Source organism: Pinirhizobacter soli (assembly GCF_015905305.1).
GTDB lineage: Bacteria > Pseudomonadota > Gammaproteobacteria > Xanthomonadales > Rhodanobacteraceae > Pinirhizobacter > Pinirhizobacter soli.
The window spans coordinates 461,372-519,042 of record NZ_JADZLQ010000003.1 but is presented as its reverse complement, the minus strand read 5'-3'; the positions used below and the strand labels follow the sequence as shown (position 1 = coordinate 519,042).

Below are 57,671 nucleotides of genomic sequence, written 5' to 3'. Positions count from 1 at the left end.
CACCCACGCCCTGCGCTACTCGGCGAAGTCCTCGCGCAGCGCGTGCCTGATCCTGATCGACCTGGACCACTTCAAGACGGTCAACGATACCCATGGCCACGCGGTGGGCGACCACGTATTGAAGCGCACGGTGGCCGTGTGCCAGCGCTACCTGCGCTCGCGCGACGTCTTCGGCCGGCTGGGTGGCGAAGAATTCGGCATCCTGTTCCCCGAGTGCGGCGCCGAGCAGGCCCTGGCCCGGGCCGAGGAGATCCGCCAGGCCATCGCCGAAGTGCCGCTGGACCGCGATGCCGGCCATGTGATGGTGACGGCGAGCCTGGGCGTGGCCTCGGCCGAACGCAGCGGCTACAACCTGCACCGGCTGATGGTGGACGCCGACGATGCGCTCTACCGGGCCAAGCGCGAGGGTCGCAACCGGGTGGCCACGGCCTCCTCGGCAGCTTCCGGACGGGCCCCCGGTGACCTTGAGATTTCCTACGCGGGTGAATTGGGCTAGCCTGCGTACTGGTTTTCCCCTCCCCAGGAATCAAACCATGTCTCGTCGGTTGCTTACCTGCCTTGCCCTCGGCTTGGGGCTTGCGCTCGCCGTTCCCGTTGCCCTTGCCGCCCAACCCGAACCGAACACGCTATCCGACCAGGAAAAGGCCGACGGCTTCCAACTGTTGTTCGACGGCAAATCGCTCAAGGGCTGGCATTCGTACCTGCAGAAGGGCACCGGCAAGGACTGGAAGGTCTCCGACGGCGCCATCGTGCTGGAGAAGCGCATCAAGGACGATTCGGCCGACTTCGCCGACCTCGTCACCGACGCCGAATATGACAACTTCCACCTGAAGTTCGAATGGCAGATGACACCCTGCGCCGACTCAGGCGTGATGTTCTACGTGCATGAATCACCCGAATACCACTACACCTGGGCCACCGGCCCGGAGATGCAGATCGCCGACCTGGCCTGCACCCGCCCGGACAGCATCACCCTGTACGAGCGCTCGGGCGATCTCTTCGACCTGATCTCTTCCAACGTGGAATGGGTGCATGAATCGCCCCAGTGGAACCAGTTCGAGATCATCGCCAAGGATGGTCACGTGCAGTTCTTCCAGAACGGGCACAAGGTCGTGGAAACCCAGCTGTGGGACGAGAAGTGGAAGGCGCTGGTGGCCGGGACGAAGTTCGCCAAGATGCCGGGCTACGCCAAGTACAAGAAGGGCCATATTTCCCTGCAGGGAGATGAGGACAAGGGCGCCGAGCCCATCCGCATCGCCTTCCGCAGCATCCGCATCAAGCCGCTATAGGCGGCTAGACGTCTTTAGGGCAGGCGGTCGAGCGCCTTGTGGATGCTCTGCGACACCTTGGCCGAGATCGGCACCACGTTACTGCCATCGACCAGGTCGATGTCCTTGACCTGGATGTAGGCGCGGCGGCCGCTGCGGCTATGCACGGTTTCGAGCTCCCACACCTGGGCCACGCTACCGGTCATCTTGATCTGGGCTTGATAGGCGTAGACCTCGCCGTTGGCGGCGCGATGCTGGCCCTGGATGTACTGGTCCACCGAAAGCTCCCCTGTTCTTGCTGTCGCAAAACACTTTCTGGTGCAACTTCTTGCCCCGCACGCCCATAGGTGTTGCCGGGGGCGAGGGCCGGTGAGTCTGCCCGTTGTCGTTATTCAAAGTCAACGGACGGGTATTGATTGCACCACGCGCCGGTGTCCGTCGTATGTCAGGCCATCGACCGGATCGAGACGAAATCATCCATGCCCCAAGTCGTTGATCGAGAATCATTCTCGATCCCAAAGATATCTGTAATCCACTGTCCAGGCAAAGAATTTCGCTCCGCCACAGACGGCTCCCCTACAACACATGGCCGATCAGTGCCGGCAATGCCTAGGCCACATGCGCAACTTGTGCGCTTGCGGGCACGGCTTTAAAAGATAGGGACCAGGGGAGAAAACACCTTCATCGAACGCGCTTTGGCGCGTGGCGAAGCGTGTTTCGTGCAGGGAAACAAGCATGACCGACCCGAACCCCGCCGCTGCTGAAGCGCCTTCGAAACCCGCGCCGATTGACGAAGATGTCGTGATCAAGGCCAGGCGCACACGTGCGAATGTGCCGCAAGATGCGCCCCGAATCGGCCTTGCGCTTTCCGGCGGTGGTATCCGCAGTGCCACTTTCTGCCTGGGCCTCATCAGGGCGCTGGCCAGGAATGGCGTGCTGCATCGCTTCGATTACCTTTCCACCGTTTCCGGCGGCGGCTATATCGGCTCGATGCTGGGCCGGCTTTTTCACAAGGATGTAAAGCCTGAAGCCGTTGAAGAAGGCTTGGCTCGGGATGGGTCGCTCGTGCTGTGGTGGCTTCGCAACAATGGTCGGTTCCTCGCGCCGGCCGGGGCCGCGGACTTGTTGCAGGCACTGGCAGGCCAACTGCGGGGCTTCCTGGCCACCCAGGTGGAAGTGATGGTGCTGATGGTGCTGTTCGCCAGCGTGATCACGCTTCCCCATCTTGGCTGGTCGCTGTTCGCAGCGTTCTGCACGCTGCCGTTGCACGTAAGCATTTGGTGGTACCTGCTTCCCATCCCCGCAGCCTGCGGGATCACCATGTGTTACGCCTATTGGTTCCTGGGCAAGGAAAGCGGTGTGGGGGCGGCCACTGCCATCCTCGCCACGGCGGTCGGCATCTACCTTGCGATCCACGCCTGCAACAGCAAGGGAACGTTCGATGCGGTATTGCTGGGCGTGGGTGCACTTGCCCTCCTGCCCTCGCCGATCGCCTGGTTGGCCGCGCGTATCAGTGGCGCCAGGGGATTCCCCGAAGACAGCAACCGCGTTCGCTACACCACGGGGCTGAGCAACAGTCTCCGGCTGGTCGCCTTGACCTTCGCCTTCGGCGCCCTGGACATGGTGAGCTGGTACATGCGTTCGCTGCTTGAGCCTGGCCATTCGCAGGCCAATGGCCGCGTTGCCTTCGGCGTGGGCGCCGCCACCATCGTGTTGGTCCTGGCACGCATGATCATGCCCATGCTCAAGACCAAGGAAGGCGGCAAGATCTCCAACCTGCCCTGGGCCATGATCGCCAACATCACCGGGCTCGTGCTTGTGGTCGGGGTTGCCATTTTCTGGTTGACGATATTCCAGGCCATCATCTTCCCCGAGCAGGACAACGGTTTTGCCGCGCTATTGCACGATGCCTGGTTGCGCTGGCTTGCCGTGGCAGTGGCAAGCGCCGCTTACATCGTGCTCAATGGACGGCTACTGCAGCAGTTGAATCGGTCGTCACTGCACTTCTTCTATCGTTCGCGGCTGGCGCGCGCCTATGTTTCGGTGGGCAATTGCCCGGAAGGGGATTCGGACCTCGAGTTAGATCGCGCAGCCACCGACGAACCGGCGCGGTTCAAGGTTTCCCCGCTAAAGGAAAACACCAGGCAGGACACGCAGGACACGACTGGCGTCACCCGCCTGGTCAAAGGCGACGACATCTGCATGTCCGCCTACCACCCGCATCAATACGGCGGCCCGGTGCACCTGGTGAACTGCTGCATCAACCAGACCGTGGACGACCGCACCGGCAACTTCAATGCCGATCGCAACGGCATTTACCTGACGGTGAGTTCGCTGGGCGTGGAAACCGGCACGCACGGACCGGTGCCCGGATCCGGCGGATGGCTTTCGCGCACCACGCTCGCCGAATGGGTGGCCGTGTCTGGCGCGGCGATCGGTTCGGGCATGGGTTCGATGACGCGGCCTGGCGTGGCCGCGCTAAGTTTCCTTACGGGCCTGCGGCTTGGCTACTGGCAGGGAAACCTTCTCAACGGTGCACCGAAGGGCCCGACGTTCCTGTCCAAGTACCGGGCGTTGCTGCAAGAGATGTTCGCCCGCTTTCCAGGCCTGCGGAATAACGATTGGTACCTTTCCGACGGCGGCCACTTCGACAATACCGGCGTCTATGCCTTGCTGAAGCGGAAGCTGCGGCTAATCGTGCTGGCCGATTGCGGTGCGGACCCGGGGTACCTTTTCGCCGATGTCGAAAACCTGGTGCGCAAGGCACGCATCGACTACGACGCGACCATCGAGTTCATTGACCCGGCAAGCCTGGTTACCCTTGCCGGTGCGCAGGCGGGTTGGTTCGGCACGCCTGACACCATCGTTCCCGAAGATGGTCCGCAGCATTTCCTTCTCGCCCGCATCAGCTACGACAAAGGGCCGTCCGGCGCGCTGTTGATCGTTAAACCCCGCAGGAGCCCGGACATGCCGCTGGACGTTGCCGGCTACGCGGGGCGCGAAGTCGATTTCCCGCAACAAAGCACCAGCAACCAATTTTTTAGCGAGTCCGAATGGGAGAGCTACTGCGCCCTGGGCACCATCCTTGGCGCGCCCATCACCGAGGCTTTCCTCGACCAGCTTCCATCGTGGGCCGACAAGGGAACCGTGATGGGCACCGACATGGCCAGTATGACGGCTCCCGTAGCCGACCGGCCCCGCAGCAAGCGCATCGCCACCACGGTGGGTGCGTCACTGGGCATCGGCGCCATCGCCACCGGCGCTATCGCCGGATGGCAGGCATGGGGCGACCACAGGGATCAGCAGGTCCAGTGGCAATCGAACTTCAACAGCGAGTCCCGACTGTTACGCGAATACTTGTACGAGGCCGCACAGAAGAAGGCACCCTTCAACGAAGATGCCGACGCCAGCCTCAGCATGTTCGCCTCGTCGATCGACGGATTGACATTGAGCGATAAACAGACCCAGGTCATGCAGGATCTCTCGCAACTGTTGGAGCCTCTATGTGGCGCCACGACCGACGGTGCAGCACACGAGACATGCGAAGGCAACATGTTCTTCCTTGCCAGCGGAGGTCGTGAGTCCACGCCATGGGACCGTTACATGGTTGGGTATGTGGCGTGGCACGAACGCACGCCAGGGACATGGGAACGAGCGCTGGTGGAGTATGTGACGCGGCGCTACCGCAGCAAGGTCGTCAGCGGAACGGCGGCTGTGAATCCGACGCCGTCTGCCTCCGTATCGCCACCGCCACCGGTCACCGCGACAACGTCGCCGCCTGGCGTGGTGCCAGGGTCTGCCTCCTCGACCGCGGTTGTGACGGCACAGGCAGTGAAGCCGCCGATCGTTTTCGCCACAAAGGCAAAGGCCCCGGCGCAGGTCGACCCGACTACGCAAGCCGTGCTGGCCGCCTGCCGCCCTGCCGGCCAACCTGCATTCGTGATGTACACGCAGATCTATGACGAGTCGCAGCGCGACCCCGTCAACCAGCTGCTGGGCCTTGCCAGGACCAACGGCATCTCTGCTACCGACATCGAGAACGTCACGGCAACGGCTGCACAGAAGAATCGCCGCGCGCCCTATCGCTGGCGCTCGCCCACCATCCTGTATGGACCGGAGGGCAAGGACTGCGCGCAGAAATTGGCGGCCTGGATCACCACGCATCCCATCCCGGCATCGCCGGGCGCTGCACAGGCGGTGCCTTTACCCTCATGGGCGGAAAGCGCGCCCAACACGCTGGAGTTGTGGCTGCCGCCGCCTCGCTCTTAGTCTTGTGGACTGGTGCAGGCGGCGTAACGGTCACCCTCCACCTGGGTAATCTCGCCTCGGCCTTCGACCGTGACGCTGCCGGTGTAGTGCTTGGCGCTGTCGAAATCCACATGCGCGGTGGCTGCAGGAGCCGCCTTGCAGCTGAGCTTCCATGCCAGCGACGTGCTGCGGCGATGCTGGTCGGTGGCCGTGCATTCGCCCTCCGCCGGCGTCCACGCAGCGAACGTGGTCCACGGATCGGCGCCTTCATCCACGCAATGCCATTGCACTTGTGGTGCACCCACCTTGCCGTTGGCCACGTGCCGCACCTGGATCTTCCATAGCCCTGGCATGGCGCCGAAGTCACCGGGATCCGCGTGGACAGGCATGGCCGCGGCCATGGTGAGCACGCATGCGGCGGGGAGGAACAGCTTCATCATCATTGGACTCCTTGCAAACACGAAAACCCTGCCCGCTTGCGCGGGCAGGGTCGGTATCGAGCGAACCCTAAGCGATCAGTCGACGATCGCGGTGGTGTCGCTGACATCCTTCTTGGTGAAGTTGAACATGTCCATGAGGTTGCCGATGGCCGGTGCGTTCACCGGTACATACGGGTTCTTCTTGAACGCCACCGGGTTAGGCAGGTTGTCGCGGCTGCGGCCGGAGATCTGGTCCTTCAGGTTCCAGTTGGCCTCGACGAATTTGTCGAACGAGACATGGTCGTAGTACGTGTGCACGACCTTGCCGCCGAGGGAGTACTTCGACACCACCAGCAGCGGGATGCGCGTGCCGTCGCCGAAGAAGTCGATCGGCTGGATGTAGCCCGAATCGTAGTAGCCGCCACCTTCATCGAAGGTCACCATGATCACGGTGTCGTCCCACACCTTCGGGTTGGCTTCGGCCATTTCCACGATCTTGCGCACGTAGCCTTCGAACAGGTCCAGCTTCGACGAAGCCGGGTGGCCATCGAGGATGGCGTCCGGCTTGGCGATGGATACCGCCGGCAGCGTGTTGTTCTGGATGTCGTTGTACAGGTCGTTGATGTCCTGGTTCTTGGCCCGCAGTTCCGGGTTGGTCATGACCTGGGTGGAGTACAGGAACGGATCGCAGATGTTGCAGAAGGTACCGGCCTCGCCGTCTTCCTTGCCGGTATCGAAGCCTTCACCGTAGTACTTCCAGGAAACGTGGTGCTTCTCCAGAAGCAGCGCCAGGTTTTCCTGCGTGGTCGGCGGGATGGTGAATTGGTCGGCGCCCAGCGGGGCCGGCGTGCCGTCACCCAGGTAACCCGGGTTGTAGTTGTTCACCAGATAGTAGGCCTTGGCCTTGCAGTCGGCACCCTTGAACGTCAGGTACGGCAGTGAGCGCAGGTAGTTCTTGATCTGCTTCACGCCCGGCTGGCTTTCGTCAGCGCAATTGACGTACGAACCACCACCGTAGCCGTCCTGCACCCACCAGTTGTTGGTGCCGAACTGTGAGTCAGGATTCTCGATCTGGTTTTCCGGCGGCGTGGCGGGATTGCCGTTGGCGTCGGCGTAGTAGATCAGGTTACCGAAGCCCAGCATGATGTGGTTGGCACCGGTGCCGCCCATCACCGACTGGTGGAAGTTGTCGCTCAACGCATACTTCTGGGCCAGCTTCTTGAAGTAAGGTGCATCGCCCTGGGCCATGTTCAGGAACTGCATGGCGGTGGAGCCTTCACCGGTGCTTTCGTCGGTGAAGTTCGCCGGCAGCGGAGCGCCGTTGTTACCCGCGCCCATGGTGGTTTCAACCCACGGGAACAGATCGTTGCGACAGCCGCTGGGGTTGGCGGCGGTGGCGACCTTGGTGTCGCAATCGAGCTGCTGCCACATCTGGAAGAAGCGATGCACGGGGCTGTTGGCGTAGGCGTCGTAGCTGATCGATGCATGCATGTCGACCGGCGCGTTGGGAAGCTTGGCCGGGAAACGGGTATCGACCACGCCGTTCGGGAGGCCAGTGCCGCCGGCAGCGAGCATGTCGTAGGTGCCCGTAGGCAGTGCGGGCTCGATGGCCTCCGCCTGCGCCGCTGAAGCGAACGGTGCCGCGGTGGGTGCGCCACCGGTGTTCATCTGCGGAAGCGTCTTGTACTTGCCGGCCTTCTTCGGCGACATGTCGAACTTGCCGGTGCTCGAGGCCATGAACTGCGTGGCGAGGTCCACGTTCGGGCCCGGTGTACCGTCGGCATTGACGATGCCCTTGGACAACAGGTTGTCCACCGACTGCCCCTTCGGCGGGGTGTACGTGCCATAGACGTGGTCGAACGTGCGGTTTTCACCGATCAGCAGGATCACGTGCTTGATCGGGGTAGCGGTGTTACCGCTGTTGTCCTGGCCCTGGCCCGGCTTGTGCAATACGACGACGCCGCCGGGAAGGCCAACGTGGTTCTTGAAGGGAGCCACGGGCACATTCTGGCGGAACTGTGCGTCGTGGTCGGGCGTGGTGTCTTGGGCGCTGACGACGCCGGCGAGGCCGACGGAAAGCGCACCGATCAACAGCGGCAAAAGCCGCGTGCGGCGCAACGATGTAACCATTGTGAATCTCTCCCTACTGGAAGTCTTCCCCCTGATTCTTGTCGACAAAGGTTGTGGGTGCCCTGTCGACCGCCGTGAGCTTCTACCTCGCACATGACGAATCGTTGGCACTCACGCGACAATGCGTGAGGACGTGATGACGTTCACGTGTCAACGCAAGAAATTGCGAACAATCGTTACCACCGCAACAAAAAACCCACTAGGGGTCAGAGTCATAGCGCACACCGCGCGCGCACTATGACTCTGACCCCTAGTGGGGTTCGGAAGGCTCAGACGAGTTCGTAGGGGCGCATCATTTCGTTGTCTTCGTGCTCGAGGTAGTGGCAGTGCCAGACGTATTTGCCTGGCTCGCCGTCGAAGCGCGTGATGATGCGGGTGACCATGCCGGGGTCGCAGCGCACGGTATCTTTCCAGCCGGCTTCGTGCGCGGCCGGTGGTATTGAAGGTCCGGTGAACTTCAATTCCTTGCGGGCGTTCCATGCGTAGAGATCGAACGGGCGACGCTCGACGACCTGGAAACGCACAAGGTGCAGGTGGATGGGGTGCGCGTCGCCCGTCACGTTGACGAACGTCCAGGTTTCAACCGTGCCCTTCTTCGGTTTTTCGCTGATGGGATCGCTCCACATCTTGCCATCGAGCAACATCGTCATCGGATTGCCGCCCGAATCGTCCTGTTCGCCCAGGGCAAGCACGCGATCCTGCACAGCCGTGGATGGATCGATGCGCTGGACGGGGCGCAACGCGGCCGGCACCACCGAGGTATCGCGGCGACCCTTGGCACGAACGCGGAACTCCACGATGCCATCGGCCTGCTGGCGTAGCTGCACCGACTGGCCTGCGTAAGCGCTGAAGTCGACGATCACCTCGGCGCGTTCGGCTGGGTAAAGTTCGATACTCAGACGATCGGTCGGGGCGGACAAGAGCCCCTGGTCGCTGCCGACCTGCTGGAACGGCTTGCCGTGTGACAGCGACAGATTGAAGAAGCTGGTATTGGCAGCATTGATCAGCCGCAAGCGATAGCGGCGCGGCTCCACTTCAAGATAGGGATATAGCTTGCCGTTGCACAACACCGCGTCGCCGCGGCATTCGGACACCCAGGGCGCCTCGGGATCTTCCGATACCGGGTAATAAAGCTTGCCGCTCTTGGCGAGCAGGCGGTCGTAGAGCATCAGCGGAATGTCGAACTCGCCCGAGGGCAGCCCTAAGGCTTCCTCGTCGTCGTCGTGCACATGAAAGCTGCCGAAGAGGCCCGCGTAGATGTTCAGCCGCGTGATGCCCATGGCGTGATCGTGATACCACAAAGTGGTGGCGTCCTGATCGCCCGGGTAGAGGGCGGTCAATGACTTGCCCGGCACGTACCAGTCTTCAGGCCAGCCGTCGTTCGGCGCGGAAACACGCGCGCCGTGCACGTGGGTGATGGTGCGGACGTCGGGTTTTGATTTCTCTGCACCATGAATACCGTGGTCGATGGGCAGGAAATGCCGGGTGGGAAGCTCGTTGGCCCATTCCACCAGTACCGGCTCGCCGCGGCGGGTGACGATGGTGGGCCCGGGTGTGGACCCTGCGTAACCCCACTGTGGTGTCGGCGGCAGGTCCCGGTGCACCTTGGCACTGAATGCCCGCATCGGCATGCGGTAGAACGGCAACTGCCGGCCTCCGAACGCGGGGTGGGTGTGCTTGCCCGTGGGCACGGCGATGGGCGGCACCGGCAAGGCATCGACGAACCTGGCCATGGTCACCGGGTTCACCAGCGGCACGTTCGGCGCGGCCAGGGCCGGCATGGCCATCCGTTGCTTCATCGGCATGGCCATCGGCATATCCATCGCCTGGGCCATGCGGAATGCATCGACGAAAACGCATGCACCGGCGAGTCCGCCGGCGACGCCCAGGAAACGGCGTCGGGAATTATCCATGGGGAATATCGTTCATTGCCTGTCGAGCAGACCACCGTAGGTCGCCCAAATGACAAGGACATTGCAATCTAGGTCATCAGTCATGCGTAACCTTTTACGCGCGGCGCTCATCCTATGGCAGGAGTTTTCCCCATGGATGCCGCATGTTCTTCCGCCTTTTCGTTCTCATCGTGCTGCTTCTGGCGGTCGGAACCGCCGCCGCCACGGATATCCAGATCGATGGCCACATCGATCCCGCCGAATGGGCCGGTGCCCGCCACATCACCGACTTTCGCGATACGCAGCCACTGACCCGAAACCCCGGCAGCCTGCCCACCGAAGCCTGGATCATGTCCACGCCCAAGGGCCTGGCGATCGCCATCCGCGCCACCCAGCCGGCCGGCGTGCCGCGCACCACGCAGCACACACGCAGGGACGAGGAAGCCCTGGTCGATCGCATCAACGTGATGATCGATTTCAACGGCGATGGCCGCACCGGCTATGACTTCGAGGTGACATCGACCGGCGGTGTCGCCGATGAAATCATCACCGGCGAGAATACCTTCAGCTACGACTGGGACGGCCGCTGGGACAGTGCCACCACGCAGGACGCCGACGGCTGGTCGGTGGAGGTGCTCATTCCCTGGTACATCGCGCCGATGCGCTCGGTATCCACCGGCACCCGCACGATCGGCCTGTACCTGGACCGCGTGGTCGCCTATAGCGGCGAGCGCATGGCGTGGCCCACCGCAAGCGTGGACCGGCCCAGGTTCCTGTCGGACTTCGCCAAGGTCGAATTGCCGGCCTATTCGCAGTCGTTGTTCGCGGTAACGCCCTATCTGGTGGCCACCAACGACCGCGTCCACGGCGGCACCTCGTTCCAGCAGAGCGCGGACGTGGTTTGGAAGCCCAATGGCCAAACCCAGCTCACCGCCACCATCAACCCAGACTTCGGCCAGGTGGAGAGCGACGACCTGGTGGTGAATTTCACCCCCGAAGAGACCTTCTTCACCGATAAGCGGCCGTTCTTCACCGAGAACCAGGGCATCTTCGACTTCAGCATGCTCGAGGACTACACCCAGCTGGTGTACACGCGCCGCGTGGGTGGCCTGAAGCCCGACGGCACCGGACCTGCGGACATCGCCGGCGCCGTGAAGCTCAATGGCAGCCTGGGCAGCACCAGCTACGGTGTGTTCGCCGCGCAGGAGAAGGGCGACGAAGGGCGTACCTTCGGTGCGTTGCGCCTGCTGCAGGACTACGGCGACCAGAGCCTTGGCATGCTGGCAACCCACGTGAGCGACCCATACGATGACCGCGAGGCCAACGTGCTGGGCATCGACCATCGCTGGAAGCCCACCGATCATTTCTCGATCACCAGCAATATCGTGGGCAGCAAGATCGACGAGCCGGGGAAGGGATCCTCGGGGCTGGGCGCCACCACCGTGGCCGACTACGAGATGACCCCGGTATGGAGCCAGCAATGGCTGGGCATGTACTTCGGCAACCACCTTGAGCTCAACGACCTCGGTTACCTGCCGCGCAACGCGTTCGGCTACCTGCACTATGAAGTGAGGCAGCGGATCACCGGCCTGCCCGCCGATTCGGCGTACTCCTCGCACACCTGGCACTACCGCATCATCGCCTCGGACAACACCCAGGGGCTGAACATCGAACGCCAGCTGCGCATCATCCGCGACAGCCTCCGCCGCGATGGCGGCGAGGAGATCTGGCAGTTGAACATCGACGCCGCGGCCTATGACGACATCCTCACCCGCGGTGGCAACCCGATGCGGCTTCCGCCCAACGTCACGTTGATGTACCAGCGGACCCGCCCGCGCGTGGGTAACTGGAGCTTCGAATCGAAGGGCGAAATTACCGGCAACCCGATTACCGGCGCGCACCGGCTGGGCTACATGTTCAAGTTCACCCCCACGTTCTATGTGAACGACGCACTGAGCTTCTTTACCGGCGCCAGCTATGAGTCGGACCCGTACTGGACGATCTGGCAGGGCAAGGACAAGGGAGATGGCAACCTGGTGGGCGCCTTCGACGGCCGCACCATCGGCCTGGACTCGGGCATCAATCTGAACTTCGGCGGCAACCAGGAACTGCGCATGAGATTGCAGGCGCTGGGCGTGGGCGCGCACCTTCGCCAGGCCTATGAAGTGACGCCCGACGGCGGCAGGATTCCCTCCGATGAGCCGGTATCCGACTTCGGCGTGCGTAACCTGGGCTTCCAGATTCGCTACCGCTACGAGTTCGCACCGCTGTCGGACCTCTACATCGTCTACAACCGCGGCGGCTATGACGATGATCCGGCCACTACCGACGCCAGCGGGAATTTCCGCCACAGCTTCGACCTGCGCCAGGTTGAACAGGCGCTGGTGAAGGTGACCTACCGGCTGGAATTCTGACCAATTGGAGGATCCTAAGGCTCCGCGCCGGCATGTAGACTGCAACGACAACATAGCCGCGAGGAAACGCCATGATCGTGATCATCGCCGCCCTGCTCCTGGGCATCGTCGCAGGCCTCCGGGCCATGACCGCGCCCGCCGTGCTGGCCTGGGCCGCGCAATTGGGCTGGGTTCACCTCGACGGCACCGCGCTGGCCTTCATGGGTTGGAAGTGGACGCCGTGGATCTTCACCCTATTGGCCATGGGCGAGCTGTTCACCGACCAGTTGCCGACCACACCCAGCCGCAAGGTACCCGTGCAGTTCGCCACCCGCGTGATCGTAGGCGGCTATTGCGGCGCGGCCCTGGGACTTGCCGCCGGCGTGCTGTGGGCAGGCTTGATCGCCGGCGTGGTCGGCGCAGTCATCGGTACGCTGGGCGGCGCCGCGGCGCGCGCCGGCATGGCCCGGGCCTTCGGCAGCGATCGCCCCGCCGCGATCATCGAAGACCTCGTCGCCATCGGTGGCGGCCTTGCCATCGTCTGCTGCCTCGGCCATGGCTGAGTCTTCCACGCAAGACTTCGACGCCATCGTCGTAGGGGCCGGCCAAGCCGGCCCCTCGCTGGCCGTGCGCCTGGCCCAGGCCGGCAAGCGCGTGGCGATCGTTGAAAGAAAGCTGGTGGGTGGCACCTGCGTCAACACCGGCTGCATGCCCACCAAGACCCTGGTTGCCAGTGCGCGGGTGGCGCGCCAGGTGGCGCGCGCCTCCGAATACGGCGTAGAGGTGGGTTCACCGGGCCCCTTCCGCCTGCCCGTGGCAATGGCCCGCGCGCATGCGGTGACCGACAAGGCGCGAACGGGGAATGAAACGTGGCTCGGCAATACCGAAGGCGTCGAGCTGATCCGCGGCCATGCAAGGTTTGTCTCCAGGGATACGCTTACCGTCGACGGCCGCCGCATCCGTGCGCCACAGATATTCCTCAATGTGGGAGGCCGCGCCGCGATCCCGGACTTTCCCGGGGTGGAAGACATCCAGTACCTCACCAATGTCTCGATCCTGCAGCTGGAAACATTGCCCCGGCACCTGGCCATCGTCGGCGGCAGCTACATCGGGCTTGAGTTCGCCCAGATGTTCCGCCGCTTCGGCAGCGAAGTAACGGTGATCGAGCGGCAGCCGTACCTGTTGCCCCGCGAAGACGCCGACATCTGCGATGCGATCAGACAGATGCTGCAGGCCGAAGGCATCACCGTACGGACCAACGCCAACTGCATCGCCTTGAAGCCCCATGCCGAAGGCATCTCGGCCCGGGTGGATTGCACCGAGGGCGCCCCGGACATCCTGGCCAGTCATGTATTGCTGGCCACCGGACGACGTCCGAACACCGACGATCTGGGCCTGGATGCCGCCGGCATCCGCGTGAACGATCGTGGCTACATCGAGGTGGACGACACGCTCGCCACCAATGTCCCGGGCATCTGGGCGCTGGGCGACTGCAATGGCCGCGGCGCATTCACTCATACCGCATACAACGATTTCGAGATCGTCGCGGCGAACCTGCTCGATGGCGACAGCCGCCGCCTGTCGCAACGCATCCCTGGCTACGCGCTGTACGTGGATCCGCCACTGGGCCGCGTCGGCATGAACGAAGCGCAGGCGCGTCAGGCAGGCCACGACGTGCTTGTATCGGTGCGGCCGATGTCACGGGTGGGCCGCGCCACGGAAATGGGCGAGACCACCGGCATGATGAAGCTCATTGCCGATGCGAAGACGCGCCTGATCCTTGGTGCGGCGATCCTGGGCATCGGCGGCGACGAAGCCATCCATGGCGTACTGGACATGATGAGCTCCAGCCGCACCGTCGATGACCTGCGCTGGGCCGTCCCCATCCATCCCACCGTTTCCGAGCTCTGGCCTACGGTGGCGTTGGGGCTGAGACCTCTGGGGTGAGGAGTGGGAGGGGGCAGTGATCGCCCTCACTACAGGCATGGGTGCCGATCGCTCTTCCCCACAACCCACCGTGGCGGCCGGAGGGAGGCGTCGGGTGGCTTTTTTCGGAACGCTTCCGCAGGAGGGCGAAGCCCGACGAGGACTTAGTGACGAAAAATGCCACCCGACGCCTCCCCGCGAAAGCCACCACACGCTACATCTGGCGGAACAGCGACATGTAGCCCTGGCTCACGGGCAGGGTTTCCTCGCGCCCCTTCAGACGTAGCGACCCATTGCCTGCGTCGTGGCGGATTACCGAGACCACCTGGGCCAGGTTCACGATGGTCGAGCGATGCACCTGGCGGAACAGCCGCGGATCGAGCCGGTCGAGCAATTCCCGGATCGAGGTACGGATCACCGCGTCGCCCTGCGCCGTCACCACGGTGGTGTACTTGTGGTTGGCGCGGAAGCAGACCACATCGCTGACCATGATCAGTTTGGTCTCGCGGCCCGCGCTGGCGGTGATCCACACCAGCGGCGAGACCACCGAGGCCGGGGTGGCTGCATTCAACTGATCGAGCACCGCACCACGCCGCTGCGCCTCGTCCATGGATGGCGTGTGGCGCCCCTGCAACCGGCGCACCGTGGCATCCAGGCGTTCGCGCTCGACGGGCTTGAGCAGGTAGTCCACCGCACCGGCCTCGAAGGCATTCACGGCGTACTGGTCGTACGCGGTGACGAATACGGGCAAGGTGGCCGGGCTCACCTCGGGAAGCGCCATCGCTACTTCCAGCCCGGTCATGCCAGGCATGCGGATATCCAGGAACGCGTAAGCAGGCTTGTGCGTGGCGATCGCCTCGAGCGCATCGGGACCGGAGTCGGCGGTGGCCAGGATCTCCAGCGCAGGCCAGGCTTCGCGCAACTGTGCCACCAGCGCCTCGCGCAGCAGTTCTTCGTCGTCGGCAACGATGCAGTCGATCATCATGCGTCCTCCGCCGGGATCTCACGCGGGATCTCGATACTTGCCACGACGCCACGGGGAATATTCGCCGTCACGCGCAGGCTGGCCGCGGCGCCATAAGTCAGGGCCAGGCGCTCGGTGATATTGCGCAAACCCACGCCCGTGCCCGAGCTGTCCTCGCGCAAGCCCTCGCCATCGTCGGCCACGCTGATGGTGATGTGGCCCATGCCGTTGCCGCCCCGGGCGTTGATCCACACCGTGCCGCCGGCCTCGCGCAGTTCCAGGCCGTGGCGGATGGCGTTTTCCACCAGGGTCTGCAGCATCATCGCCGGCAGCCGGATGCCTTCCAGTTCCGGCGGTACGTCGATCTCGATGTTGAGCCGCTCGCCCATCCGCACCTTCATGATCTCAAGGTATGAACGCGCCCGTTCCACCTCGCGCGCCAGCGGCGCGACGAAATTCCCTTCCTGCGGAAGCGAGCGGCGCAGGTAGGTGATCAGGTTGCCCAGCATCTCGTCGGCCTTGGCCGGCGATGAGCGGGTGAGCAGCTGCGCACTGGCCAGCGTGTTGTAGAGGAAATGCGGTTCCACCTGGGCGTTGAGCAGGTTCAGCCGCGCCAGCGCCAGCTCGCGCGTGGCGCGCACTTCACGCATCTCCTCGCGTTCCTGCCGCCGGCTTTCGCGCACCCGGCGGTTCAGCGCGCGGGCGATGGAGTCGGCATTGTCGATGTTCGCACCGTCGTCGACGAACAGCAGGTCCATCCATGGATCGGTCGCCGGTTCGCAAAGAAGGCGGATCGAAGAGGCCTCGTCGTCACCTACCACCTGCGCGCTCACGTGATCGACAGACAGGCGATGGCGCGGATTCGGAACGTGATGCTCCCCCTGGTCGCGGAAGCGGCGCGGCACGGTGGCGAAGAGCTGCAGGCTGTCACGAGCGGACTCGGTCACCCTCGCCCGGGGCAGTTCGCGCACGGCAGCTTCGAGCATGCCGAACGCCACTTCGGCGCCCACGGGCAGGTCGATCGTCCGCTGCTGGCGGATGGCCAAAGGCAGTGGGCCACCACCCGGGTGCAGCAGGCGGATGCGACGCACATGCACGATCACCCGCGCCATCTGCAGCAGCCAGGCACCCAGCATGGCCAGTATGAAAACCGACACCAGGAAGCCAGGCAGGAAATCGAAGCTCGACAGGATCGAGACGGCAATGGCGAAAACCACGCCCCAGGCGATGAAATGGCGGAAGACGAAGGAAAAGGCAGACATGGCGTTCTTCGGACCTGGTAGCGATGACGTGGCCAGCTTCCCCGCCCCCATCGCCGCGGCGCAAGGCCATTGCGACGAATGAAGGGCTGGGGGGCGCCAGCACACTGTGTTGGGGCTAATTCTTGGCCAGGTGCTTGTCGAAGAACGCCGCCATCACGGCGTAGGCCTCCTTCGACTCCGGAAGCTCCGGGTCTGAAAAGAACGAGTGCCACATGCCATCCCAGAGGTGCAGATCCACCTCCACGCCGGCCTGGGTCAGCAGGCGCTGGCTTTGCAGCAGCGAGCTCATGGCGAAGTCGCGGGTGCCGGAGATCAGCAAGGTCGGCGGGAATTTCTTCAGCATCGCCGGGTCGTTGGCTGGCAGCACCAGGGGATCGGTTTCATTGGCGCCGGCGAAGTACGGCAGGATGTGGATCGATACCGGCCCCTTGCCAATGGGATCACCACTGAGCACCGGCGATACGTAAGAGGAATCGCCCGCCAACGAGACAATGGCACTGCAGAACATGCCGATGGCACCTGGCACCTTGATGCCATCGTGGATCAATCGCGCCACCACCTCGCCGGTAAGGATGCCGCCGGCCGAACATCCGTAGATGCCGATGTTGGCGGCAGGGTGGGTTTTCAGAAGCTCCTTGTATACCGCTTCCACATCGTCGCTGGCGGCCGGGAACGTGTGGTCCGGACCCTGTCGATAATCGATGCTGATCACCTTGATGCGGCCCACGGCGGCCACGGGAATCGCCTCGACCAGGGCGCCGCTGTGCGCGCCCCAGAGGAATCCACCGCCGTGGAGGTTGATCAGCACGCGATACTTGTTGTCGCGCGCCACGCCATCGGCAGGCTCCACGACATCGGTGGCAACGCCGGCGATCACCGATGTGGACAATTTCACCTTGTAGAGCTTCTTCATCCGCTCCACGCGGTTGGCGTTGATCGCGTCGTAGAACTTGCGCGCAGGCTCGATGCCTTTGGAGAAATCCGGTGCCTGCTTGCCCTCGACCAGTATCTGGCGGAAGCGGGTCAACGCCTCCGGGGAGGCGTACGAGGAGAAAGGTACGGAGGCGGCCGGGAAGGCAATGGCGCCATCCGCGGCGGCTGGGGCGGGTGCCGCCGTCGACGAAGCTGGCGCCGCCGCGGAGGATGGCGACGGCGGCTGCGCCGCGAAGGCATGGGCCGCTACCGCCAGGCCCAATAGCCCTGAAAGGACTGACCGAATGCGCATGCAGGCTCCCCTTGCGGCAAATGTCCGCCTTCAAGCCTAGCAGGGCATGCAGCCCCTAGCGCGCCGGCATGAACCGACGGTTCCGAAGCAGCGCCGCCGAAACCAGGGAGACAATCACTCCCACGGGGAATATCTCGGCAAACGTCATTGGCCAGCGATAGAACGGGTTGGCGTACTGGACCTTGAACTGTTCCATCTCGGTCTTGAACTGCGCGAGGGCCGCGCCGGAGACACCCTTCGCCTCCTGCTGGGCGACCATGGCCCGGGCGTAGCTACCGGCGAAGTCGACGTGGGCAATAGCGCACGATGCCTCCCAGCAGACCACGTAAATCACCCCCGCGACGAAACTGATGCCAAGGCCCAGTCCCAATGCCTGCCAGAACCCGATCACTCCCCCCAGGTCCACGTCGCGCCGGCGCTTGATGGCGAGGAAAACCGCACTCAGGCCGATCAGCATCGTCAGATAGCCGATCAGCATGCCGTAATGCATCATCGTCTGGCCGCTCATGCTGAGCGTCATGACGGACATCGGCACACCGACCACGAAGCCTGCGATCAGGCCGTAGATCACGATAGTTCGAAGCATTTGAAACTCCCCTTGGGTCTGGTCTTGGGACGCATCAGAGCCCGGGACGACGGTGCAAATCCATCGCCCAAATGGGTGATTGGCGGAAAATCCCCCATTTTCATGGCATGTCAGGCAATGAGCCCGAGCTCACGCGCCCGGTTGACGGCGTCTGTCCGCCGCACCGCACCCAGTTTCTCGTAAAGGCGCGCCAGGTGCGTCTTGATCGTGTTGGGCGAGACCTCCAACCGGCGGGCGATCTCCTTGTTGGAATGGCCGGCCGCCAGTTCCTTCAACACGATCAGCTCACGCGGGCTGATACCGAGCGAGGCCACTGCCTGCGGATTGCCGTCGAACGGCGCCGCTTTCGGGCGGACCAGAAGCCTCGCGCCAAGGAAGACGCCGAGCGCCAGGAAGGCGACGGCGACAAGGGCAAGGTAGATGTCACCCGGTCGCGATCGGGCCAGGCGGTCGTACTCAAGCCATTGCAGCGCAAGCGCCCCAGCCGCCAGGGCCGCGCCGTACGCCGCTACCGATTTCCATAAGCCCCGCTTCATGGCGGGAGATTAGCGCCATTGGGGTGGTGTTGATCAGGGGTGCGGCGCGGATGGACTAATGCTTGCCACCCTTTGACCCCGGGCTAGATCCGACATCGCCCGGTTGCCCCGTCTTGGGCTTGTTCGGTTCGGGCAAAGGCTTGCCTTCCTGCCGCGCCTTCTTCTCGATGTCCTGGCCGGGCACGGCCGGCGGACGATTCTTTTCATTGGCCATGGCGCTGCCTCTGGTCGGTTGATGTCCAGTCCGACGCTAGGACCGCCGCCGTGCACACCCGGTGACCATTGCATAAAAAGCCCGGCGCCACCGAAGCGGCGCCGGGCTTTCAGCGCGGTGCGATCAACGGAAGATGTTGAACAGGCCGCTACGCAGGTAGATGTCGAAATTGGCCACGTTCAGGGTGCCGATGCCGGCGCCCGGCTCGTAGCCGCTCTTGCCGGCGTAGAACCAGTTGTCACCCGCCTTGATGTCGTTGAACGGCGTCAGGGCGCCGCTGCCGAACACCAGGTGCATCGCGTACACCTGCGGATTCCACAGGCCGATGCGATGGCCGGCGCTCTGCCGCAGCAGTGCACTGATGCCGTTCAACTGCGGTGCCACGAAGCTGGTTCCGCCGTTGCCTTCCGACACGCCGCCGTCCACGGTGGAAACCACGATGTAGCCGGTCTCCGGATCCGCATTGAGCGAGATATCAGGCAGGTTGCGGCCGGCGAACTTGGCCGGCAGTTTCAGGTAGGTGAAAGGACCATCCACGTCGTTGAAGGTAAGGGCCTGGTTCTTCTCGCTGGTCTTCACACCCGGCGTCAGCAGCTGGTACCACGGCGCGTGCCAATACACGCTCACGCCGCCACCGCCGCCCACGGAGAACACGCCGATATCTTCATTGAAATTCTTCTGGAAGTAGGTCTGGATGTAATCCCACCCCCAGACGCTTTCGTTCTTGATCTGCGCAGTCGGACCCGGGGTGACGCCATCGGGGCCGAGGAACGCAAACTTGAACGGACGCGTGGTGCCGCCAGCGCCGGTGATGTACGGATCCGACGCCGGCGAATCCACGCTCAACGGGGCGCTGAATTCGCCAGGGCCGGTACCGGTACCCAGGCCGCGCACGGTGTCGTACGCACCCGAGTCGCCGGTGGCCGCGAATACCGACTGACCCTGAGCCGCCGCTTCCATGAAGATCTGGTGGAAGAGCTGCAAGTCGCCAACGTCGGTGGTGTCCGTATCGCTGGCACCGTCGATGTTCAGCGCGGCGAAGTTGAACATTTCAGGCGAGCCCCAGCTGGTGGAGATGCTCTCGGCCTTGTTGTCCACCACCGCCTGGATGAAGGCATCGGTGAAGCCGTTGCCGGCATTCGGGGCGTCGTACACGATGATGTTGGCATCGGGCGCGAGGCCACCGGACTGCTCCACGTCCAGCGATGTCTCGCCGCTGCCGTCGTCGAATACGCCGCCGCCATCCACGAGCACGTGGGTGATGCGGTTCTTCTTGGTCTTAAGGCCAATGCCATCCCAGTACGCCTGGGCGTCGGCGGGGAAGAAGTTCGACAGCGTCACGATGGCGACCGTACTGCCCTTGCCGGTGATGCCGCGGTTATAGAGCGGGTTGATGTTGTAGAAGTTGGCAACGTCACCGACGGTGAACTCGCCTTCCACGCCCGAAGCCGTGGGGTTGCCCGAGGCGGCCTTGGCCGGCGTCGCGGACTTCGCAGCGAGCGTCTTGGCACTGAAGCTCGGCAGCGGCGGCGCGGCTCCAACCGCCCTGACACGATGCGAAACATACTTATGCTGGCTGGAAAGGCCGGTGGTTGCGATCACCAGGTTCGCCACGGCCGTCGGCAGCTTCACCGCAGTAGCGGGCTTGCGGAAGCGCTGGCCGGTTTCCACCGACGTGTAGTCGTGGAAGGAGGTACCGAAGGTCGCGCTCAACTGCGACAGGTTGCCGGTGGCGCGGATGGCCATGCGGTTGCCAAGCACTTCGGTCTGCAAGCCATTCTTCTTCAGGAACGATTGCACGGTGGCGAGATCCGCGTCACTGGCGCCGTACTGGTGGGCGAAGTCCGCGGTGGAGAGGAATTTTTGGAAATTCTTGTTGCCGGGCGTAACGGTGTCGCGGATGTACTTTTCGAGTGCGTCCTGGTTGCGCAAGCGCAGGGCGACCGTCACCGAACCCATCTGGTTGGTGTCGGATTTGCCATTGTCCACGGCGGGCAAGGCATCGGCGGCAAGCGTCACGCCGGCAAAGCCGGCCAGGCCGAGTGTGAGGGACGCTGCCAACAGCGTGCGGCGGAGATAGGTGCTCATCGGTACTTTTCCTTGAAGGCATTGAAAGCTGGCGCAAAGGCCGCCTCAACCTGCTCGATGAACACCGCACAAGGAATCACGCCGTACCAGCGCCGCTTATAAGGGGTCGAAAGACAGTGCGGACGCCCGTTACCAGGCGGCTGAGCAGGCACTGCGTCTGAAGACCCCTTGCACGACCTTTAAGTCTGGTGACCCCTCGTTACGAGCCCCATTCGCAGGCAGCGACGCCTCGGCCAGGCCGTATAGCGTTGCACTACCAAACCTTTGGAACCTCCCGGCGACACCCCGCGTCCCCTTCCCCCGGCAGAGCGTCGACTTTTTGACGCTAGCGCGTTTTACAAAGAATGTGGAGAGGGATTATTTTCATTTTTCGCCCCCTCACACGAAAATCAACCACTTACGTCGAAAAATAGGTCTTTCGGCGGAGGGCTTGCCGGGCGCCTTAGTCGGGCTTGAAGTCGAGCGCCACGCCGTTGATGCAGTAGCGAAGCCCAGTCGGCGGCGGGCCATCCGGAAAAACGTGGCCCAGGTGGCTGCCGCAGCGGCTGCAGTTCACTTCCACGCGGATCATGCCGTGGCTGGTATCGCGGGCCTCGTCCACCGCGCCGGGAGCGGGGGTGTCGAAGCTCGGCCAGCCCGTGCCGCTCTCGAACTTCTTGCCCGAGGCGAACAGCACCTGGCCGCAACCGGCGCAGGTGAAGCTGCCCTCGCGCTCTTCGTGCAGCAAAGCGCAGCTGCCTGGGCGCTCGGTGCCGTGGCCGCGCATCACCATGTACTGTTCGGGGGTAAGAAGGCGGCGCCATTCCTCGTCGGTATGGGTGACGGGGTAAGTCTTCTGTACGGTAGCCATGCCGTTGCTCCTTGGGGCCGGAGGGATCAACTCCCCAAGTGATAGCGCAGGGCAGGTTATTCAACCGCGAAGACGCCCCAGCACCCAGTGCGCCACCACGGCGAGGGGCAGGCCGAACAGGAACAGGTGGAAGGAAATGCTCATCGCCATGCGCCAGGGCACGTGCGTGGTCTGGAAGGGCGCCGCCGACAGTGGCAGGACCATCCAGTTCATCACCACGTACACCAGCAGCCCGTAGACGATGCCCCACAACGCGAAGTGCCGCGAGAGCGTGGCCGAACGCTGCACCGCAGCCACCCAGACACCGGCGAACACCAACGAGATCACCCAGTGCAATGCCGCGCCGAACACGGCACTGCCCATGCCACCCTCGAACGCCGGGCGACCCTCGATGCCGCTGGCGATCGACTGAAACACCTGCATCGGTGTGACGCCGAACGATTGCTGGATGGGAAGCGCCGGCACGATTTCGACGATCGCGGCCACCGTACCTGCGGCAAGCGTCGCCAAAAGCCATCGATTCATCGCACCCTCCCCGTTTGCGTTGAAACAAAATTACAGGCCAATTTCTTCGATCACAAGCCAATTGGCTCGCTTCGGCCGCAAGAAATTGGTCGTTTACTGGCAAGGTGTTGCGAAGGATGTTCCACCCCTACGGCATAAAGCCGACTTGGGGAAACGCCAACATGTCCGTACACAACCGCCGCCGCGCGCTGGCGCTGGGGCTCGCCCTTGCACTGGCAACACCGCATGCCTTCGCCCAGTCCAATGCTTCGGGCACGATCTTCGGACAGGTGCCGGCGCAAGCGGGTACCACCGTTCGCATCGCCAATGTCGACACGGGCCTCAGCCGCGACATCACCGCCGACAGTTCCGGGCGCTATCGCGCCGCATCGCTTCCCGTGGGCCGCTACACGGTAACCCTTGTGCAAGGCGGTGCAAACGTCGCCACGCGCGACAACGTCAACGTGACCATCGGCTCGGGCAGCGAGGTGTCGTTCGGCGGCGGCGAAGGCACCGCTGGCGCCAAGACGCTCGAGGGCGTGCAAGTGGTGGCCAACGCCCTTCCGGCAATCGACGTATCGACCACCGATTCACGTACCGTGCTTACCTCCGAGCAGTTGCAGAAAATTCCCGTGGCCAGGGATGTCACCTCCACCGCGCTGTTGGCGCCGGGCGTGGTATCGGGCGATTCGCGCTATGGCAATGTGATCAGCTTCGGCGGCTCCGCCGCATCGGAGAACGCGTATTACATCAACGGCTTCCCGGTCACCAATCCACTCACCTCGATCGGCCTGACACAACTTCCCTACGATGCGATCGACCAGCAACAGGTGCTGACCGGCGGCTACGGCGCCGAGTTCGGCCGTTCCACGGGCGGCGTGATCAACATCATCACCAAACGCGGCGGCAATACCTGGAAGGCTGGCGTGGCGGCGTACTGGTCGCCCGAGGCGCTGGAGGCCTCGCCGCGCAATATTTACGTGCCGCACAACGGCACGCCGATCGACGGCACGCTCAACCGCTACCAGAACGACAACAAGGACAACACATTCGAATACGGCGCCTACATCAGCGGACCATTGGTTGAAGACCGCCTGTTCGTCTACGCCACGGCCGAGATGACCCGCGCGCACGATGTGAACGTACAGGCCATTGGCGCGGCCGGCGGTTACAGGGAAAGCGAATTCCGCACGCCGCGATGGTTGGCGAAGATCGACTGGAACATCACCGACAACCATATCCTTGAGCTCACGGGCTTTTCCGACAAGACCAATGAGCAGCGCGACGCGTATGCCTTCGACTACACCACGCTCACCCATTCGGACGTACGGGCAAGCCGCACCAACCTGAAGAACGACCCCACGGTGGGGCCTGCAGGCCAGAATGGCGCGGACACGCATATCGCCAAATACACCGGCTACATCACCGACAACCTTACAGTCACGGCGCTGATTGGCAAGCAGACCAGCCAGCACGTGAACCTCATTTCCGGCTCCGATCCAACCTGCCCTTCGATCGGGGACAATCGCCCCGTGCCGCCGGACCAGATCATCAAGAGCTCCTGCCAGGCAGGAAGCGGCCCGGTGAGCGATGCCTTTACCCGTGACAGCACGCTGGCGCGGCGCCTGGACGTGGAATGGCGCCTGGGCAGCCACGATCTCCGGGCCGGCATCGACAACCAGGTACTTCGATCGGATACCGGCGCCGAAATTCCCGGCGGTTATGCCTGGGTATACAGCCACTCGGACGATCCGAATTCACCGGTCCTTCCCGCGCTTGGGGTGAACGGTGCGCCGGGCGGCAATGGCGACTATGTGGTGAAGAACTACAGCACCACGCTTGCCAATGTCACCGTGAAGCAGCAGGCACAGTATGTGGAGGACCGCTGGCAGATCGGCGACCGCTACCTGCTTTCCATCGGCCTGCGCAACGAGCAGTTCAGCAACTACAACAGCGACGGCATAGCATATGTAAAACAGCGTCATCAGTTGGCCCCGAGGCTCGGCGCCACCTGGGACGTGTACGGCGACTCCACGTTCAAGGTGTATGCCAACGCCGGGCGTTACCACATTGCCCTTCCCAACAATGTGGCTGTGCGCGGCGCATCAGGCTCCCTTATTACGCAGGAGTACTTCGCCTACACCGGGTTCGACCCGGTGACCGGGGTGCCTACCGGCCTAACTCCCCTGGGCCCGGGCCCGGTATCGGCAAACAACGAGTTCGGCGAGGCACCCGACCCGCATATCGTGGCCAAGAAAGGCATCAGCTCCCATTACCAGGACGAATACATCCTTGGTTTCGACAAGCAGCTGTCGCAGGAATGGAACTTCGGTGCGAAGGCCACCTACCGCAACCTGCGCAGCGCCATCGACGATTTCTGCGACCCGCGTCCTTTCGCCAACTGGGCGGTGCGCAATGGCTACGACCCCTCCAACACCGACAACTTCATCTGCGCGCTGTTCAACCCCGGACAGGGCGGTGAGTTCTACTACGACGTGGACGGCAATGGCACGCTCGAGGACATCAAGCTCAGCGCCAAGGACCTGGGCTACCAAAAACTCAAGCGCAAATACCTCGCGCTGGACACGTATCTGGAGCACCCCTTCGACGGCCGCTGGTACGGCCGCATCGACTACACGCTTTCGCACAGCTTCGGCAATGACGAAGGGCAATTGCTTTCCGACCTTGGACAGGCCGACGTGTCCCAGGTGCAGTCATGGGACTTCCCGGAGCTGATGATCGGCAGCAACGGTCCGCTGCCCAACGACCGCCGGCACCAGATCAAGGCATTCGGCTACTTCCAGGCAACCCCTGAATGGCTGTTCGGCGCCAACCTCTTCGTGGCCTCCGGCCGGCCGAAGAATTGCCTGGGCATCGATCCCGATCGCAACGACATCGCCTCGGGGTATGGCTCATCGTTCTTCTATTGCAACCTCGCCCATGCCAACCCGCCGGAGTACGAGTTCACACCACGCGGATCGCAAGGACGGCTGCCATGGACCTGGCGCCTTGATTTGAGCTCCACCTGGCGGCCTGCATTCGCCGATCACAAGCTGGGCTTCCGTGCCGATGTGTTCAACGTCTTCAACCACCAGGTCATCCAGAACATGAACGAACGGTTCAACACCGGCTCCACCACTTCATACGCACCAGCCTATGGACAGGCGGTCAGTTACAGCCAGCCACGCTCGTTCCGATTCTCAATGATGTACGACTTCTCGTTATAGGAAGCACATTGACCCCCTACCCCATAATGAAGGACAGTCCGACGTGAACGGGCCACCTTGGGGTAGGGGATTGTTCCTGGAGCTGGACGGCCGCGGGCCGCGACATGCGCAGTTGACACGCGCACTGAAGGAGGCGATCCGCTGTGGTCGCCTTCCGGCGCATACACGCCTGCCGCCCACGCGCGAGCTGGCCTTGAGCCTTGGGCTGTCGCGCAGCACGGCGCTGGCGGCCTACGAGCAGCTGCAGGCGGAGGGTTTCCTTGAAAGCCGCCAGGGTTCGGGGAGTTTCGTGGCTCCGCAACAGGTCGTTCCCACTGCATCAAAGGTTCCGCCCGCACGCGAAGTGGCGCCGCCCTCGCGCTATGTGGCGCGCCTGCGCGAAGGCATCGACCGCGCGGTAGGCAGGCGGCATTACGGCCTGCGTTACAACCTGCAATACGCCGAGCCACTGGTGCAACCGGGCCTGGCCGAACGCTGGAGCAAGGAGATCGCGCACGCCGCGGCCTATACCGATACCGACTATCCGCGCACGCAAGGGCTGCCGGCGCTTCGCGAAGGCATTTGCGACTACCTTGCACGGCGGCGCGGCGTGGTGGCCAGCCCCGACGATGTGATCGTCGTCAATGGCGCCCAACAGGCGTATTCCCTGTGCGCGCGCGTTCTACTGGACGAAGGCGACCGCGTGGCCCTGGAAGACCCGCACTATTTCTCCTCGTACCAGATCATGCGCGTCCATGGCGCGGAGATCGTGGGCGTGCGCACCGACGAAGATGGCATGGTCTGCGACGAGCTTCCCGCCGAGCCCGCGCGACTGGTATGCGTGACGCCTTCGCACCAGTTTCCCGGCGCCAGCCTGATGTCGTTGCCACGCCGCCTTCAATTGATCGCCTACGCCGAGAAACACGGCAGCTGGATCCTCGAGGACGACTACGACGGCGAGTTGCGCTTCGATGGCCACCCGTTGGCCGCCCTGCGCGCGCTGGACGAGGCCTCGCGGGTGATCTACGTGGGGACGTTCTCCAAGGTGCTGTTTCCCTCGCTTCGGCTGGGCTACATGGTGGTGCCGCCAGCCCTGCGGGACGATTTCCTTGCCGCCAAATGGCTGAGCGACATGGCCAGCCCCGCCATCGAACAGGCGGCGCTGGCAGCGCTGATCGCCGACGGCAGTTTCGAGCGATTCCTCCGTGCGGGAATAAAAGACCTGAAGCTCCGCCGCGACACCCTGATCGATGGCCTGCGCACGCACGTGGGCGACCGGCTGGAGCTCTACGATCCGCCGGCGGGCATGCATATCGTGGGCTGGTTCCATGGCATCGACGAGGCACACGCCGAGCGACTGATCGAGCACGCCGCGTCGCGCGGACTTGGCCTGCATCCGATGGCGCCGTTCTACCTTGATCCGCCGCCGCGGCCGGGATTGCTGATCGGCTACGCCGGCATGTCATGCGCGGAGATACGCGAGGCCACGCGCCTCTTCGGCAGTTGCCTGCGCGAGCTGGGCCTGTGAACACGGGCCTTGGGCGGATACGCAAACCTCCCTCGCCTTGCGCTATACAACCTTCTCTCAACCTACCCGTGACTGTCGCCATGAACCTGCGCCGACTCGCCCTTCCCGCCCTGCTGATGCTATCCGTGCAGGCCCACGCCACCGACATCGTGGTCTCGGCAGCCGCGTCGCTCACCAACGTCTTCGGCACCGTGGCCAAGGCCTATGAAAGCAAGCATCCTGGCACCCACGTGGTATTGAATTTCGCCGCCTCCGATGTGCTGCTGCAGCAGATCGCCAACGGCGCGCCTGCCGATGTATTCGCCTCTGCCGATGAAACCGCGATGGACAAGGCGCAGGCGCAAGGCCTGGTACGGAAAGACTCGCGTCGCGACTTCGCCGCCAACGAGCTGGTGTTGATCGTTCCCGCCGCCGGGAAATTCACTCCCGCGTCGCTCAACGACCTCACCTCGAGCGAGGTGGGCAAGGTGGCCATCGGCGATCCGGCCTCGGTACCGGTGGGCCGCTACACCAAGGCTGCCTTGGAAGCGGCAAAGCTCTGGGAACCGGTTTCGGCCAAAGCGGTATTGGCGCAGAACGTGCGCCAGGCTTTGGATTACGTGGCACGCGACGAAGTCGACGCCGGGTTCGTCTTTGCCACCGATGCCACGGTCGCCGCCGGCAAGGTGCGCGTGGCGATGCACGTTCCCACACCTACGCCGATCATCTACCCGCTGGCGGTGGTCGCGCAGTCGAAGCAACCGGCGCAAGCGCAGGCTTTTGCCGACTTCGTGCTTTCACCGGAGGGCCAAGGCCTGTTAGCCAAGGCCGGCTTCCACCATCCGTAGTCTGCAGCCGTAAGGACATTGAAGATGAAGGCTCCCCGCTACGCCGCTGCCATGGGTTCGATGCTGTTGCTGGTGGCAGGTCTCGCACAAGCCGGCAACCCGAAACTTCCGCCGGATCTTGCCAAGGCCGCGGCCGACTACGACCAGGCCCAGGTCCATTCCGACCGCGTGGGGCTGGAAAAGGCACTCGCCGACGACTGGGTACTGGCCAACAGCGCCGGCAAGACACAGACCAAGCAGGAGTTCATCGCCGAATCCGTGGCGCCGGGCTCAAGCGTGGAACCCTACACCGTGCAGGACGAAACGATCCGCGTGTGGGGCGACGGTGCGACGCTTGCGGGCCTTGTGGACTTCAAGGGCACGAGCGAAGGCAAGCCGTTTCAGGTGCGTATGCGCTTCGTCGACGTCTGGCGCAAGAAAGATGGCCGCTGGCAGGTGGTCTACACGCAGGCCGCGCGGGTTCCCTAAGCCCCGCCGCGATGGATACGACCGTCGCGGATCTCCAGTACTTCATCACCCAATGCATCGGCATCGGCGGGGTCGTGAGTGATCACGATCATGGGAAGGTCCAGGCTTGATTGCAGTTCGGCCAGCTCCTGCCGCAACCGGCCACGCAGGGCCGGATCCACCGCCGAGAACGGTTCGTCCAGCAGCAGGATGTCCGGGCCTGCGGCCAATGCACGGGCGAGCGCCGTGCGCTGGCGCTGGCCGCCCGACAACTGCGAGGGATAGCTGCGCACCACCGCTTCCAGTTCCAACGCACGGATCCAGCGTTCCGAAGCGTCGTCCATGCCGCCACGCGACGGATTGCGCAGGCCCGCGTTGCGACCGAAACGGATGTTCTGCGCCACCGTCAGGTGCGGGAACAGAGCGTAGTCCTGGAACAGGTAGCCACAGCGCCTGTCCTGGGCAGGAATATCCACACCCTGGTCCGACTCGAACAAGATGCGGCCGTTCACCACGATGCGCCCGTGGTCGGGCCGCAACAAGCCGGCAACCCCACGCAAGGTGAGCGTCTTGCCGGCGCCAGAAGGGCCGTAGATCACCAGGCGACGCTTGTCCGTGGCAAAGGCCACATCCAGTTCGAAGCGCCGATGTTCGCTGATGGCGACGTGGCGGATGGCAACCTGGATACTCATCGCCGGCGCCTTCCGGGCGCAAGCCTTCCGGCGATCAATAAGACCACCACGCAGGTCACCGAGGCCACCACCACCAGGGTGGTCGCGCCGGCATCGTCGCCAGCCTGCACCGCGGCGAAGATCGCAGTGGAAAGCGTTTGCGTGCGCCCGGGCATGTTGCCGGCGATCATCAGCGTTGCGCCGAATTCCCCCAATGCGCGCGCAAAGGCCAACAGCGCGCCGGCGGTGATGCCGCGCGACGCCAACGGCAACAGCACGCGGAAGAATATTGCCGGCCCGCGCAGGCCAAGCACGCGCGCGGCCGCTTCGTATTCGGTGTCGACGTTTTCGAAGGCCGCCTGCGCGGCCTTCTGGATCATCGGGAAAGCCACCAGGGTGGAGGCGATCACCGCGCCCTGCCAGGTGAAGACGGGACTCAAGCCCCAGTGGTCGAGCCACGCGCCCACGGTGCCGCGGCGACCGAGCAACACCAGCAGGTAGTAGCCCAGGACCGTGGGAGGCAAGACCAGCGGCAAGGTGAGCAATGAATCGATCAGGTCGCGCCAGCCCGAGCGCCAGCGCGACAGGCCATAGGCCACCGACACACCCAGTACCAGGTTGATGGCGGTGGCCCACAAGGCGACCTTCAACGACAGCAGCAGGGGTTGCAGGATGTCCAGGGCGTGCGCGTCCATCTATAGTCAGGCCCGGTCATGATCGCAAAAAAAGGACACGCCGATGCGCCGCCTGTTCGCCCTATGCCTGCTCGCCTGTTTCACGCTGGCATCGCACGCCGCCGATGCACCATCCATTCGGCTCATCGGGATCGGCAAGCCCGCGATCATCCTCGATAGCGCAGCCCTGGCTGCCATGCCGCGCACGACGGTACAGGCCGGCGCACATGGCGCGCCACCGACCGCCTGGGAAGGCGTATCGATGCTTGAACTCCTCCACCGGGCCGATGCCCCGCTGGACCAGGCCTTGCGCGGCCGCGCCCTGGCCAGCTTCGTCCGCGTCACGGCAAGCGATGGCTACCAGGTGGTTTTCAGCCTCAGCGAACTCGATGCCGCCTTCGGCGCGACAAAAGTGATCCTGGCCGATCACCATGAAGGCAAACCGCTGGACGCGAAGGACGGCCCTTTCCGCTTGATCGTGCCGGGCGACAGCCGCCCCGCGCGGTGGGAGCACGGCGTGATATCGATCGAAGTGGTTGACGGCAGCACCACCACCCGCGCATCCGGGAAGCCTGACTGACCGCAGACGCGGGGGTTCGCGCTCAGCGCCCCCGCACGTGCAGCCAGCGCGTGCGCCGTTTGATCGTCCGCAGCACCACGAACGACAGCGCCCCCAGGCCCAGGGCCCATAGCCAGATGCCGTCGTCATCAAGCCAGGCCGACCACGACTGCCTCTCGATGAGAAGATCCCGCACGGCTTCCAGGACAAAGAAGGCCAGTGCCACGCCGAGCACCCCGTTATATTCCCGGCGAAGGACGGTACGGCCGCTGAGCGGAAGATTGGGCCTTCGCCAGCGCGAAAAGTCGGGGACGAAGGCCGGCGTCTGCGAAGCCCAGTGGACATAGGCCTGGCCGTAAAGGTCTGCCAGGAAGCGCTCCTCGGCCGCCACGATGCGCTCGATGGCCAGCGCATACAGGGCAAGCGCCAGCAAGGTGAACCACAAGGAGCCCGTGGCAACGCACAGGCCCATGACTACCACGCCATTGGCCAGGTACAGCGGGTGCCGAACCAGTGAGTACGCGCAATCCGTGTTGAGCGTCGCCGCGCGCTGCTCGCGCGTGTTCCGGCCCGAGGTATCCGCAGGCACATAGCCCACGGTGAGCCATCGCATCACCAATCCAAAGATCGATACCACCATGCCCAGCACAGTGATGTCGTCGGTCATCGCGTCCCCCAACGTGTTCCCGGGCGTACCCGGCCACAACAAGGCGGCGGCAAGGCACGGCACGATAATTACGCCCATGCCGCCACGATGGCGGAACAGCCATTCACCCTGTGCTTCGATGGATTCGGTCATGCGGCGCGGCATGGGCAGCTCTTTGGCGACGGCACGCCTACTTTCGCCCGGCCAGCTTAAAGCTGGCTTTCGCGCGTCCGCCGATAGGGAATTTCCACCCGCACCCGCAGGCCGCGGCCAAAGGAGGAATCGAGCAGTTCAATGCTCGCGCCGTGGAGGTCCGCCGCGCGCTTGACGATCGACAGGCCCAGGCCATACCCATCGCCAGCCCCGGCGAGCTCACGGTGAAAACGCGTAAAGACCGCCGCACGCCGTTCCGGCGGGATGCCTGGCCCGTCGTCGCTCACTTCAATCGACGCCCACGATGGCGATGCGGAGATACGGATATCGACCTGGCCGTCGTCGTCGACGTGCCGCAGGGAATTTTCCACCAGGTTCCGCACCAGGGCCTTGAGGGCGGCGTCGTGGCCCTGCACCACCACGGAAGGATCGGACGAGGACACGCCCACCTGCACGTGGCTGCCGTCGATGGCATGGGAGAGTTCCTCGATGGTCTCCCTCACGCACTCCACCAGGTCCACGTCCGTCGCGGAGCTGCCGGCCGCACCGGATTCCAGGCGGGCCAACGACAAGAGTTGTCCGATGCGCCGCGCCAGCAGCCGGCCACCCTTGCGCGCGGCATTGATTCGCTGCGTGCGCACCGTGTCGTCGGCGGTCGCCAGGGCGTTGTCCAGGTGCACCAGGGTGGCGGCAAGGGGGGTGCGCAGTTCGTGGGCGACATCGGCACTGAAGCGGCGCTCACGCTCGAGCGAATCCTCCAGGCGTTCGAGCTGGCCGTTGATCGCCGCCACCACCGGCACCAGTTCGGCCGGTGCATGGGCCAATTCCACGCGCCCGCGATTGCCAGGCTCGCGCCCGGACAGCAACGAAGCCAATTGATCGAGTGGCCGAAGGCCGCGCGCCACCGCCCAGTTGATCAGCAACGCCAGCAACGGCAGGCCGAACAGCAACGGAAGCGCGTGCTCGATCATCAGCCCGTGCATGATCTCGTTGCGGCTGTCGTGGCGCTCGGCCACGCGGATGGTCGGGCCATCGGTGGCGCCGCGAAGGGTAAATACGCGCCAGTCGTGGCTATCGAAGCGGACATCGCCGAAACCCACTGTCATCGGCGCCGGTGCCGGCAACATGGCAAGGTTGCTCGTGTACATCCGCCGATGGCCCTGGGCGTCGTAGATCTGGAAGCCCACTTCGGTTTCGAAACGATGTCCTTCGACGTCGATCTGGGTGGGTGTACCGGAAGGCGACACCGGCATGGCAAAGCCGGTGTCGCCACCGCCATCCACCAGTACCTGCAAAGTGCGCGCCGACTGCGCCAGCCGGCCGTCGGACAGCTCGATCACTTCGTCAAGCGTGTGCATGTAGCTGGCTGTGCCCAGCACCACCAGCACGGCCGCGACCACCGCGAGGTTAAGCCAGCGCAGGCGGCCGCGGATGCTGGGCATCATCATTCGGCGTCCCGCGGCACCATGTAGCCCACGCCGCGCACGGTGCGGATGATATCGGGCCCAAGTTTTCGGCGAAGGCCATGCACATGCACTTCGATGGCATTGCTTTCCACGCCTCGCTCAAGCCCGTACAGCGATTGCTCCAGGCTCTCGCGGCGGACGATTCGTCCGGCACGTTCCATCAACACGCGCAACAAGGCGAACTCCCGTGGGGTAAGGGCGAGTTTTTCGCCGTGGTGCTCCACCTGGTAGCTGGCCAGGTCCAGTGAGAGCGCGCCGACCACGATTCGGTTGGCGGCAAGGCCATGCGCACGCCGCGTGACCGAACGGATGCGCGCTGCCAGTTCCTCGACATGGAAAGGCTTGACCAGGTAATCGTCCGCACCGGCGTCCAGGCCCGCCACCCGCGCCTGCAGGGTGTCGCGGGCGGTCATGATCAACACCGGCGTGCCGATGTTGGCCCGGCGTGCCTCGGCCAACAGTTCCAGGCCATCGTGGCCCGGCAGGCCAAGATCAAGCAGGACCAGATCGGTGCCGGTGTCGCGCAAGGCTTGCCGTGCCGTGCGGCCGTCGCGCACCCATGTCACTGCATGCGACATGGCTTGCAGCGACTGCTCAATGGCTGAGCCGAGCGACAGGTCATCCTCGACCAGCGTGACGTGCAAGCGGGCGATCCTCATGGCAATGGCACAACGGCGCCATTCTCCGCCCGCTTGCTTAGGCGCTACTTAAAAGCGTCATGAGGCTTTAATGATGAGCTAAGGCAAGCTGCCTAGGCTTGGCCCATCCCCCGGCAAGGCAGCTTCCATGCCCGTTTCCGACCAGCCCGTACCCAACCCGCCGGCCCCGGCCGTGGCGGCGGGCACCGAACCGTTCCATGGCCATCTGCACGGAAAGCGCCGACGCATGGTTCGACGCGCCCTGGACCGGCTGCTGGGCCAGGTGGCCAGTGTCGCTCCCGGGACCCTGCCGACCACGGGCATCCATCGCGTGCTGGTGCTGCGGCCGAACCATCGGCTGGGCAACATGCTGCTGGTCGCGCCCTTGCTGGCGGAACTCGAGCGCCTTTATCCGGGCGCAGAGGTCGATATCGTAGGAGCAGGACAGGCGGCGGCAACGGTATTCACCGGATACCCAACAGTGCGCGCGATCGAGAACCTGCACCAACGCATCGTGCGCCACCTGCCAGCCACGTTCGCCCTGTTGGGGCGGCTGCGCAAAACCACCTACGACCTGGCCATCGATGCCGGCGGCGGCTCGCAGTCGGGCCGGCTGTTGCTCGCCCTGTCGCGCGCCCGCTACAAGCTGGACTGCGCCGAATCATCCACACCCGATCCCCATCGTCCGCGCCATCTGGCGCAACGGCCGGTACATGCCTTGAGGCGCGCCTATGCGGGCGATGCCGCCGGTGCGTGGCCAGTGATGGACCTTCGCCTGGACGACCACGAACGCATGCGCGGACGGCACCTGCTGCTGAAGGTGCTGGGCGCCCTCGCGCCGGGACCCGATTCCCTGGTGGTGGCGATCTTTGCCAATGCCACGGGGCCCAAGCGCCAGGGCACGGAATGGTGGAACACATTCATCGGCGCACTCGAGGTTCCCGGCCGGGACATCCGCATCGTGGAGATCGTGGCTGCCCATGCCGTTTCGCAGTTGCAGTCACGCCACGCTACCTTCTATTCCCGGGACTTGCGCAAGATGGCTGCCGTGATCGGGGCAGCCGATGTCTTCATCAGCGCCGATTGCGGCGTGATGCACCTGGCCGCGGCCAGTGGCGTGCGCACCTTCGGCTTGTTCTCCGTCACCGATGCAGGCAAGTACGCACCCTACGGCAACGGCAGCGCGGCCATTGATAACCGCAGCGGCGATCCGCTGGCGGCGGCGCGATTCATCCGGGCCAACCTGATGGGACTGTTGAACTCCTAGCGTCGTGCCCTACGCCGCCGGCGCAGCGTTTGCCGGTCGTTGCGGAAGCAGCCATATCCCTAACGCCATGACGGCCAGCAGCACGGCCGAGGCGGTGAAGCGGCTGAAGGCCAGGCCGCCGTGATCCAAGGGCTTGTCGAGGAAATCGCCCACCACCGCGCCCAGCGGCCGGGTCACGATGAATGCAATCCAGAACAGCACCGTGCGCGGGACGGCCGTCAAGAAGTACGCCACGGCGACCACCAGAAGGATGACGCCGAAGATCATCGCGCTGGCGAGATAACCCAGTCCCTGGGTGTCGGCGGTCCAGTCGCCCAGGGCGGTGCCCAGCGTCTGCGACAGCATTACCGTGACCCAGTAGAACCATTCCGCCCGTGCGGAAACAACCGTATTCACCGACACCGAACCCATCACCCCGCGCCAGGTGACCAGCGATGCCAGCAACAACACCAGCAGCAACGAAGCACCGCCGGGATAACCCAGGCCAAGGGAGCGGTCGGCAAAGTCCGCCAGCGTCGTCCCCACCGTAGTGGTGGCAACGATGGTGGCCCAATACAGCCACGGCTGCAGTTTCGCCGCACGAACTTGCGCGATCACGAAGGCAACGAACAGGCAGGCGAAGATGCACGTCCCCACCAGGTAGCCCAGGCCCAGCGACATCGACACCGCATCGCCGCCGGTTTCACCCAGGGTGGTCGCCGCGATCTTCAGGATCCAGAATCCGAAAGTAATTTCGGGAACCTTGCTTGGCCGATCGTTTGTTGCTGGCTGCATGCCACTCGCTTCGCGTCCGAACGGACACATCCTAGCCGTCGATGCTTATGTGAACCTTTGGATGGAGGGTCAGCCTTCGACCGGCTCCAGATAGAGGCCGAACTCGCTCACGCCCGGCGATGCCGTGCGTGAGTCAAGTTGAAGGCGAACACGGTTGGCACGCATGATCGGAAACTGACGAAGTTCAATCGATGCGGGTTCATCGCCAGTCACGACGTCGATCCACGTTCCGCCCGATTCGTACTGCACGCGGTAGTGCGAGATCCTCGCGGCATCGCCGTGGTCTTCGATATGCCTCGGCTCGATGATCGACACGGTGTTGAACGCCACGGGCATGGCGAAGCGCGCTTCGACCCAGCCATCACGCTGTCCCGCATCCGCTTGCCAGTACGTGCCGAAGTTGTCGTCGAAGGCGAGGTCCGGTCCTGATGCGTCGGCGGTGCTGCTGGCGAATGACGGCTTGCCCCGCGCAAGGTTGTCGGTGGTGATGGTGATGGCCTTTGAGAGTGTCGGCGCCGGGCCCGGGTTGCTCCACAGCTTGCCGATCTCGGCCAGGCGCGCAAGCACATTCGCATCGAACAGGCCGTCGCGGTTCGGCGCGGAGTTGAGGATCAGGTTGCAATGATTGTCGATGAAAGGGCGCAACCATTCGTCCACGATCTGCGCTGCCGGTCGCAGCGCCTGGCCCGGATAATCGGTTTTCCAGAACCAGTCGCTTTGCAGCGTGGTGCCCGATTGCGAAGGGATGGCGCTGCCCGCTGGGATCTTCTGCCCAGCATGCTGTTCGTACTGCTTGATGTCGGTGTAGTACAACGCAGGGCCCGGGTAGCGGCCGGCGTTGTGATCAGCCACCAGGCAGTCCGGCTGCAGTGATTTCACCAGGTCGTGTATTTCCCGGTAGGGCAGCTGGTCGTAGCCGATGCGCGACCACGAGGCGTTCCAGCCATCGAAGATCAGCGCCGGAATTGGCCCGTACTGGGTAAGGAGCTCGGTGAGCTGCGCCTTGATGAGGTCGATGCCCTCGCGAGTAACGACACCCGCGCGGATGTCGTCACGCAAGTCCAGCATCGAGAAATACAGGCAGGGCTTCAACCCGGCCTTTCGAAAGGCATCTACATAAAGACGCACGATATCGTGGCGATAGCCCGACTGCATCACGTTGGCACTGCGTGTCTTCGTCGGCCACAGGCAGAAGCCATCGTGGTGCTTGGTAGTGAGGCAGCCGTAACCCATGTTGGCCGATCGCGCTGCGCGGGCCCATTGGCCCGCATCCAGATGACGCGGGTTGAACATCGCCGGCGATGCCTTCGGATCGCCCCATTCACGCTGCTGGTAGGTGGCCATGTTCAAGTGGATGAACATGCCAAAACGCAGGTCCAGGAAGGCTTGTTGGGCCCGGAGCAACCTATCGCCCGGTGCAACTCCGGAGGCTACGGCCGCCCAGGCGATCGAGCGGGCGGACAGCCCGGCCAACAAACCGGCGCCGGCGATGGCGCGGGCAAATTCTCGTCGATTCATCTTCCAAGTGTGGCATGGACATCTGTTCCTGATGCAACGCACGAAAGCTTCACACCTCCTTCACGACATACGCCGCGCTATCGAAAAAAATTCCCGCGCCGCGTACTCTCTTCGCCTGGCTGACGACGACAGGTGGGCAATGGGCAAGCAACATCGACCAATCGACACGGACCTTGACTTGGCGTTGCCCAAGACACCGACCGGCATCGATGGCCTGGATGAGCTGACGTTCGGCGGCCTGCCCACTGGGCGCCCCACGCTGATGTGCGGTTCGGCCGGCTGCGGCAAGACGCTCTTCGGCATGACGTTCCTGGTGAACGGCGCCAGGCGTTTTGGCGAAGCCGGTGTGTTCATGAGCTTCGAGGAGCGGGCCCATGATCTCTCGGTCAACGTGGCGTCGCTCGGCTACGACATCGATGCACTGGTAGCCGACGGAAAGCTCGTGATCGACCATGTGCACATCGAGCGCGCCGAGATCGAACTGAGCGGCGAGTACGACCTGGAAGGCGTGTTCGTGCGACTGAACCACGCCATCGACTCGGTCGGTGCCAAGCGCGTGGTGCTGGACACGATCGAGGCACTGTTCGGCGGCCTCGAGGACAGCGCCATCCTTCGCGCGGAACTTCGCCGCCTGTTTGCCTGGCTCAAGGACAAGGGCGTCACTGCCATCATTACGGGCGAGCGTGGCGACGGCCAGCTCACCCGATACGGCATCGAGGAATACGTATCGGACTGTGTGCTGCTGCTGGACAACCGGGTGATCGACCAGGTCACCACGCGCCGCTTGCGCGTGGTGAAATACCGCGGTTCGGCGCATGGCACCAACGAATACCCCTTCCTGATCGACGAGGAAGGCATCAGCGTGTTGCCCATTACCTCCGCGGGCCTGGCACACCCGATCTCGCGCGAGGCGATTTCCAGCGGAGTGCAAGGCCTTGATGCCATGCTTGGCATCAACGGGTTCTTCCGCGGTTCCAGCGTGCTGCTGTCGGGTCTTGCCGGCACGGGCAAGTCGACCTTCGCCACGGCCTTCGTCGATGCGGCCTGCCGGCGAGGCGAACGCTGCCTGTTCTTTGCCTTCGAGGAGTCTCCCGAGCAGATCATGCGCAACATGAGCTCGGTGGGCATCAACATGCAGACGCACGTAGATTCAGGCCTGCTGCAGTTCGAGGCGGCGCGCCCCAGCTTGTACGGATTCGAGATGCACCTGGCGCGGATGAACCGCGATATTGAACGTTTCGATCCCTCGGTGGTGGTGGTTGACCCGATATCCGCCTTCCGCGGGCCATCGGCGGAAATCCACGCCACCCTGATCCGCCTGGCGGACATCTGCAAAAGCAAGGGCATCACCGCGATGTTCACCAGTCTTTCGACGGCCAACGAGCAGATGAACGAAGGCGAGCGCAGTGTTTCCTCGTTGATGGATACCTGGATCTCGCTCAGCGACATCGAGGCCAACGGCGAGCGCAACCGCGTCCTTTACCTGCTCAAGTCGCGTGGCATGAATCACTCCAAGCAGCTTCGGGAATATCGCCTCACCAGCCACGGAGTGGACATGGTCGATGCGTATGTCGGACCAGAAGGGGTGCTCACCGGCACCGCGCGCGTGGCGCAGGAAGCACGCGAGCGCGAGGCCGGCGTTGTCCGGCAGCAGGCTATCGACCGCCGGCGCCGTGAGCTGGCGCGCAAACGGGCAGCCATCGAGCGCGAGGTGGCCGAGAGAATGTCCGCACTGGAAGCGGAGGAATCAGAGGTTGCGATGATGCTCGAAGAGGACGAAGCGCGCGAACGCACTTTCATCGACGAACGCGTACGGATGACCCAGCTACGGGGGGACGGCACATGAGCGTCGATATCACGCCCGAAGGCTTCGCCGACGATGGTTCGTACAATCTCAGGCTGTACGTGGCAGGCCAAACACCGAAGTCGCTGCTGGCCATCTCCAATCTCAAGAAATTGTGCGAAGAACACCTGGCCGGCCGTTACCGAATCGAGGTCGTTGACCTGCTGGTAACGCCGCAACTGGCCGCCGGCGATCAGATCGTCGCACTGCCTACCCTGATCCGCACCCTGCCGCCGCCGCTCAAGCGCGTGATCGGCGACCTTTCCAACACCGAAAAAGTCCTGGTGGGCTTGGACATCCGACGCCGGGACAATCTTTGATGGACCATGATAGCGCCCCTCCTGCGAATCCTCCCCGCTACAAGCTCCGCTTGTTCATCACCGGCTCCACGCCACGCTCCACCGCCGCTATCCAGAATATGCGGCGGATCTGCGCCGAGCACCTGCAGGGCGACTACGACCTGGAAGTGATCGACGTGTACCAACATCCGGATGCCACGCGCGATTACCAGATCGTGGCCACGCCCACCCTGGTCAAGGTGTTGCCCGAACCCTTGCGCAAGATTATCGGCGACCTTTCCGATAGCGAACGGGTGCTGGCCGGCCTGAACCTCGCGCAGGAGCCTTGAACAACCACGCATGGACCGATCCTTTTCCCCGCCACTGAGCCAGGCGCACTTCGACGATTTGCTCGAGCGGCTGCGCGAAGCCGAGGAAACCCTCGACGCCATCCGCCATGGTGAAGTGGACGCGGTTGTCGTTGGCGGAAGCAGCGGACAGAAGGTTTATACCCTCGAGAACGCCGACCGCCCCTACCGCGTGATCATCGAGCAGATGCGCGAGGGCGCGGTAACGTTATCGGCCGACGGCACTATCCTGTATTGCAACGAACGCTTCGCCGACATACTCGGCCACGCGCGTGAATCACTGATCGGGCGCGAGGTCTTGCACTTCGTCGCCCCCGCCGATACTCCGGTCTTCGCCGAGCTTATGGCCCACGGCCCTGCCAGCGGCCGCAGCGCGGAACTGTCGCTGATCAACGCCGACAGCGTCGGCGTTCCGGTGAATTTTTCGGTCGTGGACCTGGATATGGGACAGGACTCGGCACGATTGCTGTGCGGCGTGGTAACCGATCTCACCCGCAGCCGCCAACGCAGCCATGAACTGGCGGCTGCCAACGCGCGCCTGGCCGCGGAGATAGACGTACGGCGCCGTGCCGAGGAAAGCCTTGAAGTGGCGCTCGATGCCGCCGGCATGGGCGGCTGGGACCTCGACCTTGCCCAGGGCCTGATCCATGGCTCAAAACGTTTCGATGAAATATTCGGGCGGGAGGGAACGCCCGGCCCCTGGCTTGTCGGCGAACTCCTGGCGCGTTTCCTTCCCGAGGACCGGCCGGCCGTGCAAGCCGGTTTCGAGGCAGCACGCAGGGTGGGATCGATCGAGTTCGAATTGCGCATCGAGCGCCTCGCCGATGGCGCCCGGCGATGGATACACGTCAAGGGCCGCGTGCATCGGCAGCAAGGCCGGAACGGTCGCCTGGCGGGGGTGGTATCGGACGTCACCACGCGAAGAATGACCGAGCAGCAGTTGCGCCAGGCACAGAAGATGGAAGCCATCGGCCAGCTCACCGGCGGCATTGCGCACGACTTCAACAACCTGCTGATGGTGATCGGCGGGAGCATGGACATGCTCGAAGAGCACATGCCCGGCGATGAACGCTCGCGGCGCTATTTCGCCGCCGCACGGCAGGGAGTGGAGCGCGGCGCGCTGCTGAACCGCCAGCTCCTGGCGTTTTCCCGCCGGCAGGATCTACGGCAGGAAGCCGTCTGCATCGACGATCGGGTGCACAGCTTCCAGGGCCTGCTCGAGCGCGCGCTCGGCGAGACGATCACGCTGCAACTTGTCGAGCCCGAAGCGCGCTGGCTATGCACGACCGATCCCCACCAGCTGGAAACGGCGATATTGAACCTGGCCATCAACGCGCGCGATGCCATGCCCAATGGCGGCACGGTATCGATCAGTACGCGGCGGGTAGTCGTCGACTCCGAGCGTGCGCAGTCGGTCGGCGCGGCGGCCGGGAACTATGTCGCCGTTTCCATTGCCGACACTGGCGAGGGCATGACACCGGACGTCGCCAGCAAGGTGTTCGAGCCCTTCTTCACCACCAAGGCCGTGGGCAAGGGCACGGGACTGGGCCTGAGCCAGGTGTACGGGTTCGTGCGGCAGTCCGATGGCTTCATCACCATCGACAGCACGCCTGGCCAGGGGACCACGATGACCCTGCATTTCCCCCTGACCGACGACCCTGAGCAGGCACGGGCGAAGGACGATGCCGCCGTCACGCTGCGCGGCACCGGTAGCGTGCTGGTAGTCGAGGACGATGCCTCCGTGCGCGACATCGCGGTGCGCTCGTTGGGCGACCTTGGTTATACCGTGTTCGAAGCCAGCCATGCCCAGTCGGCCCTGGATGTGGTCGCCAGTGGCGTCGGCATCGACCTGGTGTTTTCCGACGTGATCATGCCCGGCGACATCGGCGGGATGGAACTGGTGCAGCGCCTGCGCCGATCACATCCGGCCATGGCCTTGCTGCTGACCTCCGGCTACACCGGCCAGGCGATGGCGGACCAGCCCCGTCCCGCCGACGTCCAGTTGCTGGCCAAGCCCTATACGCGGGCCACCCTCTCCGCGGCCGTCGACGCCGCATTGGAAAAAGCGCGCGCCCGACTCAGGGACCCGGGGAAGCCAGGCGTCTAGCGCTGAAATCGTTGCGTTGGTCGGTCCGGATACGTTCGCCAAGGCTGCCTGCTAGCATCGGCGTCGGGGAACCTCGAGGGGAAACGCAATGCGCGGATTCGTTTCGTTCGTGATGCTCACCATGCTTGCCGGCTGCGTGCACCACGGCGCCACGACTCCTGCTCACGACATCGATCGCGCAGCGCTCGATGCCAGGGCCACCCAGCTGATGCACGACGCCCGCGTGACCGGCCTTGGCCTGGCGGTGATCCGCGACGGGCGCGTGGTTTACCTCAAGGGCTATGGCATGCGCGATGTCGCGCAGCAGTTGCCCATGCAGGCCGATACCGTGATCTACGGCGCCTCGCTCACCAAGGCCGCCTTTGCTTATGCCGTCATGGGCCTGGTCGATGAGGGCAAGCTGGCCCCCGACGCATCCATCGCCGGCATGCTGCCCAAGCCGCTTCCCTCCTACGAGAAATACGCCGACCTTGCCGGAGACGAGCGCTGGCGGAAGCTCACCCCGCGCATCCTGCTAAATCACACCACTGGTTTTGCCAATTTCCGCTACCTGCAACCAGGCAAGGACTACGACCCCAACGGCAAGCTGATGTTCTATTTCGACCCCGGCACCCGCTTTGCCTATTCAGGCGAAGGCATCAACCTTATGCAGTTCGTGCTGGAAGAAGGCAAGGGCATGGACGTGGCCACCCTGATGCACGACCGGTTGTTCACTCCCTTCGACATGCCACGCACCTCGCTGACGTGGCGCGACGACTTCAGCGGCAACGTGGCCATTGGCTACGACGAGAACGGCAAGGCGCTGGGCCACAAGCAGCGAGGCAGCGTGCGGGCCGCCGGTTCCATGGATACCACCCTGCACGACTACGCGAACCTCGCTGCCGCCATGGTGCGCGGCGATGGCCTGTCACCCGCGGCGTACAAGGCGTGGCTGGCGCCCTCGATACGCATCCACTCGCTGCAGCAATTCCCCACCATGGGCATGCCCGACACCACGGATAACGACGGCATCGGCCTGGGCTACGCCTGGGGCGTCGGGCGTTTTGAATCCCCTGAAGGACCTGCCTTCTTCAAGGAAGGCCACGATGACGGTGCCAACAACCTCATGCTGTGCGTTGTGCGGTCGCGCAACTGCGTACTGCTGCTCAGCAACAGTTCCAACGGCGAATCGATATTCCCGGCGATGGTCGAAGCGGTGCTTGGGAAAACCTGCTTCCCGTTCTATTGGAACAGTTACATCCCCTACGACCATCCGGACTGGCGCAAGGAACCGTTCGCACCGTGCACCCGGTTGCCGTGAGCCGGGGGCTTGCTTAAGCAAAGCGCTTGGTGATCCAGTCGATGAACACCCGCACACGCGGCGACAATTGACGGCTATGGGGATAGAGCACCGACACCGGCGTCGGTGACGGTGGAAACCGGGGCAGTACTTCCACCAGCGAGCCTGCCGCCAACGCGCCGGCCACGTGATAGCGCGGCATCTGCGCCAGGCCCAGGCCCAGCTTGCAGGCTGCGGCATAGGTTTCGGCGCCCACCACCGTGACCGTCGCGGGAAGGCGTATCTCACGCAAGGCGCCGTCGATGGTGAACTCCAGCGGCATGACCGCACCGGTGGCGGTGGAGACGAAGCCGACCACCTGATGGCCGTCGAGGTCGTCGATGCCAAGCGGTATGCCGTGCCGTTCCAGGTAGGCAGGACTTGCCACGGTCACTTCGTCGAGCTCGCACACTTGCCGGCCCACCATGGCGCTGTCGTGCAGGCGGCCGGCGCGCAGCACGCAGTCCACGCCTTCGCGCACCAGGTCGACCAGGCGATCGCCTTCCCCGATGTGCAGCTGCAGGTCGGGATATTCGGCAAGGAAGGAAGGCAAGGCGGGCATGAGGAAATGCCGCGCCATCACGCCATGGACATCGATACGCAACTGCCCGCGCGGCCTGGCATCGGTGAACACGGCATCGGCTTCCTCGACCTCCGCCAGGATCGCCAGGCAGCGGCGGTGGTAGGCCTCGCCATCCAGCGTGGCCCGTACGTGGCGCGTGGTCCGTTGCAGCAGGCGTACGCCCAGCCGCTTCTCCAGCGCCTTGATCGCCTGGGTCGCGGTGGAGCGCGGGATATCCATGTCCAGCGCGGCCAGGGTGAAGCTCTGCCGCTCCACGATCCGGGTGAACAGGTGCATGACTTCCAGGCGGTCCATTGTTCGTCCTGATGGAATGGTATTGGCTGTTTCAAGCAGATTATTCCTGGTGGGGAAAAGAGGAAAGTGTCTCCCACGCCGGCAACCGCTGGCATCGACACGAGGAGACACCCATGAACACCACCCACAGCAAGGTTGCCCTGGTCACCGGCGCTTCCCGCGGCATCGGCGCCGCCATCGCCACCCGCCTGGCCGCCGACGGCTTCACCGTCATCGTCAACTATTCCGGCAACGCCGCTCCCGCCGAAGCACTGGTACGCCAGATCGAGCAAGCCGGCGGGAAGGCCCTGGCGGCCCAGGCCGATGTAAGCAATGCGGCAGAAGTACGGCGCATGTTCGATGCAGCCGAGTCCGCCTTCGGCGGTATCGACGTGCTGGTGAACAACGCCGGCATCATGTCGCTGGCCAAGGTCGCCGAGGTTACCGACGAAGCCATCGACCGCCTGCTGGCGGTGAACCTCAAGGGCAGCATCAACACCATGCGCGAAGCCGCGACGCGACTGCGCGACGGCGGCCGCATCGTCAATTTTTCAAGCTCCGTCGTGGGCCTGTACCAACCCACCTACGGTGTGTACGCCGCCACCAAAGCGGGTGTGGAAGCTCTCACCCATGTCCTGGCCGGCGAGCTCCGGGGTCGCAATATCACGGTGAACGCCGTGGCCCCGGGCCCCACTGCCACGGATCTTTTCCTCGATGGTAAAAGCGCCGAACTGATCGACCGCCTGTCCAAGCTCGCCCCGCTTGAGCGCCTGGGCCAGCCCGCCGACATCGCCAACACCGTTGCCTTCCTGGCCGGCGCCGATGGTTCGTGGATCAACGGCCAGGTACTGCGCGCCAACGGCGGAATCATCTGACTCATCTTCCATAGAGGAATGCCATCATGAAAAACGTCATCGTCATCACTGGCGCGTCCAGCGGCTTCGGCGCCCTCACCGCCCGCGCACTCGCCGACGCCGGCCACACCGTCTACGCAGGCATGCGCGAAACCGTCGGCCGCAATGCACCGCAGGTCAAGGCCGCGGCCGACTACGCCCGCGAGCACGGCGTAGACCTGCGCAGCGTGGAACTGGACGTCGCCTCCGACGCATCCGTCGACCAGGGCATCGCCAGCATCATTGCCGAGCATGGCCATCTGGATGTGATCGTCCATAACGCAGGCCACATGTCCTTCGGCCCGGCCGAAGCCTTTACCCCCGAGCAATACGCCGAACTCTTCGACGTGAATGTGCTCAGCACCCAGCGGGTGAACCGCGCCGCTCTTCCGCAGCTGCGCAAGCAGGGCAAGGGCCTGATGGTATGGGTATCTTCCAGCAGCACGCGTGGCGGCACGCCGCCGTACCTGGCGCCCTACTTCGCCGCCAAGGCCGCGATGGATTCGGTGGCGGTGAGCTACGCCAGTGAACTTACCCGCTGGGGCATCGAAACTTCCATCATCGTGCCCGGCGCGTTCACCAAAGGCACCAACCATTTCGCACACTCGGGAAAACCCGCCGACCAGGCGCGCGTGGCCGAATACGATAGTGGCCCGTATGCCGGCGTGTCCGAGCAGGCATTGAAGGGACTGGCAAGCCTGGAGCCGGCCGATGCGGACGCGGCGAGCGTCGCCACCGAGATCGTCCGCGTGGTGGGCCTGCCGTTCGGCAAACGTCCCTTCCGCACGCATATCGACCCTTCGCAGGACGGCGCCGAAGTGGTCAACGGCGTGGCCGACCGGGTGCGCGCGGAACTGTTCTGGCGCATCGGCCTTCAGGACCTGCTCTCGCCGCGTATCGCCTAAAGAAAAGGGGAGCCGGCGAACCGGCTCCCCTTTCAGGTATTGCACTTGCAGAGGTTTCGATCAGAAGAACGAAGCGCCCACCGTCACCATGATGGTGCGTGGCTCCAGCAGCGAGTAGTACGGCGCCGAGGCGAACAGCACCTTGCCGTTCACATCGGTTTCCTTGGTCGGGTTGGACGCCAGGAACGACGTACCGTTGTTGGCGTTGGTGAACGCCTTGTGGTCGGTGAGGTTGTCCAGGTTGATCTTGACGTACGGCTTGCGGAACCAGGTTTCGAAGTCGGCGAAGCGGAAGCCGGCCGCCAGGCCCAGCGTGGTGTAACCGCCGGCCTTCTCGGTGTTCATGTAGTCACCGTAGAACGAGCTGTGCGACTTGGCCGAAAGCGTGGCCCAGAACGAGCTGTCGTCGTAGCTGAGCGCGGCATAGCCGAGGTTGCGCGGCGTGTTGTACAGGTCCTTGCCCTTCACCGGGAAGATGCCGTCGTCGCCGGTGTTGAGGTCCGACTCGATCTTCGACTGCGTGTAGGTGTACGAACCGTACAGGCTCCAGTGGTCGGCAAAGCGCCAGGTGGCTTCGCCGTCCACGCCCTGCATCTTCACCTTGGGAATTTCGGTGTAGAAGGTTTCGCCGGTGAACTGGTCGAAGCCCGACTCCTGCTTGTTGTTGAAGTTCGAGCGGTACAGCATCACGCTGCCGGCGAAGTTGTCGGTGTAGTAGCGGTAGCCCAGGTCGTTGTTCCAGGCCGATTCGGGCTTGTTGGCGGCGCGGCCGGTCACCGTGTTCAGGAATACCGCGGTGTTCGGCGGCACGCGGAAGGTCTTGCCGATGCCGTAGAAGATCTGGCTGTTCGCGTCGGGTGCGAACTTGATGCCGGCCGTGGGCAGGAACTTGTGGAAGTTGTAATCCAGGCCGTCGCTGCCGATCTGGCTGAACTTGGGCGAGGTGTTGAAGAACGAACCCGGGAACTCATAGGCGAAGCCCGAGCGCTCCACGTGCATGTAGGACGCGCCAGCGGTGAAGGTCCAGTAGTCGTTCGGCGTCCAGGTGTCGGTGGCGAAAGCCTTCTTCGTTTCCGTCAGCGTGAATTCGTCGTACTGCTTTTGCGCCTCGCCATTGGGATAGACGATGAAGTCCGAATCGCCCCACTTGTTGATCGGCGCACCGGTGTTGTAGTCGGCAAGGCTGAAGGCCTCGCCCTGCTCCTGGCGCGTGCGCTCGTACCACACGCCGTATTCCAGCGCGTTGGTCTCGGACAGGTCCTGGTTGAACTTGGCGATCACGCCCGGACGATAGGTGGTGGAGCTGCTGAAGCCGTAAGCCAGGGCCTTCTTGCCGTTCGGGCCGGTGACGATCGCGCCGTCCTGGTTCAGATCCTGGTTGGCCGATTCGAACGACGGCTTGGTCGAGGTGCTCTCGGCAAAGAAGCTGTTGCCGGTGCCCGAACCGCCGTCGCCATACTGGAAGTACGGCACCACCGACAGGTGCAGGCTGTCACTGAAGGTGAACTCGCCATCCGCGCTGGCCATCAGGCTGGTGAACGGGTTGGCATGCAGCTGCCAGAAGTTGGTGTCGAGCGAACCCGGCTTGTAGGTTTCGTCGTAATCGTAGTGGTAGCCGTGCTGGGCCACGTTCGCCTTGGTCGGGCCGAAGTACAGGTACTTCACTTCGCGGTTGTACTGCAGGGAACCGGTGATCGAGTTGTTGTCGTCAATCGTCCACACCGTCTTGGCGTCGACCTTGGTCACCTTGGCTTTGCCTTCGCCGCGCCACTTGTCATCGGAGTTGTCCGACCAGGAAATCCACGAACGCGTCGGGCCCAGGTCGCCGGTGTTCAGGCGGAAGAAGGTGCGGCGGTAGTCGTTGGAGCCGACCGACTGCACGAAGTCCACGCCAGCGGTGTGGGTGGGATCGATCGTGGTCCAGGCGATATGGCCGCCGGCGGCGCCGGAATCGGGCATGTCCACATCAGGGATGCCCTGCAGCACGGTGATGTCGCCCATGTTCTCCGAGTCGCCGTATTCGGTGGCGTACACGCGGTAGGAACCTGAGTCGTTGATCGGCGCGCCGTTCACCGAGGCGCCGATTTCGTCGCCAGTGAAACCGCGGATCGAGTAATTGCCGTCGTTCAGGCCCGTCACGTCATCCGTGGAGGAATTTACGCCCGGGATGCTCTGGATCAGCTGGGTGAAGTTCGCGCCCGGCGAAGCCTTGACGATGGCCTCACGGCTGATCGTGGATACCGCCTTGGGGGCCGTCTGTACGGACATCAGGCCGCTGGCCATGGTCGCCGCGTGCGCGGTCACGGTCACCGACTGCAGCTGCTGCGCCCTCTGGGTGTCGTTCGAGGTGGTCGTATTCGACGTGGTCGACACGCTGCTGCGGGTCGGCGGGGACTTGGTGTCGGTCGACTGCTGGTCGGCCGACTGGGCCAGGGCGGACCCGGCGAAAAGGGTGGCTGCAATGACGAGGTAAAGGCGGTTTCTATTCATGGTTTTATTTGTCTTTCCGGTGAGCTAAGACGTGGCAAGTTATTTCGACGCGGTCGCAAGGAAAAACGCTTTCCCAAGGCACAAAAAAGCCCAACCGGCTAGGTCAGGCAACTTGTTGCGAAATTCGTATTTAATTGCGCGGCGACCACTCCCCTGTGAGCGTGTCGCCATTGCGTGATGAAGTTAGCACGATAAGGCGGGTTCTTTACAGTGTCTTTACATCTACTAAACGGCGCGTCCATGTTTCGGTTTGCGCCAGCGCCTCATCGCGGCTATACACAAGTGATTGACGAAGGAATCGAAGGCATGACCGCGACGGCAGCGCGGCCACCTGCTGGGTCGGGGCAGTCGTGGCGAAGAATCTTATCGAAGATGGCGATGCTGTTGATCGCCTGCCTTCCGGCGTGGCTGGACGCCACCTCCGCGCCCGATCCCATCCCGATCCGTTTCGGCATCTTGCCCATCGGCAGTGCCGCCGAATCGCGCGCGCAATGGGCGCCCCTGCTCGATGACATCGCCAGGCGGCTGGGCCATCCGGTGTCGTCGGTATCCGTGTCCAGCTATCAGGGCCTGTCCAATGCCATGGCAGCGGGCAACGTCGACGTCGCCTTCGTCTCCGGCCGGCTGGCCGTGGAAGCGGTCTCGCGCCAGCACATGCACGTGGTGGCGCAGTTCGTCCGCGACGATGGCGTCACCGGCAACTATGCGCTGCTGATCGTCCGCGCGTCATCGCCCATCCAGGACGTCGACAGCCTCCTGGCTAATCCGGGGCGCTGGCGCTACGCGCGCGGCGAACCCCTGTCGGTCACTGGTTACGTGGCCCCCGAGGCGCAGCTGTTCGCCCCGCACGGGATCAATTCGGACACGTTTTTCTCGAGTGTGCGCGTAGGCAACCACCAGGACAACGCACTGGCGGTGGTAAACCGGGAAGTGGACGTCGCCACCGGCAACAACCCTGACCTGGACCTCTTCACCCGGCACTTTCCGCGCGAGGCGGCGCAGTTGCGGGTGATCTGGCGCTCGACACTCATCCCCGCGGGCGTGCTGGTGGTGCGTGATGCGATGGATGAGCCCCTGCAAGACCAACTGGTGGCTTTGATGCGCAACTACGGCAAGCAGGCCGATGCCGCCGGTGAACGCGAACGGGCAAACCTCTCGCGCATTCCCGACCTCGCGCATTTCGTGCCCGCCGACAACCGCGCGCTGAAGCCCTTCGTGGACATGGATTACACCCTTGCCTACCAGCAGGCCGAACACGGCCGCTGGGTAAACGATGCCGCGCGCCAGGCGCGTCTGAAGCAGGTGGACGGTGATTATCGCAAGGCGTTGCAGGCCCTGGATGCGCCGGCGCAGATCCCGCAAGGACCCGGCCAGAAGGGCGCGTCCGTGCGCAAAGGCTCTCCGTAAGTAATCCCGGGGTCGGCAACCTCGCGGGATTCCAGTCTATGGGCACATCCGCAGGTTTCTGCACGCCCTTTGACGAAAGCGGACAGCGGCCTGATCGACTTTGCCGGATCGTTCAGCCGGCCTAGACCACCACGCAGCGGTTGCGCCCCGCCCGCTTGGCCTCGTAGAGGGCCCGGTCCGCGCGTTCAAAAGCGGCCGCGGGCGTATCGGGCATCTGGAAGCAGGTGATGCCGCCGGACATGGTTACCGTGATCGGGCGTTTGCTGGCGTGGAAGCCCAGGGCTGCCACGATGCGGCAGAGATCCTCGGCCACGAGCAGCGCCTCGCCTTGTTCCATGTCGTCGAAGACGGCTGCGAATTCCTCACCGCCGTAACGGGCGATGAAATAGCGGCCCGCGGCGTGGGCGGTCAACGCCTTGCCCACGATGCGCAGTACCGCATCACCCGCGGCGTGGCCATAGTTGTCGTTGATGGCCTTGAAATGGTCGATATCGAACGCCGCCACACATACATGCTGGCGTTCGCCCTGCCAGCGGCGATGTATTTCGTCCACATGGCGCTCGTAGGCCAGGCGGTTGGGCATGGCGGTAAGCGGGTCGGTCAATGCCAGCTCGTGTTCGCGTGCCAACGATTCCTGCAGCCGCAGGGCCTGGGTTTCCAGCTCCATCAGGCGTCCTTGCATGCTGGCGCTGCGTGCACGGAATTCCTCGGCGCGGGCATCCTGGCGTTCGCGGTACTCGCGGAAGTGGTGGTCGATCAGGGTGAGGCGCGAACTCACCTGTTCCTGCAGGTCGGCAAGGCTGGTGGCATCGCGTGCGGTCTGGTTCAACAACGCCATTTCGTCGCGGACGGTCGTGTCCAACGCCTCGCCTTCGGCCAGATCCTGCGACTGCTCTTTCATGCCCATCTCGAGGAAATGGGTCATTTCCTCCAGCCGGCCGCTTACCTGTTCGAGCAAGGCCTGCAGGTTGTCGATGTCGGCGCGCAGGCTGTCGCGCTGGCGGTTGACCAGGTTCGCCACGGCTTCGGCCAGCATCGGCATGGCGGCCTCATCGTCCACCGCTGTCGCCGCCAGCCGTGCGCGAATGTCCACCGCCTCTTCGGCCAGCGAAGGAATCAGCACCACGCGAAGCAAGGTTTCACGCAGGGCTTCAGGCCATGGCGGACCGATCGCCGGCCCCGTGCTGCTGGCAGGACGCGGCGTGCCGTCGAGCCGCGCTACCGCGTCGCCCAGTTCATCCACCAGCGGCGCCAGGCCCGCACCGGCACTGGAACGGCGTACCGCATCGGTCACGCGCTCAAGCAGGCCATCGAGCGCGTCATCCCGGCCACGGGCCAGCAGCAGCAAGCGGCTGGCAATGCGGCGCAGCTGTTCCTCCAGCTGGCGGAAAGAAGCTTCCTCGCGCTCCATCCGCTCAAGGGCGAGATGGTACTTGCGCTCGAAGTGATCTGGTTCCAAGAGTTCCCCCGACGGTTGTCCCGTGCGGGGGAAATATACGATGCATTGGCCTAGCTTGCGGGCTGGGCTGCGCCAGAGCGGATGGCTTCGTCGATAGCCTGCCGCACCTGGCTCTCCGCCTTGACCTGCGCCTGGCGTTGCTGCTGGCCCAACTGGGTCTGTTTCTGACCCAACGCACTCTGTTGTTCGGACAGTGGACGCATGCGTTCGGACAGTACTTTCATTTGCTCGGACAGCTCCTTCATTTTCGCAGTGTCTGGCTGGCCGCCGGTGGCGAGGTTCGCCTGCTGCATGCCTAGATGAGCCTGCTGCTCGCCAAGCTGGGACTGTTGTTCGCCGAGCTTGGATTGCTGATCGCCCAATGCCGACTGCTTGTCACCGATCTTCCGAACCGGGGCGAGCGCGTCGCCGATGCTGGCGATCACCTTCGGATCGTGGCTTACGTAGATCTTGCCTTCCTGGCGGATCCAGACCACCGGCTCGCCCTGCCCGCGCACGCTTTGGGCGTCCGTGAGGTCCCGCTGGTTGCCGCTCATGATCGACGTGCCGTGGTCGAACACCGCGTATGCCGTATGAGGCGTGCCGGCATTGAGGGTGACGGTGGAGTCAGTGGAAACCAGGCCACCTGAAACCGGCGGCGGCGGCGGAGGCGGCGGCGGGGGCGGCGGCGGAGGTGGCGCGGGAGCCTCGGGCGGCGGCGGCAGCGGGGGCAGCGGGGGCGGCGGGGGCGCTGGCACCCGGGGGATGGCCCTCGCTGCCGGGGTGGCGCGTGCGGCAGGCGTCATGGGTGTGGTCTGTATCGCCGGCGTGGGCTCAACCGCCGGCGTGGGCGCGGGTGACGGCGTCTCCTGCACCAGGGCCATGGCGACGACCGGTACAAGCGTCGTGGACGGATCTGCCGTCCGTGCCGTCACCCGGTAGGGAAGCACCAGCGTGGCGGCGATCACGGTGACGATGGCCCAACCCAGCGCGCGGCGCGCCGGACGTGAAGCTGTGTCCTGGAGCATGAGGAGTCTCCTCTTGAGATTCTTGTAAGTGGTGGAGGCGGTGCCAAGGCCCGCCGCGTGTGTGTGCGATACGCCCAGGCGCAACAACAGGCGCGCGTAACCTTCGGGGGCGGCGTCGGCATCGACTACGCGCGCATCGCAGGCGGCCTCCCTGGCCAGGGAATATTCGGCCGTGGCCAGGTGGACCAGCGGATGGAAGAAGAAGAGGCGCCGGCCCAGTTCGGGGATCCAGCCGAGCCAGAGGTCGGCACGACGCACGTGCGCGAACTCATGACCGAGCGCCATGGCCAGTTCGTTGGCCGAGAGCACGCCGGCGGGCGGCAGCAGCACCACCGGGCGCAACGCGCCGATCGCCAGGCCGCCGACCACGTGCGGCGCTTCGATCGAAGGCCCCACGCGAAGCGCGGGAACGCGGGCAAGGCCGATTGCCGAGGCGGCGTGGCGGGCCATGGCGAGCGTGGCTTCGTCGCGAACGGGCTCGCAGGCGGCCACCACCCTGCGCATGGCCAGCCATCCGGCGATGAGCCGCCCGAGTTGCCAGGCCACGATGGCGAACCATGCGACGGCCACGGCCAATGCCCAGGGCAGGGGTGATGAAGGCTCCGGCAGTACCAGGGGTGCAGAACTTGCCAGCGGCGCCAGCGTCAACGTAGCCGTGCTGGCCACAGCCTCCGGCGCGGCCAGCCAGGCCAGTTCCACCGGTACCGGCAGGCACAGGCCCAGCAACAGTTGCAGGCCCGACAGCCACCACAGGTGGCAACGTACGGCCGCCGGCAACCGCGGGCCGAAACGGCCGACCATCCATACCAGGCCCACCAAAACCACTGCCTGGGCGGATGTCCAACCCAGTCGAAGCAGTATCTCGCGGGCGACATCGTCGAACGTGTTCATGCGTCGCCTCCCGTTTTCGTGCGCAGCTTGTTCACCAGCGCCTCGAGTTCGGCCAGTTCGTCCCGGCTTACTTCGCCGCGTTCGCTCATCCATGCCACGAAGGGCGACACCGAGCCCTGCAGTTGCGTGCGCACGAAGTTATCCACCGCGCCGCGCATCACCTCCACCGGGCCCGACGTGGTGCTGTAGCGATAAACCCCGTGCACGCGGCGGCGGCCGAGGAAGCCCTTCTCGCGAAGGCGTTCCATCATGGTCAACACCGTGGAACGGGCCAGGCCCTGGGGCTCGCCGAAACCGTTCACGACATCGGCAACGGTGGCCCCGCCGCGTTCGTCGACGTGGCTGAGCAAGGCAAGTTCGCGCTCGCCGATGGTCTTTCGCTGTTGCATGGCCGGCTCCTGACTACAGGTGTAGTCACGCTAATCCCTGACTACACCTGTAGTCAAGTGCCTTCCGGCCAAAGGCACCTGAAAGATTTGGTGCCTAGGCTTTGGGGACAATGACGTCGATCGCGACACTCTGGAACGGCATCGCCGCATGGCTGGCAGTGCATGTGGTGGAGCCGGCGCTCGCCTTCACGCACGTCGGCAGCAGCGCGGGGGACCCGCGGGATATCGCCGAGGCGGCGATGATCGCCGTGCTGCAGGTGTGTTTGATCGCCTTCGTCATGCGGCCGCTGGAAACCTGGTTCAGCGCCGAGCGCTGGGAAGACCGCAAGCTCACCCGTATCGATCGCACCTATACCTTGCTGATGCTCGGCGGTATCTTCCCGCTCTTCAGCTTCCTGGTGCTCACCCCGTTCGCCAATCTGCTGGGCGGCGGCAGTGACGCCTCCGGCCCGCCTGCGTACGGCCTTACCGTCTGGGTGCCGTGGTTCGCCAGCCATCCGTACGCCGCGTTCGCGGTGTATTACATCGCCTACGATTTCACCTATTACTGGATGCACCGCGCCCAGCACGCCATCCCCTGGTGGTGGGCGCTGCACAGCATGCATCACAGCCAGCGGCAGATGAGCTGCTGGACGAATGATCGCGGCAACTATCTCGATGGCGGCCTGCAATCGATCGTGCTGGCCCTGGTGGGCCTGGCCTTGGGCGTGGATGCCTCGCAGTTCGCCGTGCTGATGCTGCTGGGCGAGCTGGTGCAGAACTTCTCCCACACCAACGTGCGCATCGGCTTTGGGCGGGTACTGGACCGGGTCTTCGTAGCGCCGGTGTTCCACCGGCTGCACCACATGGTGGTCGACCCCGACCGGCCCGGTCTTCACAACTGCAATTTCGGCCAGGTATTTTCCCTCTGGGACGTATTGTTCGGCACCTCGCTGTACGGGGAGCCGGTGCGCCCCACCGGCGTGGGTGACCCCCACGTCGATGCCGACAACGGCCGGGGGCTGGTGATGATGCAGTGGTGGACCCTGCGCCGGTTCTGGGGTGCCTTCACCTGCCGGGCCGGCTGGCGCCTGGGCGAGGTGGCCTTCGACGACAACCTGCGGCCCGTGCCGGTGGCCTTGCTGGACCTGCGCCAGCTGCATGCCGCGCGCCCCGCCACGGCAGCCTTGCCGGAGCCTGTGGCCGCTCCGGCTACCCGGTCCGATGCCCTCGCCTGAGGCTGACGGCCTTAATTCCTTTGTGAAGTCATTTTTTTGACGTCCGTCAAAAAAACAGCAGCAAACGTTTTCACTCCTTGATAGATTGATGCCGCAGGGCGCCGCGTCGCGGTCGCCGCATCAAAACAGGGGGATCCACTACCCAGCACCGGTGTCGCCATTGGGCGAGCACCGCGGCGTGCTGATCCCTGAATTCTTTCCCCGGGCAGCGCCAGCCCGGGGCGGCAAGGCCCCAGGCCCGCAAGGCCAGCGGCTTGCCGCGTGACGGCGCATACCCCAAGGCAACCTCTCCAGGAGATTCACCCATGAATGTAGCTTTCGAACGTACCGGCCCCCTGACCGAACTCTCCAGCTACCCCCAGTGGGCGCAGGATATGGTCGCCTCGTGTGCCCAGGACCGGCAAAGCGTGCTCGACCATGAGCTTTTCCAGCTGATGAAGGAAGGCGAGCTGGATGCGGTGTCCACCCGCAACTTCATGGTGGGCGTGTGGCCGGTGATCGAGCGCTTCCCCGGCTACATGTCGCACAACCTGCTCAAGACCCGTTTTGGCCGCAGCGGAGGCGACAACCTGGCCCGCCGCTGGCTGGTCCGGAACATCCGCGTGGAGCAGAACCATGCCGAGTACTGGCTGAACTGGTCCGACGGCGCGGGTGTGGCCCGCCACGAAGTACTGGAAGGAAACCTGCCCAAGGGCAGCCAGAGCCTGGCCGACTGGTGCGAGGAAGTCAGCAAAAACGACAACCTGGCCGCGGGCATCGCCGCCACCAACTATGCGGTGGAAGGGGCCACCGGTGACTGGTCGCAGCTGATCTACGAAAGCCAGGCCTACGCCGAAAGTTTGCCGGAAACCGGCCGAAAGGCCAGCCTGCGTTGGCTTCAGCTTCACGCCGCTTATGACGATACCCATCCATGGGAGGCGCTGGAGATCGTTTGCACGCTAATGGGAATGGCACCCCCTGCCGATATGGTGGAACACGTCGGTGAATGCATCCGGCGCAGCTATGTCAGCATGCGTGTCACGCTCGACCGTTGCCTGGATGCACGCGCCAGGCTGGCTACCCTGAGCGACGTCGCGGCCTGACCGTGGCGGCTGTAGAAGAATGCGCTGGCATGGGCCGGCGCTTGATGGAAGGGAGGCGCCGTGAGCGTCCAGGTGGTTGCACCGCAAAATTCGCTGTCGCGTCGCTTACGCCCCCTGGCGTACGCGCTCGTGGCCGTGGTGGTGCTTATCCTGGCCTTGACCTACGGCGCGCTCCAGATCCAGGTCACTCTCGCCGGGTTCCTTAACGGCGAGAGCGTCTGGTCGAAGGCGCAGAAGCAGTCGGTGATCGACCTGGCGGCCTACGCCGCCAACGGCGACCGCAACTTGCTGATCGCCTATCGGCAGAACCACGCGGTACTGGACCACGACCGATTCGCCCGCGACCAGATCGCCAGCGGCACGTTCGATCATGCCGCCGTGGCCAAGGCATTCAGCGACGCCGGCGTGATCGAAGAGGCCATCCCGGGGATGATTTTCATCCTGCAGTACTTCGACAGCGCGCCGTACATCAAGGAAGCGATGACGGCGTGGCGTTCCACCGACAGCACGGTGGACGAACTCGACGGCATGGCCGACGACCTCGAACACCAGTGGCACGATGGCAGCGTGACAGGCGAGCAGGCCCTGCTTTACCGCCAGCGCATCGAACAACTCAACGACTTCATCGAACCACGCAGCAACCTGTTCTCCGTGGAAATAGCCAATGGCGCCTCATGGCTTGGCAAGGTGCTGTTCGCCGCCGTGGTAGGCGTGGCGGCGCTGGCTTCGTTGTTCTGGCTGGGCATGGCCCGCCGCATCATGGCCGGCATCCGCGGCACCGAAGAACGCTTCGGCCTGCTCTTCGGCAGCGCCGCCGACGGCATCGTGATGGTGGATGAGGCCCGCGGCACCATCCTGGAAGTGAACGAGACCGCCGCCGGATGGACGGGCCAGACCCGGCAGGCCCTGCTCGGCAAACGCTTTGATGCCCTTTTCATCCCCGGCGCCGACCAAACCCCGGCCGAAGGCAAGCTCACCGGCACGCTGCTGGGCGCGCGCGGCGAACTGCGCCCGGTGGAGCTGCACGGCAACCTGGTCACCTGGGGCGGCCGGCCGGTTCGCCAGGCCATCATCCGCGACATATCCGAACGCTTGGCGATGGAGCAGGAGCGCCGCATCGCTGCCGAAGCCCTGGGCTCGATCGCCGAAGGCGTGGTGATCGCCGATGCGCAACGCCGGATCACGGCGGTGAATGCCGCGCAGACGGGCCTGACCGGTTTCGACGCAGGCTCCTTGATGGGGCAGCGCTTCGACGACCTGCGACGCCAGCCCGACGGCCGTGAACTGCCATCCTCGATGTGGGCCCGCATCGAAGCGGACGGCCACTGGACGGGTGAAGTGCTCAGCCGCCGGCAGGATGGCAGCACGTATCCCGAATGGCTGTCGATCAGCACCATCCGTGATGCGGAAGACCAGATCCAGCGCTATGTAGCGGTGTTTACCGACATCACCACCAACAAGGCCGACCAGCGCCGCCTGGAACACATGGCCACGCACGACCCGCTGACCGGGCTTGCCAATCGTGCGGAGTTTGAACTGCGCTGCGGCCACGCCATCAGCACCGCCACGCGCGAGCGCGGCGCCGCGGTGGTGATGTTCATCGACCTGGATGCCTTCAAGGCGGTGAACGACAGCTACAGCCACGCCGTGGGCGATCGCCTGTTGCAGAAAGTAGCCGATCGCATCCGCAAGGAACTTTCACCGACGGACATGGCCGGCCGTATCGGCGGCGATGAATTCACCGTGCTGATGAGTGGCCTGAAGACACGCGAGGAAGCCGGCGACCTCGGCCGCCGCCTGCTTACCGCGCTCGCCGAGCGCTTCATGGTGGGCGATTACGAGATCTTCCTTTCCGCCAGCATCGGCATTGCCGGTTTCCCGCTGGACGGCAGCGAACCGACGGCGCTGATCGCCAACGCGGACGCCGCGATGTACGCGGCCAAGACCGAAGAGCGCAACGCGCTGCGCTTCTACACCCCGCGCATGCACGCCGATGCACGCCGCCGGCTGGAACTGGCAGCCGAACTTCGCCAGGCCCTGCACCGGGAAGAGTTCTACCTGGTGTACCAGCCGTCGGTGGAACTGCGCACCGGGCGCGTGGTGGCAGTGGAAGCCCTGCTGCGCTGGCAGCATCCCGAGCGTGGGCTGGTGATGCCCGATGAGTTCATTCCCATTGCCGAGACCCTGGGGTTGATCCGCCAGATCGACGAATGGGTGATCCACGCCGCCTGTGCACAGATCCGTCGTTGGGACATCGCGCGCATGCCGCAGATCCGCGTGGC

At 64.2% G+C, this 57,671-nt stretch carries 48 protein-coding genes (2 of these 48 running past the window's edge); 23 read left to right on the top strand and 25 right to left on the bottom strand.

Annotated features, from left to right (window positions below; translation table 11 throughout):
* Nucleotides 1–496, top strand: the 3' end of a protein-coding gene (locus tag NDK18_RS15620; protein ID WP_250626342.1) for a GGDEF domain-containing protein. Its footprint begins 1,322 nt before the window's first position; the window shows 496 of its 1,818 coding nt (coding positions 1,323–1,818); its start codon lies off the left edge, out of view; the stop codon is at nt 494–496.
* 37 nt (nt 497–533) lie between these two features.
* On the top strand, nt 534–1,289 hold the full coding sequence (locus NDK18_RS15615; protein WP_250628295.1) for a 3-keto-disaccharide hydrolase: 756 nt from the start codon (nt 534–536) through the stop codon (nt 1,287–1,289).
* A 14-nt stretch (nt 1,290–1,303) separates the two neighbouring features.
* Here NDK18_RS15615 and NDK18_RS15610 read toward each other — a convergent pair whose 3' ends face one another.
* On the bottom strand, nt 1,304–1,546 hold the full coding sequence (locus tag NDK18_RS15610; RefSeq protein ID WP_250626340.1) for a hypothetical protein: 243 nt from the start codon (nt 1,544–1,546) through the stop codon (nt 1,304–1,306).
* A gap of 457 nt (nt 1,547–2,003) precedes the next feature.
* On the opposite strand from NDK18_RS15610, the gene NDK18_RS15605 reads away from it, so the two are divergent.
* The gene (locus tag NDK18_RS15605; RefSeq protein ID WP_250628294.1) at nt 2,004–5,537 is read left to right on the top strand and encodes a patatin-like phospholipase family protein; all 3,534 of its coding nucleotides are present in this window, start codon (nt 2,004–2,006) and stop codon (nt 5,535–5,537) included.
* Here NDK18_RS15605 and NDK18_RS15600 read toward each other — a convergent pair.
* The 3 genes from NDK18_RS15600 to NDK18_RS15590 form a co-directional block, all read right to left on the bottom strand.
* Complete coding sequence (locus tag NDK18_RS15600) at nt 5,534–5,956, bottom strand: DUF3617 domain-containing protein (protein ID WP_250628293.1); 423 nt, start codon at nt 5,954–5,956, stop codon at nt 5,534–5,536. The genes NDK18_RS15605 and NDK18_RS15600 overlap by 4 nt on opposite strands.
* A gap of 75 nt (nt 5,957–6,031) precedes the next feature.
* Nucleotides 6,032–8,065 (bottom strand): alkaline phosphatase family protein, encoded by a 2,034-nt coding sequence (locus tag NDK18_RS15595; RefSeq protein ID WP_250626337.1) that lies wholly within the window; start codon nt 8,063–8,065, stop codon nt 6,032–6,034.
* 269 nt (nt 8,066–8,334) lie between these two features.
* Nucleotides 8,335–9,978 carry a multicopper oxidase family protein gene (locus NDK18_RS15590; RefSeq protein ID WP_250628292.1) on the bottom strand — a complete coding sequence of 548 codons (1,644 nt, stop codon included), beginning with the start codon at nt 9,976–9,978 and terminating at the stop codon, nt 8,335–8,337.
* 143 nt (nt 9,979–10,121) lie between these two features.
* Here NDK18_RS15590 and NDK18_RS15585 point away from each other — a divergent pair, with 143 nt between their 5' ends.
* From NDK18_RS15585 to NDK18_RS15575, 3 genes are all read left to right on the top strand, one after another.
* On the top strand, nt 10,122–12,371 hold the full coding sequence (locus NDK18_RS15585) for a DUF5916 domain-containing protein (RefSeq protein ID WP_250628291.1): 2,250 nt from the start codon (nt 10,122–10,124) through the stop codon (nt 12,369–12,371).
* A gap of 71 nt (nt 12,372–12,442) precedes the next feature.
* The gene (locus NDK18_RS15580; protein WP_250626334.1) at nt 12,443–12,913 is read left to right on the top strand and encodes a DUF4126 family protein; all 471 of its coding nucleotides are present in this window, start codon (nt 12,443–12,445) and stop codon (nt 12,911–12,913) included.
* Entirely contained in the window at nt 12,906–14,297 is a 1,392-nt protein-coding gene (locus tag NDK18_RS15575) for an FAD-containing oxidoreductase (protein ID WP_250628290.1), read from the top strand. Before NDK18_RS15580 ends, NDK18_RS15575 begins: the two co-directional genes overlap by 8 nt.
* A 193-nt stretch (nt 14,298–14,490) precedes the next feature.
* Here NDK18_RS15575 and NDK18_RS15570 read toward each other — a convergent pair whose 3' ends face one another.
* From NDK18_RS15570 to NDK18_RS15530, 9 genes are all read right to left on the bottom strand, one after another.
* Nucleotides 14,491–15,261 (bottom strand): LytR/AlgR family response regulator transcription factor, encoded by a 771-nt coding sequence (locus NDK18_RS15570; protein WP_250628289.1) that lies wholly within the window; start codon nt 15,259–15,261, stop codon nt 14,491–14,493.
* The gene (locus NDK18_RS15565) at nt 15,258–16,502 is read right to left on the bottom strand and encodes a sensor histidine kinase (protein ID WP_250626331.1); all 1,245 of its coding nucleotides are present in this window, start codon (nt 16,500–16,502) and stop codon (nt 15,258–15,260) included. Before NDK18_RS15565 ends, NDK18_RS15570 begins: the two co-directional genes overlap by 4 nt.
* A gap of 115 nt (nt 16,503–16,617) precedes the next feature.
* Entirely contained in the window at nt 16,618–17,727 is a 1,110-nt protein-coding gene (locus tag NDK18_RS15560; protein ID WP_250626330.1) for an alpha/beta hydrolase, read from the bottom strand.
* A gap of 55 nt (nt 17,728–17,782) precedes the next feature.
* On the bottom strand, nt 17,783–18,313 hold the full coding sequence (locus tag NDK18_RS15555; RefSeq protein ID WP_250626329.1) for a DUF4199 domain-containing protein: 531 nt from the start codon (nt 18,311–18,313) through the stop codon (nt 17,783–17,785).
* 110 nt (nt 18,314–18,423) lie between these two features.
* Nucleotides 18,424–18,849 carry a response regulator transcription factor gene (locus NDK18_RS15550; protein WP_250626328.1) on the bottom strand — a complete coding sequence of 142 codons (426 nt, stop codon included), beginning with the start codon at nt 18,847–18,849 and terminating at the stop codon, nt 18,424–18,426.
* Nucleotides 18,850–18,904: 55 nt separating this feature from the next.
* Entirely contained in the window at nt 18,905–19,063 is a 159-nt protein-coding gene (locus tag NDK18_RS15545) for a hypothetical protein (protein ID WP_250626327.1), read from the bottom strand.
* A 123-nt stretch (nt 19,064–19,186) separates the two neighbouring features.
* Nucleotides 19,187–21,151 carry a S53 family peptidase gene (locus tag NDK18_RS15540; protein ID WP_250626326.1) on the bottom strand — a complete coding sequence of 655 codons (1,965 nt, stop codon included), beginning with the start codon at nt 21,149–21,151 and terminating at the stop codon, nt 19,187–19,189.
* 442 nt (nt 21,152–21,593) lie between these two features.
* The gene (gene msrB, locus NDK18_RS15535) at nt 21,594–22,001 is read right to left on the bottom strand and encodes a peptide-methionine (R)-S-oxide reductase MsrB (RefSeq protein WP_250626325.1); all 408 of its coding nucleotides are present in this window, start codon (nt 21,999–22,001) and stop codon (nt 21,594–21,596) included.
* A gap of 60 nt (nt 22,002–22,061) precedes the next feature.
* Nucleotides 22,062–22,526, bottom strand: coding sequence for a hypothetical protein (locus tag NDK18_RS15530; RefSeq protein WP_250626324.1), 465 nt, complete (start codon nt 22,524–22,526; stop codon nt 22,062–22,064).
* A gap of 161 nt (nt 22,527–22,687) precedes the next feature.
* On the opposite strand from NDK18_RS15530, the gene NDK18_RS15525 reads away from it, so the two are divergent.
* From NDK18_RS15525 to NDK18_RS15510, 4 genes are all read left to right on the top strand, one after another.
* Nucleotides 22,688–25,732 carry a TonB-dependent receptor gene (locus NDK18_RS15525; RefSeq protein ID WP_250628288.1) on the top strand — a complete coding sequence of 1,015 codons (3,045 nt, stop codon included), beginning with the start codon at nt 22,688–22,690 and terminating at the stop codon, nt 25,730–25,732.
* A 43-nt stretch (nt 25,733–25,775) separates the two neighbouring features.
* On the top strand, nt 25,776–27,239 hold the full coding sequence (gene pdxR / locus NDK18_RS15520) for a MocR-like pyridoxine biosynthesis transcription factor PdxR (RefSeq protein WP_250626322.1): 1,464 nt from the start codon (nt 25,776–25,778) through the stop codon (nt 27,237–27,239).
* An 86-nt stretch (nt 27,240–27,325) separates the two neighbouring features.
* A complete protein-coding gene (modA, locus tag NDK18_RS15515) occupies nt 27,326–28,066 on the top strand; it encodes a molybdate ABC transporter substrate-binding protein (protein WP_250628441.1) in 741 nt (246 codons plus the stop codon).
* 24 nt (nt 28,067–28,090) lie between these two features.
* On the top strand, nt 28,091–28,534 hold the full coding sequence (locus tag NDK18_RS15510; protein ID WP_250628287.1) for a nuclear transport factor 2 family protein: 444 nt from the start codon (nt 28,091–28,093) through the stop codon (nt 28,532–28,534).
* On the opposite strand, the gene NDK18_RS15505 is transcribed toward NDK18_RS15510, so the two are convergent.
* Both NDK18_RS15505 and modB read right to left on the bottom strand, forming a co-directional pair.
* The gene (locus tag NDK18_RS15505) at nt 28,531–29,205 is read right to left on the bottom strand and encodes an ATP-binding cassette domain-containing protein (RefSeq protein ID WP_250628286.1); all 675 of its coding nucleotides are present in this window, start codon (nt 29,203–29,205) and stop codon (nt 28,531–28,533) included. The two genes, NDK18_RS15510 and NDK18_RS15505, sit on opposite strands and share 4 nt — an antisense overlap.
* Nucleotides 29,202–29,879, bottom strand: coding sequence for a molybdate ABC transporter permease subunit (modB, locus tag NDK18_RS15500; RefSeq protein WP_250628285.1), 678 nt, complete (start codon nt 29,877–29,879; stop codon nt 29,202–29,204). The genes NDK18_RS15505 and modB overlap by 4 nt, the downstream gene beginning before the upstream one ends.
* A gap of 43 nt (nt 29,880–29,922) precedes the next feature.
* Here modB and NDK18_RS15495 point away from each other — a divergent pair, with 43 nt between their 5' ends.
* Entirely contained in the window at nt 29,923–30,438 is a 516-nt protein-coding gene (locus NDK18_RS15495; RefSeq protein WP_250626318.1) for a molybdopterin-dependent oxidoreductase, read from the top strand.
* Nucleotides 30,439–30,460: 22 nt separating this feature from the next.
* Here the strand turns inward: NDK18_RS15495 and NDK18_RS15490 are convergent, their stop codons facing one another.
* From NDK18_RS15490 to NDK18_RS15480, 3 genes are read right to left on the bottom strand one after another with little or no spacing between them, the layout of a single operon-like run.
* Nucleotides 30,461–31,228: a methyltransferase family protein gene (locus NDK18_RS15490; protein ID WP_250626317.1), complete on the bottom strand. Its 768-nt coding sequence runs from the start codon at nt 31,226–31,228 to the stop codon at nt 30,461–30,463.
* A gap of 44 nt (nt 31,229–31,272) precedes the next feature.
* Entirely contained in the window at nt 31,273–32,664 is a 1,392-nt protein-coding gene (locus NDK18_RS15485; protein WP_250628284.1) for a sensor histidine kinase, read from the bottom strand.
* Entirely contained in the window at nt 32,661–33,326 is a 666-nt protein-coding gene (locus NDK18_RS15480) for a response regulator (RefSeq protein ID WP_250626685.1), read from the bottom strand. Before NDK18_RS15480 ends, NDK18_RS15485 begins: the two co-directional genes overlap by 4 nt.
* 142 nt (nt 33,327–33,468) lie before the next feature.
* Here NDK18_RS15480 and NDK18_RS15475 point away from each other — a divergent pair, with 142 nt between their 5' ends.
* Nucleotides 33,469–34,587: a glycosyltransferase family 9 protein gene (locus NDK18_RS15475; RefSeq protein ID WP_250628283.1), complete on the top strand. Its 1,119-nt coding sequence runs from the start codon at nt 33,469–33,471 to the stop codon at nt 34,585–34,587.
* A gap of 9 nt (nt 34,588–34,596) precedes the next feature.
* On the opposite strand, the gene NDK18_RS15470 is transcribed toward NDK18_RS15475, so the two are convergent.
* On the bottom strand, nt 34,597–35,361 hold the full coding sequence (locus NDK18_RS15470) for a COG4705 family protein (protein ID WP_250628282.1): 765 nt from the start codon (nt 35,359–35,361) through the stop codon (nt 34,597–34,599).
* Between the two features lie 69 nt (nt 35,362–35,430).
* Complete coding sequence (locus NDK18_RS15465; RefSeq protein WP_250628281.1) at nt 35,431–36,879, bottom strand: alpha-L-fucosidase; 1,449 nt, start codon at nt 36,877–36,879, stop codon at nt 35,431–35,433.
* Between the two features lie 178 nt (nt 36,880–37,057).
* Here NDK18_RS15465 and kaiC point away from each other — a divergent pair, with 178 nt between their 5' ends.
* The 5 genes from kaiC (at nt 37,058) to NDK18_RS15440 (ending at nt 42,775) form a co-directional block, all read left to right on the top strand.
* Complete coding sequence (gene kaiC / locus NDK18_RS15460; RefSeq protein WP_250626312.1) at nt 37,058–38,725, top strand: circadian clock protein KaiC; 1,668 nt, start codon at nt 37,058–37,060, stop codon at nt 38,723–38,725.
* Nucleotides 38,722–39,042 carry a circadian clock KaiB family protein gene (locus NDK18_RS15455; protein ID WP_250626311.1) on the top strand — a complete coding sequence of 107 codons (321 nt, stop codon included), beginning with the start codon at nt 38,722–38,724 and terminating at the stop codon, nt 39,040–39,042. Before kaiC ends, NDK18_RS15455 begins: the two co-directional genes overlap by 4 nt.
* Entirely contained in the window at nt 39,042–39,350 is a 309-nt protein-coding gene (locus NDK18_RS15450) for a circadian clock KaiB family protein (protein WP_250626310.1), read from the top strand. The genes NDK18_RS15455 and NDK18_RS15450 overlap by 1 nt, the downstream gene beginning before the upstream one ends.
* 10 nt (nt 39,351–39,360) lie before the next feature.
* On the top strand, nt 39,361–41,475 hold the full coding sequence (locus NDK18_RS15445; protein ID WP_250628280.1) for a hybrid sensor histidine kinase/response regulator: 2,115 nt from the start codon (nt 39,361–39,363) through the stop codon (nt 41,473–41,475).
* An 88-nt stretch (nt 41,476–41,563) separates the two neighbouring features.
* Nucleotides 41,564–42,775, top strand: coding sequence for a serine hydrolase domain-containing protein (locus NDK18_RS15440; protein ID WP_250626308.1), 1,212 nt, complete (start codon nt 41,564–41,566; stop codon nt 42,773–42,775).
* A gap of 13 nt (nt 42,776–42,788) precedes the next feature.
* On the opposite strand, the gene NDK18_RS15435 is transcribed toward NDK18_RS15440, so the two are convergent.
* A complete protein-coding gene (locus NDK18_RS15435; RefSeq protein WP_250628279.1) occupies nt 42,789–43,670 on the bottom strand; it encodes a LysR family transcriptional regulator in 882 nt (293 codons plus the stop codon).
* A gap of 113 nt (nt 43,671–43,783) precedes the next feature.
* Here NDK18_RS15435 and NDK18_RS15430 point away from each other — a divergent pair, with 113 nt between their 5' ends.
* Complete coding sequence (locus tag NDK18_RS15430; protein ID WP_250628278.1) at nt 43,784–44,524, top strand: SDR family oxidoreductase; 741 nt, start codon at nt 43,784–43,786, stop codon at nt 44,522–44,524.
* Between the two features lie 26 nt (nt 44,525–44,550).
* A complete protein-coding gene (locus NDK18_RS15425) occupies nt 44,551–45,447 on the top strand; it encodes an SDR family oxidoreductase (RefSeq protein WP_250628277.1) in 897 nt (298 codons plus the stop codon).
* Between the two features lie 60 nt (nt 45,448–45,507).
* Here the strand turns inward: NDK18_RS15425 and NDK18_RS15420 are convergent, their stop codons facing one another.
* On the bottom strand, nt 45,508–47,937 hold the full coding sequence (locus NDK18_RS15420; RefSeq protein ID WP_250628276.1) for a TonB-dependent receptor: 2,430 nt from the start codon (nt 47,935–47,937) through the stop codon (nt 45,508–45,510).
* Between the two features lie 372 nt (nt 47,938–48,309).
* Between NDK18_RS15420 and phnD the strand changes: the two genes are divergently transcribed.
* On the top strand, nt 48,310–49,344 hold the full coding sequence (gene phnD / locus NDK18_RS15415; protein ID WP_250626303.1) for a phosphate/phosphite/phosphonate ABC transporter substrate-binding protein: 1,035 nt from the start codon (nt 48,310–48,312) through the stop codon (nt 49,342–49,344).
* A 121-nt stretch (nt 49,345–49,465) separates the two neighbouring features.
* On the opposite strand, the gene NDK18_RS15410 is transcribed toward phnD, so the two are convergent.
* The 3 genes from NDK18_RS15410 to NDK18_RS15400 are packed head-to-tail and all read right to left on the bottom strand — an operon-like array spanning nt 49,466 to nt 53,090.
* A complete protein-coding gene (locus tag NDK18_RS15410) occupies nt 49,466–50,803 on the bottom strand; it encodes a GGDEF domain-containing protein (RefSeq protein ID WP_250628275.1) in 1,338 nt (445 codons plus the stop codon).
* A gap of 50 nt (nt 50,804–50,853) precedes the next feature.
* Nucleotides 50,854–52,701, bottom strand: a complete 1,848-nt coding sequence (locus NDK18_RS15405; protein WP_250628274.1) for a M56 family metallopeptidase — start codon at nt 52,699–52,701, stop codon at nt 50,854–50,856.
* A complete protein-coding gene (locus NDK18_RS15400; RefSeq protein WP_250626300.1) occupies nt 52,698–53,090 on the bottom strand; it encodes a BlaI/MecI/CopY family transcriptional regulator in 393 nt (130 codons plus the stop codon). The genes NDK18_RS15405 and NDK18_RS15400 overlap by 4 nt, the downstream gene beginning before the upstream one ends.
* Before the next feature lie 110 nt (nt 53,091–53,200).
* Here NDK18_RS15400 and NDK18_RS15395 point away from each other — a divergent pair, with 110 nt between their 5' ends.
* The 3 genes from NDK18_RS15395 to NDK18_RS15385 all read left to right on the top strand — a co-directional run.
* Entirely contained in the window at nt 53,201–54,307 is a 1,107-nt protein-coding gene (locus tag NDK18_RS15395) for a sterol desaturase family protein (RefSeq protein WP_250626299.1), read from the top strand.
* 305 nt (nt 54,308–54,612) lie between these two features.
* The gene (locus NDK18_RS15390) at nt 54,613–55,389 is read left to right on the top strand and encodes an iron-containing redox enzyme family protein (RefSeq protein WP_250628273.1); all 777 of its coding nucleotides are present in this window, start codon (nt 54,613–54,615) and stop codon (nt 55,387–55,389) included.
* A 60-nt stretch (nt 55,390–55,449) separates the two neighbouring features.
* Nucleotides 55,450–57,671, top strand: the 5' portion of a protein-coding gene (locus NDK18_RS15385; RefSeq protein WP_250626297.1) for a putative bifunctional diguanylate cyclase/phosphodiesterase. Its footprint extends 535 nt past the window's final position; the window shows 2,222 of its 2,757 coding nt (coding positions 1–2,222); it begins with the start codon at nt 55,450–55,452; its stop codon lies off the right edge, out of view.

Coding starts and splice junctions, on each gene's coding strand:
- NDK18_RS15490 (WP_250626317.1), bottom strand. CDS start 31,228: ATGCCGCGCCGCATGACCGAATCCATCGAAGCACAGGGTGAATGGCTG.
- NDK18_RS15510 (WP_250628287.1), top strand. CDS start 28,091: ATGAAGGCTCCCCGCTACGCCGCTGCCATGGGTTCGATGCTGTTGCTG.
- NDK18_RS15590 (WP_250628292.1), bottom strand. CDS start 9,978: ATGGATAATTCCCGACGCCGTTTCCTGGGCGTCGCCGGCGGACTCGCC.
- NDK18_RS15465 (WP_250628281.1), bottom strand. CDS start 36,879: ATGAATCGACGAGAATTTGCCCGCGCCATCGCCGGCGCCGGTTTGTTG.
- NDK18_RS15585 (WP_250628291.1), top strand. CDS start 10,122: ATGTTCTTCCGCCTTTTCGTTCTCATCGTGCTGCTTCTGGCGGTCGGA.
- NDK18_RS15570 (WP_250628289.1), bottom strand. CDS start 15,261: ATGATGATCGACTGCATCGTTGCCGACGACGAAGAACTGCTGCGCGAG.
- NDK18_RS15525 (WP_250628288.1), top strand. CDS start 22,688: ATGTCCGTACACAACCGCCGCCGCGCGCTGGCGCTGGGGCTCGCCCTT.
- NDK18_RS15440 (WP_250626308.1), top strand. CDS start 41,564: ATGCGCGGATTCGTTTCGTTCGTGATGCTCACCATGCTTGCCGGCTGC.
- NDK18_RS15450 (WP_250626310.1), top strand. CDS start 39,042: ATGGACCATGATAGCGCCCCTCCTGCGAATCCTCCCCGCTACAAGCTC.
- NDK18_RS15420 (WP_250628276.1), bottom strand. CDS start 47,937: ATGAATAGAAACCGCCTTTACCTCGTCATTGCAGCCACCCTTTTCGCC.
- NDK18_RS15455 (WP_250626311.1), top strand. CDS start 38,722: ATGAGCGTCGATATCACGCCCGAAGGCTTCGCCGACGATGGTTCGTAC.
- NDK18_RS15405 (WP_250628274.1), bottom strand. CDS start 52,701: ATGAACACGTTCGACGATGTCGCCCGCGAGATACTGCTTCGACTGGGT.
- NDK18_RS15425 (WP_250628277.1), top strand. CDS start 44,551: ATGAAAAACGTCATCGTCATCACTGGCGCGTCCAGCGGCTTCGGCGCC.
- NDK18_RS15485 (WP_250628284.1), bottom strand. CDS start 32,664: ATGATGATGCCCAGCATCCGCGGCCGCCTGCGCTGGCTTAACCTCGCG.
- NDK18_RS15615 (WP_250628295.1), top strand. CDS start 534: ATGTCTCGTCGGTTGCTTACCTGCCTTGCCCTCGGCTTGGGGCTTGCG.
- NDK18_RS15530 (WP_250626324.1), bottom strand. CDS start 22,526: ATGAATCGATGGCTTTTGGCGACGCTTGCCGCAGGTACGGTGGCCGCG.
- NDK18_RS15445 (WP_250628280.1), top strand. CDS start 39,361: ATGGACCGATCCTTTTCCCCGCCACTGAGCCAGGCGCACTTCGACGAT.
- NDK18_RS15580 (WP_250626334.1), top strand. CDS start 12,443: ATGATCGTGATCATCGCCGCCCTGCTCCTGGGCATCGTCGCAGGCCTC.
- NDK18_RS15495 (WP_250626318.1), top strand. CDS start 29,923: ATGCGCCGCCTGTTCGCCCTATGCCTGCTCGCCTGTTTCACGCTGGCA.
- NDK18_RS15595 (WP_250626337.1), bottom strand. CDS start 8,065: ATGGTTACATCGTTGCGCCGCACGCGGCTTTTGCCGCTGTTGATCGGT.
- NDK18_RS15565 (WP_250626331.1), bottom strand. CDS start 16,502: ATGTCTGCCTTTTCCTTCGTCTTCCGCCATTTCATCGCCTGGGGCGTG.
- NDK18_RS15435 (WP_250628279.1), bottom strand. CDS start 43,670: ATGGACCGCCTGGAAGTCATGCACCTGTTCACCCGGATCGTGGAGCGG.
- NDK18_RS15605 (WP_250628294.1), top strand. CDS start 2,004: ATGACCGACCCGAACCCCGCCGCTGCTGAAGCGCCTTCGAAACCCGCG.
- NDK18_RS15550 (WP_250626328.1), bottom strand. CDS start 18,849: ATGAAGCGGGGCTTATGGAAATCGGTAGCGGCGTACGGCGCGGCCCTG.
- NDK18_RS15560 (WP_250626330.1), bottom strand. CDS start 17,727: ATGCGCATTCGGTCAGTCCTTTCAGGGCTATTGGGCCTGGCGGTAGCG.
- NDK18_RS15540 (WP_250626326.1), bottom strand. CDS start 21,151: ATGAGCACCTATCTCCGCCGCACGCTGTTGGCAGCGTCCCTCACACTC.
- NDK18_RS15430 (WP_250628278.1), top strand. CDS start 43,784: ATGAACACCACCCACAGCAAGGTTGCCCTGGTCACCGGCGCTTCCCGC.
- NDK18_RS15505 (WP_250628286.1), bottom strand. CDS start 29,205: ATGAGTATCCAGGTTGCCATCCGCCACGTCGCCATCAGCGAACATCGG.
- modB (WP_250628285.1), bottom strand. CDS start 29,879: ATGGACGCGCACGCCCTGGACATCCTGCAACCCCTGCTGCTGTCGTTG.
- NDK18_RS15600 (WP_250628293.1), bottom strand. CDS start 5,956: ATGATGAAGCTGTTCCTCCCCGCCGCATGCGTGCTCACCATGGCCGCG.
- NDK18_RS15395 (WP_250626299.1), top strand. CDS start 53,201: ATGACGTCGATCGCGACACTCTGGAACGGCATCGCCGCATGGCTGGCA.
- NDK18_RS15390 (WP_250628273.1), top strand. CDS start 54,613: ATGAATGTAGCTTTCGAACGTACCGGCCCCCTGACCGAACTCTCCAGC.
- NDK18_RS15470 (WP_250628282.1), bottom strand. CDS start 35,361: ATGCAGCCAGCAACAAACGATCGGCCAAGCAAGGTTCCCGAAATTACT.
- NDK18_RS15475 (WP_250628283.1), top strand. CDS start 33,469: ATGCCCGTTTCCGACCAGCCCGTACCCAACCCGCCGGCCCCGGCCGTG.
- NDK18_RS15555 (WP_250626329.1), bottom strand. CDS start 18,313: ATGCTTCGAACTATCGTGATCTACGGCCTGATCGCAGGCTTCGTGGTC.
- msrB (WP_250626325.1), bottom strand. CDS start 22,001: ATGGCTACCGTACAGAAGACTTACCCCGTCACCCATACCGACGAGGAA.
- phnD (WP_250626303.1), top strand. CDS start 48,310: ATGGCGATGCTGTTGATCGCCTGCCTTCCGGCGTGGCTGGACGCCACC.
- NDK18_RS15575 (WP_250628290.1), top strand. CDS start 12,906: ATGGCTGAGTCTTCCACGCAAGACTTCGACGCCATCGTCGTAGGGGCC.
- NDK18_RS15400 (WP_250626300.1), bottom strand. CDS start 53,090: ATGCAACAGCGAAAGACCATCGGCGAGCGCGAACTTGCCTTGCTCAGC.
- NDK18_RS15545 (WP_250626327.1), bottom strand. CDS start 19,063: ATGGCCAATGAAAAGAATCGTCCGCCGGCCGTGCCCGGCCAGGACATC.